This window comes from Bacteroides propionicigenes (genome assembly GCF_018390535.1).
GTDB lineage: Bacteria > Bacteroidota > Bacteroidia > Bacteroidales > Bacteroidaceae > Bacteroides > Bacteroides propionicigenes.
In genome coordinates this window covers 115344-173014 of record NZ_JAHBBW010000003.1, presented here as the reverse complement: position 1 = coordinate 173014, position 57671 = coordinate 115344, and the positions used below count along the sequence as shown (strand labels likewise).

Genomic DNA, 57671 nt, shown 5'->3' with positions numbered 1-57671 from the left:
TCAGCACATATTATTTTTTTCAGCTGATATTCAAAAAATCCATTTCCACTGCAAAAATAGCTAAAACGTTTTAATAAACAAGCTTTTTCTATTTTTTTTTTATAAGTACACAATATTATACCATAAAACAGAACAAATTTAGATGTATCAAACATGATAAAGTTGACGTTCCAGTCCATAAAAAAACAGAATGATATTAATTTTCTCTCTTTTTCCTATCTTTGCCGCATGAAAGCAGAATTAAAAGAAAACGGTGGATTACCGACTCATATACTTTGGACACTTGCTATCGTAGCCGGTATTTCTGTAGCAAATTTGTACTACAACCAGCCACTGCTAAACGTGATACGTCACGAGCTGGGCGTCTCCGAGTTCCAAACAAATCTTATTGCAATGATTACGCAAATAGGGTATGCTTTGGGACTACTGTTCATAGTGCCGTTAGGCGACCTTTACCAACGGAAAAAGATTATTCTGACAAACTTCATCTTACTGATATTCTCACTCATAGCCATAGCTGTAGCACCCAATATTTATATTATATGGGGAGCTTCGTTCATAACAGGAGTATGCTCTATGATACCGCAAATCTTTGTGCCGATAGCTTCACAATTCTCCCAACCGGAAAATAAAGGACGCAACGTAGGCATTGTCATATCCGGTCTGCTGACCGGTATACTCTCCTCACGCGTCATCAGTGGTTTTGTTGGCGAAGTATTAGGGTGGCGTGAAATGTATTTCATCGCGGCAGGTATGATGCTGTTATGCTCCATTGTTGTCCTGAAAGCCCTGCCGGACATACGTCCCACTTTCCGAGGAAAATACAGCAGCCTGATGAAATCCCTCTTTTCCCTTATCAAAGATTATCCCACCCTACGCATCTACTCCATGCGGGCGGGTATCGCATTCGGTTCTTTCTTAGCCATGTGGTCATGCCTTGCTTTCAAAATGGGTGAAGCCCCCTTCTACGCCAATAGCGACGTTATCGGAATCCTGGGAGTATGCGGAATAGCGGGTGCATTAACTGCATCTTTCGTTGGGAAATATGTAAAGACAGTAGGAATACGCAACTTTAATTTCATAGGCTGCGGACTAATCCTCTTGGCATGGGCCTCACTCTATTTCTGTGGAAACACATATGCCGGTATCATTGCTGGAGTCATATTAATTGACATTGGCATGCAGTGTATTCAGCTTAGTAATCAAGCCAGCATTTTCGATATTTGTCCTCCGGCATCCAACCGGGTAAACACCATTTTCATGACAACCTATTTCATAGGCGGCTCATTAGGCACTTTCCTTGCAGGCAGTTGTTGGCACGTATGGAGATGGGCCGGTGTGTCCGGCATAGGTACGGTGCTCACCATACTCTCTCTCCTGATTACCATTTACTACAAAGAGAAATAAAGGAATAACATCCTTTTTAGAAACGATACATTCTTGTTTTTTACATAAAAGAAATTTCAATATGTTTTGATTTTCCCCATAAAAGTTATATTTTTGTCAAAACAGGTATAATTTAATAAATATTCATCAAAATTCATCTAACCATGGACACACAAAAGAAAATCACAGTGACAGGAGTTATCTCCGAAGGTATCAGTTTAGGTATTAAGAATGCAGCATCTATGCTGGGGGCCACAATTCTTTGGCTGCTTACAATCTGGATTCCTTATTTAAATGTCGGGACTACTATCGCCATGACAACCATTCCCATTGAGTTGAGTAAAGGAAAAGTAATTTCTCCCCTTTTCATTTTTGACGGAAAATACCGCAAATTCATGGGTGAATATTTCACATTAATAGGATTGATGTATCTTGCCATCATCCCCGCTCTCTTTTTCATGATTGTACCGGGAATCATCATATCCATAGGATGGTCACTTGCAATCTATATCTTGCTTGATAAAGGTGTAGCTCCGGGCGAAGCTATGATTCAGAGCAACAAAGCTACTTATGGCTATAAATGGACTATATTCGGTATATCATTCCTGTTAGGCTTGGCTTTCTATATCCTCTTATCTATTATATTTGCCATTGCAGACGGTGGTTTCGCAATGTTCCTTCTGTTCCTTATCAGCATTGTCTACACCGTGGCGTCACTCGGATGTAGCGCTGTTATCTATCGTAATTTGACGGCAGAAGTCCAACCGGAAACAATGGAAACCGTAGTAGAGATATAAACTACTATTGAAAAACACCAACAACCTCCTTCACCGCTCTGCAACTCCTTAAGACAAGAGAGTTAAAGGTGAAGGGGGCTGTTGTTTATTGATGTCTCCCCTATTTATCTTGACACCCGTCCTGATGTATTTCCATTCATCAGGCTTTCCACTTCATCCACCGTTATAAGATTGAAGTCTCCATAAACAGTGTTCTTCAATGCAGAAGCGGCAAGGGCATATTCCAATGCTTTTTGATCATCGTGCGGATAAGTGATTAAACCATATATCATACCACCGACAAAAGCATCACCCGCCCCCACGCGGTCTATTTCATGCTCAATGTCATAAATACCGGCGTGCCTCAGAGCACCGTCGGAATAAAGCACGGCAGCAAGCAAATTATGATTGGACGTGACAGAATTACGCAATTCCAAGAATACTTTCCGGCAACGGGGAACAAGCCCGGCTACTTCTTGTCCAAAAGCCTCGAAAGAAGGTAAATCCGACTCAAAAGAAGTATCGGCAGCATCTACAGCCTTGAAACCTACAGGATTTATGCCAAGAATCTCCCGATACTCCGGTTCCGCACCAAAAATCACATCGCTGTATTGCACCAGCGGTCGCATCACTTCGGCAGCCGTACGTCCATAGTTCCAAAGTTTCTTGCGGAAATTCAGGTCGCAGGAAATGGTAAGTCCCATACGGTCGGCTATTTCAAGCGCTTCGCGGCAGGCGTCAGCACCCTCTTGCGAAAGGGCGGCGGCAATGCCCGACCAGTGAAACCAGCCTGCATCGGCAAATATGGCTTCCCAATCAATCATACCCGGACGGAGTGTGGCAAAAGATGAGCCCTCACGATCGTACACCACATTGGAGTTGCGGAACGCAGCACCACATTCCAAATAGTACAATCCCAAACGTTTGCCACCGAATACGATACCGTCCGTTCTCAGTCCGCAGGAACGGAGTGAAGCAATACATGCACGGGCCACTGCATTATCGGGCAAACGGGTGACAAACTCCGTAGGAATACCGAAGTGTGCCAAAGATACTGCCACATTGGCCTCGCTGCCACCATACGTAGCAATAAATTCATTGGTCTGCGAAAAGCGGCGGAATCCGGGAGTAGTAAGTCGCAGCATAACTTCACCGAAAGTAACGACTTTCTTATCGGTGGAAAGGGATTTCTTTTTCATAAGTCTTATATTATTCAAAAGCATCAATAGAAATTCAAATATACTATCAAAAATCCAAGTAAACGCAAAGAATTAATAATATTTATTTGCAGAACAGGAAAAAGAAAAGAAATTCGGCAGCTTTGTTATACTTTTGTCGCATTATATTTATAGTAACGTTTCGCATGAGTCCAATAAAGAAAATACCCTCCCCTATCGTATCCCTTCTCCCTATCGTAATTTTAGTAGGAATGCTGTTTGCCACTATCCGCACCTTTGGAAGTGATGCGCTAAGTGGTGGCAGCCAAGTATCTTTGCTTACTACTACTGCGGTTTGCATATTTATAGGAATAACGTTCTACCGGATTCCTTGGAAAGATTATGAAATTGCCATCACCAATAATATAGCAGGCGTATCTTCCGCCATTATCATATTACTGATTATCGGTGCACTGAGTGGTGCATGGATGATTAGCGGTGTAGTTCCTACCCTCATTTACTACGGAATGCAAATTATACACCCTGATTTTTTCCTCGCTTCCACCTGTATCATCTGTGCATTGGTATCAATTATGACAGGAAGTTCGTGGACTACTATTGCAACCATAGGAATCGCCCTTTTGGGCATAGGCAAGGCGCAAGGTTTTGAAGAAGGCTGGATTGCAGGCGCCATTATTTCAGGGGCTTATTTCGGTGATAAAGTTTCACCGCTGTCAGACACTACGGTTCTTGCCGCATCGGTCACCGACACTCCGCTGTTCCGGCATATCCGCTATATGATGATTACCACCATTCCGTCACTCATCATCACCCTTATTATATTTACAGTTATGGGATTCACCTACGAAACCGGCGATACAGAACAAATAGCCGAGTTTGCAGCATCACTGGATGCCAAATTTCACATCACACCTTGGTTGCTGGCTGTGCCGGTAGTTACGGGCATACTGATTGCACGCAAGATACCCTCTATCATTACCCTGTTTTTATCCACCTTATTGGCTGCCGCCTTTGCCATCATATTCCAGCCCGAACTACTACATGAGATCTCCGGTAATAATGGCCTATTTAAGGGAATAATGATGAGCTTATATGGCAGTACCGAACTGCAAAGTGACAATGATATGCTCACAGAACTGATTGCCACAAGAGGTATGTCGGGAATGATGAACACGATATGGCTAATCCTTTGCGCCATGTGCTTTGGTGGTGCAATGACAGCAAGCGGTATGCTGGGAAGCATTACTTCCGTCTTTGTTCGGTTCATGAAAAACACTGTCAGCGTAGTGGCATCCACCGTCGGTTCGGGTATATTCCTCAACTTTGCCACAGCAGACCAGTATATCAGCATTATTCTTACCGGCAATATGTTCAGCAATATCTATGAGAAGAAAGGATACGAAAACCGGCTACTGAGCCGTACCACAGAAGATGCCGTCACCGTAACCTCTGTTCTCATCCCATGGAACACATGCGGAATGACACAAGCTACCATCCTGAGCGTATCTACGTTGACCTACCTTCCTTACTGCTTTTTCAACCTCATCAGTCCTCTGATGAGCATACTCGTTGCAGCTCTCGGATATAAAATAATTAAAAAAACGGTGAACAATCCCGATTAGGCATTGTTCTTGCAATAAACTTATAACGAACAATATAATTTAAACCTAAACAAAAATTAAGTATGAAAAAGTTTATTGCATTAGCAGCATTAGTTTTGGTAAGCATGGTAACCACTACCGTGTATGCACAAGAGAGTAACGCACAACGCCGTGCGGATCGTAAAGCCCAAAGAGACGCAGAACGCGCCCGCCTGAAAGCGGAACAGCAGGCAGCCGATGCCGTCTCTTATGATGAAGCCGTAGCAGCACTGAAAGCACAGAAGTTTGTATTGGAAGCCAATCAGGTGATGTTCCGCAACGGACAAACCGCCTTTGTTACATCCAATACCAACTTTGTATTGGTGAATCAGGGACGCGGTACTGTACAAGTAGCTTTCAACACTGTTTATCCCGGTCCCAACGGTATTGGCGGAGTAACCGTAGACGGAACTGTATCGGATATACAAACAACCACCGACAAGCGCGGTAACATAAATTGCAATTTCAGCATTCAAGGTATTGGCATCTCCGCCCAGATATTCCTTACGCTGACTAACGGCGGTAACAATGCAACCGTTACCATCAGCCCGAACTTCAACTCCAACACCATGACTTTAAGCGGCAGCTTGCTGCCGTTAAACCAGTCGAATATCTTTAAAGGACGTTCTTGGTAAACCCATTACAATATATATATTCTCAACCCCGCTGCAAATCACTTAAAAAGTGTACATTTGCAGCGGAGTTTTTTTATATCTATTCATCATGAGAGAATTTATCATCGCAGACAATCAAGACATAACCAAAGCAGGGATGATGTTTCTGTTGAGCCAACAAAAAGACACTGCCCTGCTACTGGAAGCCGATAATAAAGCGGAACTGATACAACAGTTGCGATTGCATCCCGGAGCGGTGGTAATACTGGACTATACATTGTTTGACTTCACCGGCTCCGACGAGTTGATTGTATTGCACGAACGCTTCAAGGAAGCCGACTGGCTACTGTTCTCTGACGAATTGAGTGTCGGCTTTCTACGACAAGTACTATTCAGCAGCATGGCCTTCGGGGTAGTGTTGAAGGACAACTCCAAGGAAGAGATACTCACCGCCCTGCAATGCGCCTCGCGCAAAGAGCGTTTCATATGCAATCATGTCAGCAACCTGCTACTGGCAAGAGACAATCGGCCTCCTACTCCCCACTCCGTGCAAGATGCCTTACTGACACCTGCAGAACGGAGTATCCTGAAAGAGATTGCATTAGGAAAAACTACCAAAGAGATTGCAGCCGAAAGAAACCTCAGTTTTCATACCGTGAACAGCCATCGAAAAAACATTTTCAGGAAACTGAGTGTAAACAATGCCCACGAAGCTACCAAGTATGCTATGAAAGCGGGCATTGTAGATTTGGTGGAATACTATATCTGATTTCTCCGCTTCCGATACACAATCCGGAAGCCTCATCATATATAACGCCGAATTGCCCCGGAGCTATGCCTTGTAACTTCTCTTCGGAAACGACATGATAACCGACCTCATCCTGCGCCAGCCTACCCTTGATAAATTCGGGTGTGTGGCGTATCTTAAACGTAATCGGAATTTCCCCCTTGATGCCTTTCCATGGGTTTTCCGTAATAAAATGAAAATCCTGCATACTGAACTCATGCCCGTATTGCAGTTCCGTATCATATCCGCGCGATACATAAATCACATTCTCATCCGTATCTTTACAAACCACGAACCAAGGACCTCCACTCAATCCCAACCCCTTACGTTGACCGATAGTATGAAACCAGTAGCCGTGATGTACCCCCAGTACCTTTCCCGTTTCCAATTCAACAACCCTACCTTCTTTTTCGCCCAGAAACCGGCGGACAAAGTCGTTATAATTAATCTTTCCCAAGAAACAGATGCCTTGGCTGTCCCGTCTGCGAGCACTGGATAACTTAGCTTTCAAAGCGATGTCACGCACTTCCTGTTTCATCAGTCCACCCAATGGAAACATCAGTTTGGAAACTTGCAAATAGTCTATCTGTGCAAGAAAGTCTGTCTGGTCCTTCACCGGGTCGAGGGCAGTGCCCAGCCAAGTTTTTCCATTCAGCATAACGGTAGTGGCATAGTGCCCGGTTGCCGTAAAATCAAAATTCTTGCCGACCTGTTGCTCAAAGCAACCGAATTTTATGAGCTTGTTACACATCACATCCGGGTTCGGAGTGAACCCGCGGCGTACCTTCTCAATGGCATAAGCGGCCACATTATCCCAATATTCCCGATGTAAATCTACCACTTCCAGCGAAAGTCCGTAACGATGGGCAACAGCGGAAGCCATTTCCAAATCTTCCTCTGCCGAACAGTCCATATAGTCGGTATCATCCTTCCCTATTTTTATGTAAAACAATGAAGGACGATGGCCTTGCTCACAAAGGAGATGTACAGCAACGGAGCTGTCTACACCCCCGGATAATAGAACGGCAATATTCATATTTATAATATATCTAAATTTTCCCCAATGCCTGCGACAAATCATCCAACAAGTCGTCTATGTGCTCCGTTCCAATGGAAAGACGTATTGTTCCCGGCTTGATGCCTTGCTCAGCCAGTTCCTGTTTGTTTAATTGTGAGTGGGTGGTAGTAGCCGGATGTATGACAAGTGACTTTACATCTGCCACATTGGCCAATAATGAGAATATCTGTAAGCTGTCTATAAATGCCTGAGCCTCTTTCTCTCCACCCTTTACCTCGAAGGTAAAGATAGAACCTGCTCCTTTTGGGAAATACTTCCGGTACAACGCATGGTCTGGATGATTCGGTAAAGACGGATGATTCACGGCTGCCACTTTAGGATGCTTCTTCAGGAATTCCACAACTCTCAGCGCATTCTCCACATGGCGTTCCACACGCAAAGAGAGAGTTTCCAGGCCTTGCAAAAGAATAAACGCATTGAACGGGCTGATAGCTGCACCCGTATCACGCAACAACACCGCACGAATACGGGCAACATACGCAGCTGCCCCTGCCGCATCAACAAAACGTACGCCATGATAACTGGAATCGGGTTCTGTCAGTTGCGGAAATTTACCGGAAGCCACCCAATCGAACTTACCGCTATCTACAATGACACCACCCAAAGAAGTACCATGTCCGCCAATGAACTTCGTAGCGGAATGTACCACAATATCAGCCCCGTGTTCGATAGGGCGAACCAAATAGGGGGTACCGAAAGTGTTGTCGATAATCAAAGGTATTTTATGGCGGTGAGCGATTTCGGCAACTGCATCAATATCGATGATATTCGAGTTAGGATTGCCCAATGTCTCCAAAAATACAGCTTTTGTATTTTCCTGAATAGCTTTCTCAAAATTGGATAAATCGTTCGGATCTACGAAAGTAGTCTTAACACCGTAAGCGGGCAATGTATGTGCCAGCAAATTATACGTTCCGCCATATATTGTCTTGGCAGCTACGATGTGGTCGCCCGCACACGTAATATTTTCAAAAGCATAAGTCACAGCCGCAGCACCGGAAGCAACTGCCAGTCCCGCGACACCGCCCTCAAGGGCTGCAACACGTTGCTCAAATACTCCTTGTGTGGAGTTTGTCAATCGGCCATAGATATTGCCCGAATCTTGTAGACCAAAGCGGGCGGCAGCATGGGCCGAGTTACGGAACACGTACGAAGTAGTCTGATAGATAGGCACGGCACGTGCATCTGTCGCCGGGTCCGGCTGTTCCTGTCCTACATGGAGTTGTAGCGTCTCAAAATGTAATTTCTTTGTTTCCATTATCATTTGTATTTTAGGTGAATAGGATTTTCCTCACTTGAATGTTGCAAAGATAGAGGGATATAACCAAGCGACCTATGACACATGATAGGGAATTTTATACCATATTTGTGGTAGATAAAAGAACTATTCGCTATTTTTGTGGGCGAAAACCAAATGATATAGAGACTGATGAAGAGAAGGAAGTTGTTACTTTTCCCCCTACTGGGATTCCTTACGCTGACAAGCCTGTTCTCCTGCGGAGAGAATCGCTGGAAGGAATACTATCCGTTGACGGGACGCGATCTGTGGATGGACAGCCTGATGCGGGAAGTTTATCTGTGGTATGAAGATATTCCTCCTTCCAAGAACCTGAACTATTTTCAAGAACCGGAGGATTTCCTGAAAAGTATCTTGTCGGGAAATGATAAAGGTTTCTCTACCGTGGACTCTATCATAGATGCTCCCCTGCCAAGTTATGGTTTCGACTATACTTTATATAAGGTGGCTACCAGCGACACTACTTACAATGCACTTGTCTCTTACGTAGCCAAGAATTCTCCGGCAGAGGAAGCCGGGCTGCAACGCGGCAACTGGATTATGCTCATAGACGGCGACTCCATTACCAAGAATACGGAAGAACGGCTTACAGATGGCGGTGTACGGACGCTGCGTGTCGGAAAGTATGTGATGGTCAAGGAGGAAGGTGGCGAAGACAAGGAAACCGGAGATAAAGAAGAAACGGAAGAAGATAAAAGTGTAGGAGTGATACAGGAAATCGGGGATATCACATTGCCGGGTGTCCGTAGTGTAACAGAACCTGCCATTTATACAACAAAGTTTGTGCAGCTCGAAGGTACCGACCACAAAATAGCCTATCTGGCATACAACTCTTTCAGTGCCGGCACTGCGGAAAACAAGGAGAAATACAACAACGAATTACGTGCCTTTTCACAAAAGTGCAGGCAAGCTGATGTCAATAATTTTATACTCGACCTCCGCTACAATCCCGGTGGAGAGATGGAGTGCGTACAACTCCTTGCGGACATACTTGTACCCGCCGATAAGCTGGAAAGCCCTTTCGCTTTCTTGCAATACAATGACAAACAAAGTGCCAAGAACCGTGATTTGATACTGGATTCCCAACTTCTGCAGGGAGGAACCAATCTTAATCTATCCAAAGTTTATATCATCACCGGTAGCACTACCGCCGGCGCTGCGGAGATGCTTATCAACTGCCTGAAGCCCTATATGACGGTAGTCCTTATCGGACAAACAACCAAAGGAGAATATGTAGCTACTGAAAACTATATCAACCCCAAGTATCCTTGGGCATTACGTCCGGTAGTATGCGAGGTTTTTAACTCGAAAGGTGAAGCCGATTACAGTGCGGGGTTCAAACCCGATATCCCTATCAACGAAGCATCTTACCTACAATACTATCTTCCCTTAGGCGATTTTAATGAAATATTGCTCAATACCGCAATAGGAGTTATTGCAGGCGTTATTGAAATTCCGAAATCCCAAACAAATGCAATTGTCGTTAAGAGTTTCACCACTCAAAAGAATGTTCGCAAGGGATTGATTATTAAATAATGGAAGCAATGAAGAAACTTATCTTTACATTATTAGTTGCACTCACAGTAATAACAGCTTGTGAAGATAACGACACTCCCGCCAACAACGGGAAGCGTCTGCCCATACCTTTTTCTAAAATCCAGTTATCGGAGAACAGCCCCTATGAGGCAGGAGTACCTACGGTAACCACTACCCAAACCTACTCATATGCCCAAGGGCAACTGACCGACTTCACCACCGTACAAAGTTATACCGTTCAGGGTGAACAAATGAAAATAGAAAATACGACATCGGTAGCCTATAACGAACACGAAGCCGTAGTGACAGACGACTCCGGCAATGTATCCACCTATCTTCTTAATGATAAAGGATATGCCACCCAATGCACACGCCAAGAGGTAAGTACAATCCGCACTTATACTTTTTCTTACTTCATCAGCCCGGAAGGTAAACACTATTTAGAGAATATAACCGAAAGTGTGAATGGTAAAGTATACGCCTTTATCGACATGGATTACAGTAATTACCAAGCACTGCGTGTTACACAAAAAGTAGATACTTACGAACAGGCCTATACAGCCACCACTCCGTCAAATAATGGAATAGCCAACCAATCGGAAGTTCCTTGCGTGTTTTTTGAAGGTTTATATCCGCTTTCACTGCACTCTGCCGCTTTATATGGGAAATTGCTGGGAGAGCCTTTCGGCATCTTAATAGACCAGGTTATTCCTGACGGGAACACAGCGAGTAAAGAAGTCACAAAGTATACCTACTCTTTCGATAAACGAAACATTATAACTTCCTGCAAAGAGGTAATAAACAGTTACGGTACGAATTATATCCGTACCGTAAACTATGTTATCGAATAATTATTTAAGTAAATGTGCATAATTAGTTTATACTATCTTGATATAAATTAATTCTCAACATTTACTTATTGAAGTACTTACTGAAGAACAATATCTGGTAGTCTATGGAGTTATTCCAATAAGTCCCTGTATGCCCGCCCGGGCGAGTGATGAAATCGTGGTCTATTTTGTATGCCAATAAACGTTTGTGCAATTCCTTGTTTACTTCAAGGAAGAAATCGCTTTCGCCGCAATCAATAATCAGAGCCAAGTCACCATTCTTTAGTTTATCAACTTGATTAATAACTGTATGGCTATTCCAAATCTCCTCGTTTGCAGTAAGTTCACCCAGCTGTTTCTTCATCTCCCAATTATTGGGGAACGGGCGAATGTCCACTCCGCCGCTTGTACTTCCTGCCGCTCCGAACACGTCTTTATGACGGATAGCATTCCACAATGCTCCATGTCCGCCCATACTCAAACCGGTAATGGCACGTCCCCGTTTCTCCGGAACCGTGGCATAGTGCGTATCCGTATAGTTCACCAGTTCCGAAGAAATAAAGGTTTCATAACGATAGGAAGAGTTCTTGGGGCTATCCCAGTACCAACTGTTTTTCCCGTCAGGGCATACAAAGATAATGCCTTTCTCATCAGCTATTTGAGATAACTCCGGTCTTATCCCAATCCATGTACCTGCATTGCCTCCATAACCATGCAACAAATACACAGCCGGACAAGCCTGAGGCTTCTTTGCAACAGCCCTATCCGGAAGGATATAAACCACCTTTACGTCCTTGTCCATCGAGGGACTTTTTACGAACACTGTATCTACACGTGCGGCCTGCACACCAATAGCCACCACTTGCAGCAAGAATACGAATAGAAAATGTCTGCTTTTCATGTTAATTTGTTTAATCTTCTTAAGAGACAGCAATATTAACAATAAATATTTGAAAAACATTACCTTTGTGCACAAACAATTTGTAATCCAAACATGGAATTCATTATTATTCTATTTTTACTTATCTTGAATGGCATCTTTGCCATGTATGAAATCGCATTAGTATCTTCAAGCAAAGCACGCTTAGAAACCCTCGTAGGAAAAGGTAATAAAAGTGCGAAAGGCGTTCTGAAACAATTGGAAGAACCGGAAAAGTTTCTCTCCACCATCCAAATCGGTATTACACTGATTGGCATTATATCCGGTGCTTACGGCGGTGTAGCCATAGCCGACGACGTAGTTCCGCTGTTTGCAATGATTCCCGGTCTGGAATTATATGCCAAAGACCTTGCAATGATTACTACCGTAGCCGTTATTACCTACTTGTCACTCATTATCGGAGAACTGGTTCCCAAATCAATAGCATTAAACAACCCGGAACGTTATGCTACCCTGCTCAGTCCCTTTATGATTGTGCTCACTAAGGTATCCTATCCGTTTGTATGTCTCCTCAGCGCTTCTACCAAACTGACAAACAAGCTCATCGGCATGAAAGAAGGAGAAGAACGGCAAATGACCCAAGAAGAATTGAAAATGATTCTGCATCAAAGTTCCGAACAAGGTGTTATCGACAAGGATGAAACAGAAATGCTGCGTGATGTTTTCCGTTTCTCGGACAAAAGAGCCAATGACCTGATGACACATCGACGCGATGTAATAGTACTGCATCCCACCGACACACAAGAAGAGGTGTTACGGATTATTCATGAAGAACATTTCAGCAAATATTTGTTGGTGGAAAGCGGTAAGGATGAAATCATAGGAGTGGTTTCCGTAAAAGACATTATCTTGATGTTGGGCGGCGAACAACCGTTCAACCTGCGTAACATCGCCCGTCCACCCCTGTTTATTCCTGAAAGTTTATATGCCAAGAAAGTTTTAGAGCTCTTCAAGAAGAACAAAAACAAGTTCGGAGTTGTTGTAGACGAGTATGGAAATACAGAAGGCATTATTACCTTGCACGATTTAACGGAAAGTATCTTCGGGGACATTTTGGAAGAGAACGAAACGGAAGAAGAAGAGATAGTGACCCGAACAGACGGCTCCATGTTGGTAGAAGCTTCCATGAATATAGGCGACTTTATGGAAGCAATGGGCATACTGAGCTATGACGACTTGAAAGAAGAGGATTTCACAACATTAAGCGGACTTGCCATGTTCCTTATCGGGCGGGTTCCAAAAGCCGGTGATATTTTCAGTTACAAAAACTTGGAGTTTGAAATTGTAGATATGGATCGTGGAAGAGTAGATAAATTGCTCGTTATAAAACGAGAAGACGAAGAATAAACGCCGTTGGCGTCTCTTAATATTAATTTAAACCATTAAAGCAATGAAAAAAGTAATGATGATTGCAGCAATTGCCGCTGCATTGGTATCCTGCCAATCAAAAGGAAATCAGAACAACGACACTATGGATGAGGGTGTCATGACTGTTGTAGGCAACGATTCTTCTGCAGTAGCCGTTTATGAAGGTATACTCCCTGCAGCCGACGGTCCGGGCATTCAGTACGTATTGAGTGTAGACAGCATAGGTCCCGACGGCGAAAGCGGTTATACCTTAGTTACGACTTATCTGGATGCAGAAGGACAAGGAAAAAATAAATCCTTCACTTCCACAGGAAAACGTCAGGTTATCCAAAAGGACGTTAACAACAATAAGAAAACGGCCTATAAGCTGACTCCCAACGACGGTGACTCTCCCGTATACTTCGTTGTTATCAATGACACTACTTTAAGACTGGTAAACGATAGTCTGCAAGAGGCTGTCAGCGATTTGAATTACGACATTATTCAAGTGAAATAAACAGTCGCCACTGAACATCAAAAAGGAAGTTAACTTCATGCCTTGCATGATATTAACTTCCTTTTCTTATGATGTTAACTTAGTATGGTGTATCTTATTAACTCATTATATACAAACAAGTTAACTAAATATTCTGCAATTACTCGCCCTACTTATTTCTTTGCAGGAGAAGAGTATCTTGCATTCAAACCGTCCAAGATTTCACGTGTAATGTTATAAATGCTGTCAGCATACAACAGATTGTCAAAGCCGGTGTTGCTGATAATCATACTGTAACCTTTTGTCTTGTTGTATTCCTTCAGGAAAGCGTTAATAGAGTCACGCAACTGCAAACTGTTCTTTTCGTTCTCACTCATCAACTCAGACTGTAGCTTGTTACCCAAATTCTGCAGGTCTTGTTCCAATTTAGCAATACGGTTGTATTCCTGTTGAGCGCGCTCCTGTGTCAGATATGCATTGTTCTGAACTTTAGTTTGGAACTCTTGTTTCTGACGGTCAAGGTCTTTAGCCTTCTGGTTCAAAGTCAAACGTACATTTTCGCTTTTCTTCACCATTGCCTCGTTCAAGTCAACACAATAGTTATATTTTGCCAAAAGCGTATCTATTTCTACATAAGCAATTTTCATTCCGGATAATCCGGCTGCTTGTGTTGAAGCATTTGCTGTCTGATTATCGGCTTTACCAGCGCATTGAGAAAATAAAACGATTAGTGCAAGAGCTGCCAAACCGTTTACGAGGTAGTTTAATCTCTTCATAATTTGTAAAAATATTGTTTTTAGTTTATTTAGTTCATACTATCGTTTAAGGTTTTCTCCAAGTCATCAATAGAGAAACGGCTTTTCTTTTGTGCCTCCCTGTCTTGCGACTGTACACACCCGATTCCTCTATCCCGCATTGCTTTATTGCCGCTGACGTGTCCGTTAGGAAACCTGCCGCCTTTCACAAAAAAGACCTTTACGCCCAATAAAACAATGCAAATAGCAACTATTAACAAAGTTATCAATAATGTACCAAGCATTTCCATTAATTTTGTTGCATAAAAACAGAATACCACTCAGCAAAAAGCGTTTGAATTTTGTTTTCACTCTTAGCTTACTCTGTTTTGTGGGTGCAAATATAGGGCTTTGGTTGGACTAAGCATCCTTTTTTACTCTAAAAAAAGAGAAAGGGAAATAAAATAGCCAATCAATTTAACCATCTTTAGCAATAAGAGGTTAATTTGTATAAGAATTGAATTTCAAAAACAGAAGATTAGAATACATATCAAGTGTATCCTGTCTGTTATAAACTATAAGATATGGAAAAAAAAGACTTGAAACCGGCCGGCGTATTTCGCTATTTTGAGGAAATCTGCCAAGTACCGCGTCCTTCCAAAAAGGAAGAAAAGATTATTGCTTTCTTAAAAGCATTCGGAGAAAAACATAAGTTGGAAACGAAAGTGGATGAAGCCGGAAACGTACTGATAAAGAAGCTTGCCACTCCGGGTATGGAAAATCGAAAAACAGTTGTGCTTCAGTCGCATGTGGACATGGTATGCGAGAAGAACAACGATGTAAAACATGATTTCCTCACCGACCCTATCGAAACCGAGATAGACGGAGAATGGCTGAAAGCCAAAGGCACAACGCTGGGGGCGGATAACGGTATCGGTGTAGCAACCGAACTGGCTATCCTTGCCGATGACAGCATTGAACATGGTCCTGTAGAATGTCTGTTCACCGTAGACGAAGAAACCGGACTGACGGGTGCTTTTGCTTTGCAGGAAGGTTTTATGAGCGGTGATATTCTCCTGAACCTCGACTCCGAAGACGAGGGCGAACTTTTTATCGGCTGTGCAGGCGGCATAGACTCTGTTGCCGAGTTTACCTATAAGGAGGTGGATGTGCCTGCCGGATATTTCTTCTGCAAAGTACAGGTGAAAGGTCTGAAGGGCGGGCACTCCGGCGGCGATATTCATTTGGGACGAGGCAATGCCAACAAGTTGCTGAACCGCTTTCTAAGCCAGACTTTCAAGAAGTACGATATGTATCTCTGCGAAATAGACGGCGGCAACCTGCGTAATGCTATTGCACGCGAAGCACACGCCGTTATAGCCATCCCCGAAGCCGACAAGCACGCCCTGCGCACCGATTTAAATGTATTTGCAGCCCAAGCCGAGGCAGAGTATGCCGTAGCGGACCCTGATTTGCAGTTTGTTCTCGAATCGGAGAATCCCCGCACTAAGGCCATTGATAAAGATACGACCGAACATTTGCTGCAGGCCCTTTATGCTGCTCCACATGGAGTATACGCCATGAGTCAGGATATTCCGGGCTTGGTAGAAACTTCCACCAATCTTGCATCCGTAAAGATGAAACCGGGTAATATAATCCGCATAGAAACAAGCCAACGCAGTTCTACCGAGTCCTCCAAACAGGACATCGCCACTATGGTACGTACCGTATTCGAAATGGCAGGGGCAAGCGTTTCTTTCGGCGACGGTTATCCGGGTTGGAAACCCAATCCGCACTCTGAGATACTGGAAGTTGCAGCGGAATCATACAAACGCCTGTTCGGTGTAGATGCCCAAATAAAGGCTATCCATGCCGGACTGGAATGCGGGTTATTTCTCGATAAATACCCCTCATTGGATATGATTTCTTTCGGGCCTACCCTGCAAGGAGTACACTCTCCCGATGAACGGATGCTCATTCCCACCGTACAGAAATTCTGGGACCATCTGCTGGATATATTGAAACATATCCCTGCCAAGAATTAATGGACATACAAATACGGAAACATAAAGAAGAGATGCGGAGCAAAAGAAGAAATGCTCCGCTTCTTTTTGTTTCCATACCAGTCTTTATACTTCTTGCTTTCCTACCATTCTCTTTGTTGTACGGGCAGGTCAAAAAAGATACCCTCACCTTCCGTATCATGAGCTACAACGTAGAGAACCTGTTCGACTGCCGCCATGACACACTGAAAAACGATTATGAATTTCTGGCTGGCGCCGTCCGGCACTGGAACTATACCAAATACAAAAAGAAATTAGATGCCATTGCACGCGTCATTATTGCCGTAGGCAGATGGACACCACCTGCATTGGTAGCCCTCTGCGAAGTAGAAAATGACAGCGTATTGCGCGACCTTACCCGCTATTCCGCTCTGCGGGAAGCCGATTACCGCTATGTCATTACGCATTCTCCCGACGAACGGGGAATTGATGTGGCACTGCTGTATCAAAGAGGTCTTTTCAAATTGTTGTCCGCTCAAAGTTATCCGGTAACAAAACCTCATGAAAGAAGCCGTCCCACACGCGACATTCTCCATGTCAGCGGCTTGCTTTTGAGCCACGACACTTTAGATGTACTTATAACTCACTTCCCGTCCCGTTCCGGAGGGGCAAAGGCATCCGAGCCTTACCGCCTTTCGGCAGCACAAAGATTAAAGAATGTGGCAGATAGCTTGTGCAGAGCCCGTACCCGTCCGCAAATTATCATTATGGGAGACTTTAATGACTACCCCGTCAACAAGTCCGTACAAAAGATATTAAAAGCCGGAGTTCCGCCTACGGAAACAGATGCATTAGATTCCCAAACCCTTTATCATCTTTTAGCGAGGAAAAGTACCGCCGACAAGTGCTTCGGAAGTTACAAATACCAAGGGGAATGGGGGCTACTCGACCATATTATCCTTTCGGGAAACTTGCTGAAACCGGATTCCCCGCTATACACAGCAGAAGATAAAGCCGATGTGTTCCTCGCACCCTTTCTGTTGTCCGAAGACAAGAAATATGGAGGCAGTCAGCCTTTCCGCACCTATTACGGTATGAAATATCAGGCGGGATACAGCGACCACCTTCCCGTATGGGCAGAGTTCAAGCTACTATATTAATCGGAATATTGGTAAAGCTTTAAGTCAAACTTACCGACCATTACCAACAAGTGATCGAATATATCGGACTGAATACGTTCGTACTCCTTCCATACCTTATTGCGCGAAAAGAAATAAACCTGAATGGGAACCCCGTAGGTCGTGGGCTCCTTTTGACTGATAATTAAATCTAAATCCTGATTTACAACCGGAAGGCTGCACAGATAACGCTCAATATAAATACGATAAAGCTGGGCATTAGTGGGCACTTCTCCCTCTGCCGGCTGATAGTCCGCCATCAAAGGAATGTCCTTACGAATGGCATCCAACATATCGGGAGTGCAAAACTTCAAAGTAGTCATGTCCAAATAAATATTCTTATTCACACGCCGGCCTCCACTCTCTTGCATTCCGCGCCAGTTCTGGAAAGAATTATTCACCAATGTATAAGGCGGTACAGTAGAGATTGTATTGTCCCAATTGCGTATTTTCACCGTATTCAGAGTGATTTCCTCCACGGTTCCATTGGCGGTGTTATTGGGCAAAGCTATCCAGTCTCCAATACGCAACATATCATTGGCAGAAAGCTGTACCCCCGCCACAAATCCAAGAATACTGTCTTTAAATACCAACATCAACACGGCTGCCGATGCACCCAAACCCGCAAACAAGGTCATTGGAGATTTATTTATCAGCACAGCAATAATAACAATTCCCCCGATAAAGAACAACAATACCTGAAGAACCTGTACAAAGCCTTTCATCGGACGGTTCTTTTGCTTGTCCCTTGCATTGTACACATCCAGCATCACCAGTAGCAAGCCGTTGATAGTAAGCAGTATTGCGGTGATGATATACACCGCACATATCTTCTGCGAAAATTCCAGGATTTCTTTTCCCCGCACAAAAGCCAGAGGCAACAAGAAGTAAATCAATATACCGGGCAGGATATGGATAAGATGATGGACCACCTTACGCTTCATCAACAATGTATTCCACTGGTGAGGAGCGCGCTTTGTATAGTGCCTCATCCCTCCCACGAATATAGCCTGACACAGATAATCCAACCCTACTGACACACCTATCATCAATACGGCAATAATTGTCTCGTCAAACATATTTGCAAATTTCGGTTCTACGCCCCATTCTATCAGGATGTTGTTCATCCAGCTTCCTAAACTCATCATAAATATCTGTTTTATAGATCTGTTAAGAAGATAACAAACTATAAAGGAAGATGTTTATCGTAGTAATGCCTCCCACCCAAATCGGGAGATAAATATGCGTATAATTTTCTCTCCGCCGATACTTGCACACCCCGCAGAAAAGCCGGTAACAAAGAGACGCACCGACAAAACCGATAAAAGCGCCCGCCAATAAGTCTCCGGGATAATGCACTCCCAAATAAGAACGGGAATAACACGTCAGCAGCGCCCATACCATAATAAACCAGTTCAAAGCACGATTGCGGAACAGATAGAACAAAAAGAAAGCAAGTCCGAATGTATTGGCGGCATGACAGGAAGGAAAGCCGTATCGTCCGCCCCGATACCCATTTACTATATGTACGAACTCAGAAATGGGGTTCTCCGGATTGGCAGGACGCAGACGGCACACCCACGGACGGATGAGGGTCGCTCCTATCTGGTCGGCAAAAATGATTGTCAGCGCAATGGCTACGGCGCAACCTATGGCTACTTTCCAATGCAAATTACGGGCTATCACATAGAGAATAGACGCATATAAAGGTATCCAAATCCATTTTCCACTAAAGGCATACATAAACAGATCCGCCCATTCGGCACGCCATCCGTTGATGGCAAGCAACAGGTCGGTATCCATTTCCACCAACCCTGATAAAACATCAGCTAATATCATTCTATCTTTTGGCTATATCGTCATACAATTTCTGCAAATAAGCCTGTCCCAAAGAGAGGTTCTGCCCTTTCTTCGAGCCTTCATCCACAGCTATTGCATTTGATTCATTATTAAATATCAGCTGATTGTCCGGCGTCACAAGACCGAAAGCGTCGTGTGCGGTAAAGAAAGCAAAATGCGGAGAATCAGGATTCAGCATATCTTTGCTGAACGTAAATTTACCATGAGGCAAGGACAGTTGCGCCAACAAGGTAGCGGCAATATCCTGTTGCGAACCGTAAACATCAACACGTCTCGGCTCACGCACTGCTCCTCCCACTATCAGCAACGGAACCCGGTATCTGTCTATTTCAAGATTACTGATATGCTCGGGATAGGCCCCCAGATGGTCGGGCACAAACACAACAGCCGTATTTTTCCATTGCGGCAACTCACGGAATTGTCTTACAAAGTCACCGATGCAACTATCCGTATACGCGAAAGCATTCAGGCGTTCGTTCTCCAAGCGGCTGTAAGGAACCTCAAAAGGCTCGTGGCTGCTGGAAGTTTGCAGCACGCGAAAGTGCGGTGCATCTTTCCCCGCCAAACTGCTGTCTGCCGCTTCCGCTCTCAAGTCATCCAATAAACGACGGAACACAAGATGATCGTGCACTCCCCACTTACTTAAACGCTCCGATACCGGAAAATCCTGATCGGCTACAATATCTTCAAATCCGGATGACATCAGGTAAGAACGCATATTGGTAAAGTCCGCATCGCCGCCATAGTAGTATTTGGTTCTATAACCTGCATTCCTCAAGCTGCCCGCAATGGCAGGGATGGACTGCGTCTTACGAGGATATTTCATTATACTGGTGGTGGGTTGTGCCGGATAACCGCTCAAAATGGCTACCAATCCCCGGTCTGTGCGGAAACTGTTGGCATAAAAATTGGTAAAGAGCACCCCTTCTTGCGCCAGACTGTCCAAGTTCACAGCCACATCCGGCTCTCCTCCCAACGTAGCCATCAGGTGCGAAGAGAAACTCTCCATAATAACAAAGAGCACATCGGGACGCTGTGTCGTAAACAATGAATGCAGAGAATCCGGAACTTGCCGTAAGGAATCGGTCAGAAGAGTGTCGTTCTTCAAAACAGCGGGATCCACCAAACCGGAAAAAATGCGGTCTGCCGCATCCGCTTCCATAAAACGATACTGTTTTCCAAAATCCTTCTGCTTGGAGAGAGATTCCATAAGGCTGAAAGCCGGGTTAATGGCGGCATGATTCAAACGCTGGTTCGTACTGAAATACACTTTCCCCGTATTCATGGTGGATACCGTAAATCCTCCGCGAATCGGGATGAACAACAACCCGGTCATCAGCAACAAAACACCTGAAACCTTCAAACGCTGATAAGGTATCTTCATACGTCTGAACGCACCTTTCTGCAACAAGACAAAATAGAATACTCCATACAACACCGACGCATAGGCAACCATGGCAACAATACCACCGATTACCATCCAAAAGCTGACACTTGCCACCGCATCTTTCGGTGAAGAAAAGAAATAGAACAAAGGAGTAGCGTCCAAACGGAATCCCCAATATTCATACAATCCGATATCGACGGTAAATATGATGGAAAGCAAAACGGAAACAAAGATAAAGTAGCCGCACCATATACGGCGGAGAAGATTGGGAACCGCCCATGCGGAACAGATAAAAAGCAACCCCGGAATGGCAGTCAGATAGCCTGCAAGCGATAAGTCCAACGGCAATCCATGCCACATCACACTAAACCACTCCGTCCACGAAACGCCTTCGTACAACGGGCGGTAAAAGAGCATAAAAAACGGTTTCTGCAATGCAAAGATGCAAACAAACAAGAGATATGTCTTGAGGAATCCTATAAGCCTTTCTTTCATCGGTGCTTTCTCTTAAACTGAATATATTCGGCAAAAATAAAGTTTTTATTCTATTTATCGCCAATATTAGTCAAGAAATACGTGAAAGATAGGCTTATAGGCTTTTCCGGATTATCCGTTCACACGTTTATAGTCTTCGAGGAACTTCTTTAACCCGGCATCTGTCAGCGGATGGTTCAACAGGCCTTTTATGGCGGAAAGCGGGCACGTGGCTACATCGGCTCCTGCTTCTATACATTGGACAATATGTGCGGTATGGCGGATGGATGCAGCAAGCACCTGAGTTTCATAACCATAATAGCGGTACATTTCTACAATACTGCCCACCAAGGCCACGCCGTCCTCACAGATATCGTCAAGGCGCCCCACAAACGGCGAAACGTAAGTTGCCCCGGCTTTTGCCGCCAGTAAAGCCTGCCCCACGGAGAACACCAGTGTGCAGTTGGTACGGATACCTTTTCCCGAAAAATATTTGATGGCTTTTATTCCGTCTGCAATGCAAGGCACTTTCACCACAATGTGCGGGTTGAGTGCGGCGAGTTCTTCACCTTCCTTAATCATACCCTCATAGTCGGTGGCAATCACCTCCGCGCTTACATCTCCCCGCACTATATTGCAGATGTCCACGTAATGCTTGCGCTGGTTTTCCACTCCCTTGATACCCTCTTTTGCCATGAGTGAGGGGTTGGTAGTCACTCCGTCGAGTACGCCCATATCGTAGGCTTCCCGAATCTGGTCTAAATTTGCAGTGTCGATAAAGAACTTCATAATGTAAATAGTTTAAGGATTAATTCCACAAATATAACGATTTACATTGTTGTTTGTTCTTTATCAGCCGGATATTTTAGCGGTTGCGCTTCAAGTACAGGCGGTCGCTAATCGTGGCAGGAAGTTCGTTCTCGTAATGAGTCACCATTATCATTGTTTTATCCCTACGACGGCAAAAAGCCTCTATGATTTTCTTTACGCGACGACGGTTATACGTATCCAGTCCATGCAAGGGTTCGTCAAGAATCAGCAGTTCGGGGTCTTTCACAAAAGCACGCGCCAACAGGGCAAGACGTTGCTCGCCGCTGGAGAGTTGCAGGAAAGGCTTGTCTTTCAAACCCGCCACGCCGAAAACATCCATCCACCACTCGCACACAGCCATTTGGCCGGTGTGCGTACGCTTGTACAGACCGATACTGTCATGCAGTCCGGAAGCTACGATTTCGATAGCCGGCAGATTCTTCAGATAAGCGCGATGCATCTCCGGGCTGACATAACCTATGTGTTTCTTGATTTCCCAAATACTCTCACCCGTCCCCCGCTTACGTCCGAACAGGCTGATGTCGCAGGCATAAGACTGCGGATTGTCCGCACACACCAAGCTAAGCAAGGTGGATTTGCCTGCGCCGTTCTCGCCGCTCAAAGCCCACTTCTGTCCGCGCATCACCGTCCAGTCCAGTTCTTTCAAGATTGTGCGGTCGTCATAGCGGATACTGACTTTATTCAAACGGACAACTTCGTCCGAAGTGAAGTTAGTGTTTTCATAAGGAAGGTCGATAATGCGTTGCTGCAATTCACTGAAAAAGGCGGCATCTGCCTCAGCACGCATAGCGTCTTGCTCATGGAAAGCCTGCATATAGACAGCACGTTCCATTTTCTCTCCCGCCACTTTATTGTCAACGGGGACTACGTGAGTGATGAAAGACGGTATATCATCCAGCATGGAGAGAACCAACACGATTTGCAGGGAAGCGAGTTGCGCCAGTTTCTCCAGCACATTGAACAACAGTTCGCGTGTGGCGGCATCCAGTCCGATGAAAGGATTGTCCATGATGAGGATGCGCGGAGCTGTAAGCAATGTCTTGGTCATCTGAAACTTGCGGAGTTCGCCACTGGAAAGAAGAATGATTTTCTTATCAAGCATCGGCTCGATACGGAAAAGGTCGAACAGTTGTTGTTTGAGAGCTTCGTCCTTCACCTCACCCAACAGCTCACGCACCAGCGGGGCGTCCTCTTGGTCGTGGGCATTCCAACGTTGCTGATAGTAGTAATTGGCGTCGGCAGAACCGTAGGTATCACGGAAAGCAATGTACTTGATGTTGTCGTAGGCAGTTTGCGTGGCGGAGGGGCGGAAATCGTACGCCAGTGTGCCGTCACGCAAGGGATATCTACCCGTAAGCAAATCTACCAACAGGCTTTTCCCGGCTCCGTTAGGGCCAACAATAGCTATATGCTCTCCATCGAGAAAGTCAAGAGTGACAGGGTGTGACAGACGAATAAGCGGATTGCGCGCTACTCCTTCCGTTATCTGCAAGGTATGTTGTTGTATCATTTTTAATGGTTTGTCTTGTTAGGAGTCACAAACTCTTCTGAGTGACAGAACAGATAATGCGTTTTAATGAAACAGATTATGCGTTTTAGTAAAACAGACCATGTATTCTGACGAAACAGATAATCTGTTTTCTTACGATGATAATTCCGTTTGATACACTTGATAAATTCATTTGATATGCTTGAAAATTCCGTTTGACATACTCGAAAAGCCTGCTTTCCCTATTTATAGAAAATAAGTGCCGACTGCGCCGGAACGGAGATTTCCGGCCCGTACATCGTACCCAAACCTTGTTCACTGATGAAGCCGTCCTTGCAGACCACCGTATATTTGCCTTCGGGCACTGAAACCTTAGCCGCTTCCTTGCGTGAATTCAGCACTACATATATATCGCCCCACGCATCGCCCCCGGCATTCTCTTTCAACCGATAGGCCACCACGTTACTGCCCTCAACCGGCAGGAATTCCAGATGCTTACGAACCAGTTCGGCATCTCCTAAGCGGAAAGCCGGATGATGCTTGCGTAGCTGAATCAACCCTTTATAATAGGCAAACACATCGGCGTGCTCCGTCTTGCGTTTCCAGTCGATGGCATTGATGGAGTCCGGGCTCTGGTAACTGTTATGTACACCTTTCTTGTCGCGCATCACCTCCTCGCCCGCATAAATAAAGGGTACGCCCTGCGAAGTAAATACCGCTGTCTGCGCCAGTTTGTCCAACCGGGCAAGTTCTTCGGGAGTGATGCCCGGAATACTCGCTTTCAATCTGTCCACCAAGCACATATCATCATGGCAAGACACGTAGCTAATCATCTGCGTGGGTTGTTCCGCCCACGGGGCTTTGCTATAATTCACCTGTTCATTATTGACTTGCGGATGCTTCACTGCACCCACAATACCGAACTTGATGCTCTCCTCTCCTCCGGGCAGCCCGGCAAGGAAAGCTCCCTGATGGTTATCATTGAAAGGACCGCGCAGTGCATCACGCATCTCATCGGAGAAAGCGGCGATACCCGGCATCTTATAGGTATTAGCCTTCATTGCCAACGAATCCTGTGACATTTGGGGAGCCGATGCAGCCCAACCTTCACCATATATAAAGATTGTGGAATCTACCGCTGTTGCCGCCTTGCGTATCTCGTTCATGGTTTCGATGTCATGGATTCCCATCAGGTCGAAGCGGAAGCCGTCAATATGATACTCGTTTATCCAATGCAAAACGGACTCTACTATATATTTGCGCATCATGGAACGGTTGCTCGCCGTTTCATTGCCGCAGGCAGAAGCGTCCGCAAAACTTCCGTCAGGTTTCTGACGATAGAAGTATCCGGGAACAGTACGCTCGAAATTGCTCTCAACCGTATTGAAAGTATGATTGTACACTACGTCCAGCACCACACGAATGCCCGCCTTATGCAAAGCCTGTACCATTTGTTTGAACTCGCGGATACGTACATCCGGCTTGTAAGGATTGGTAGAGTAAGAACCGTCGGGCACATTATAGTTCTGAGGGTCATATCCCCAGTTGTATTGATTCTCGTTCAGCTTGGTTTCGTCCACAGAGGCATAGTCATAGGAAGGCAGGATGTGCACGTGTGTCACTCCCAGCTCTTTCAAGTGGTCGATACCGGTTGACAATTTATCGGGATTGACTGTTCCCGTCTCCGTCATGGCAAGGAACTTACCCTTATTCCGGATGCCCGATGAAGGGTCTACGGAGAAGTCCCGGTGATGCATCTCATAGATAATCACATCGGCAGGCGATGCCAGCGGCGGACGTTTATCTTCCGCCCAGCCTTCCGGATCGGTTTCACGCATATCGATAACCGCCGCACGCTTGCCGTTCACACCTACTGCCTGTGCATTGATGCCCGGCGTATCACCCAACCACTTACCGTTGATTCTTACATTGAACGTATAGAACTTGCCTTTCAAATCCCGCTCTACCTTAGCCGTCCACGTACCGTTTTCGGCAGGTGACATAGCTACCGTTTCATAAGCGTGCCCGCCGTCTCCCGCATCATACAGCATCAGGCGTACTTCATCTGCCGTAGGCGACCAAAGCGTAAACTGCGTAGCGCCCGGAGTATACTCCATTTCAGCCAGACTGCCCGTACGGACAGGATAAAGTTCGTATGAGGTATATTCTTTCTTCGAGGGGGCACAACTGACTACCGTTGTCGCCGCTACTCCGATAATGACAAGATCATTTAATTTCATGGCTAGTATTTTAAGTGTAAAGTATTAAATTCGAAATATAAGGTACGGGACTACCGTTTTATTTTGTCGGGATTCTTGGCTATAAAATCCTTCCAACTGTGATAGCCCTTCTCCATAGCGGGCCGCCCCATTTGCAGAAAGTGGCAATAAGCGGCGGCAAGCCCATCGGTAGCGTCCATAAATACGGGCATCTCCTCTTTGGGAAAGTGGAGCATACGCTGCAGCATATCAGCCACTTGTTCCTTAGACGCCTGTCCGTTTCCGGTTATTGCCATTTTTATCTTCAAAGGGGCATATTCCGTAATAGGAATATCACGGCTCAAAGCGGCAGCCATAGCCACACCTTGCGCACGTCCCAGCTTCAGCATAGACTGCACGTTTTTTCCAAAGAAAGGCGCTTCAATGGCAAGTTCATCCGGCAGATAACTCTCAATAATGCCCAACACCCGTTCGTGGATATGGCGAAGCTTCAGGTAGTGATCGCCAAACTTGCGAAGGTCTATGATACCCATAGCAATCATTTCGGGCTTCACTCCCGCCACGCGCAACACTCCATACCCCATAATGGTAGTACCGGGGTCGATGCCCAGAATGATTTTTTCTTTTACCGGTTGTATCACACAATTACCTCCATCAATGTCGGAAAACCGATTACTTTGTCTTTAAAGATTTTCAGCAATTCTTCATTCAGCTTCACGCCTTGCTCCTGATGCCAACGATGCAGCTTAGCCGAGTTTTCCACCTCAAACTGTACTGAGTAACATATGCTTCCCTCTTCAATATGACTCAGTATGCGTGCTATGCGCGGAGCATACAGCGTACCGTGCTTTTCCACTTCAGGAAGATAGAATTCCTGCATCCAGGTAAGGAAGTATTTTTCCTGTCCTTCCTCTACGTGATAGGTCGTATTATATATCAACATAACTTCTTTTTTCATTTTATTTCGCAAACATAGCAATTATTTCAGAATAATGCATTATATTTGCGCCATCAAAAATGCAGGTAGCTCTGCAAACGTTAGCAACGGGGCGTTAGCTCATCTGGCTAGAGCGCGACACTGGCAGTGTCGAGGTGATCGGTTCGAGTCCGATACGCTCCACCCGCTTCTCATGAATGAAGTTTTCCTCATGAAAAAAGTTCAAACTACATCAAAAGCAAAAGTCATACTTCTGATATTTACTCTACTTTTCATAAGTTTGAATTCTTTCCCAGCCAATACCAAATTCTACAACATCAGTGATATTTATGGCATAACATCGGGAGAAGCATTTTCTATCTGCAAAGATAAGCATGGCTTTATCTGGGCTTCCACTAAAACCGGGATTTTGAGAGTAACTGAGGGAGACTGCCGCAATTATGAGCTACCTTGTAAAACCACCGATTTTGTATTTGTAAAACTGACTTACGGCAATTCACAACTATTCTCTTACACTAATAACAGTCAGATATTCCATTACGACGAAGTTACAGACCGTTTTCTCTTTTTGGCAGACTTACGAGAAGAAACCGGCAACAACCATATCACCATAGGAACTATTACGGCCGATAAAACCGGAACCCTTTGGATTGCCTCCTCAACCGGGCTATTTAAATATGAAAACAATACACTTACAAGAATCACACAATCGGAAAAGGAAATAAAGCAACTCACCTTTTATAAAAATAATCAACTGTTTTATATTACATCAGCCGGTATCTCATTGCTGGAGATGCCAACATTAAAAAGCCGTCTCATTTACCCATACAATGCAAAAGATTTTTTTCAGATACCCAGTTTGTACTATGACGAGCAGCTCGACCGCCTATGGATTGGTACCGGAGCGGCCGGCCTTTTTTATTATGATATCACTCAAAAAACATTATCAGCCATACCAATCAAGGGCTTTCCGAAACAACCGATTCTTACAATAAAGAAAGACGCCAATAATACTCTTTTAATCGGTATTGACGGTCAAGGCATATGGCATATCAGCGAAAAAGGAGATAAACTTCTCAACATTTACAAAGAAGACCTAAATAACCCCTTTTCACTTCGAGGTGACGGGGTATATGATATTCTCTGCGATGAATCCAGAAATTGGGTAGCCACATACACCGGAAAACTGTCTTTTTTTGAAAACGGCAATTCCCTGATTATCCCCATAACCTATCAAATAAACAATCCGAATTCTTTAGGTAACAATTATGTAAACAAGATTATAGAAGATCATAAAGGGTATATATGGTTTGCAACAAACAATGGCTTAAGCCGCTGGAATCCTATATCCAATAAATGGAACCATTATTATCGGGACAAATCAGAGCAAGCAAAGGTGTTTTTATCTTTATGCGAAGATAGTCAAGGACGTATCTGGGCAGGTAGCTATTCTTCCGGCGTTTATTTACTGGACGGAAAAACCGGACAAACACTTCAACATTATTCCTCAAAGACTCATACTCCCGGTTTCTCAGGAGACTTTATCTTTGATTGCTTTGTGGATGCAGAAGGAGATGTATGGATTGGCGGCAACCAGAATCTATCCTGTTATCGAAATAAAGAAAATAGTTTTCGAGAATATCCAATCCAACCTGTCAGTGCATTTGCCGAACTCGCTCTGGGGAAGCTATTACTCACAACTTCACACGGCTTGTTCTTACTGGATAAAAATCACGGAACAATAGAAGCTTTAGTTGAAGGTAGTTTGGCACAAGATGTAGTAGTAACCGATAACACTGTATGGATTGCAACTTGCCGAGACGGGCTGATAAAATATGATTATGACAAACGGCAAACAGAGCGATTTACCACAGAATCCGGTCTGACATCCAACTATGTAAACAGTATCTTATTGGATAACGGCTTTTTATGGATTGGTACTGAAAGCGGTTTGTGCAGGCTCAATATCTTAAACAATACTATCCGGTCGTATACTTCCGTCTACTCCCTTTCAAACACAACTTTTTGTGTCAACTCCTGCACGAGACTAAAGAATGGCAAACTGGTTTGGGGAACGAATAACGGTGCAATAATGTTTACTCCCAAGCTGCTTCAGGAGACTCGTCCCAAAGGAAAGATTTTCTTCCAAAACATCACCGTAGCCGGTCGTTCCATCCGTACAATCCCCCATTTATTAAATAATACCCCGGTCAATCAACAAAAGAGACTATCCCTGAATTATACTCAAAACAATTTCATGTTAGAGCTCCTGCCAACAGGAGGTTCTGCAAGAAACATGAAATTCTCATGGCTATTGGAAGGACTGGATACGAACTGGAGTCGTCCCTCTGAACTTCATTTTATTAATTACACCAATCTTCCCGGCGGAGACTTCAAATTGCATATCAGAATGTACGATGGCTCTCTATCACAAATTATAGATGAACGTAGCTTGAACATACATATCACACCTCCCTTTTGGAAGACTTGGTGGTTTGCAATTCTTATAAGCCTATGCATCGGCGGTTACATCATTTACGCTTTCAAAAGCTATTCGAACCGTTTAAAAAGAAAGAGTACCAATGACAGGCTCATCGCCGATGCCGCCCAAGTGCTCATGCAAGAAAAAATGGCGCAAAGCCAACCAACTACTCGCGAAGAAAAGTCCGTACTCCAAAGTAAACCTAACGATCCGTTTGTTAACAAAGCGATAGCTGTTATCAATGAAAACATCGCCAACAGTGAATTTGGAAAAGAAGAGTTTGCCGCAGCTATGAATGTTAGCCCTTCACTCTTATACAAGAAAATCAAAACATTGACAGACCAATCCCCTTCCGACTTTATCAAAGCCGTACGCATGAACCATGCGCTCAAACTTTTGCAATCCGGTCAATATACTGTAACCGAAGTCAGCGAGCTCTCCGGTTTCTCCAGCCTCAGCATTTTCAGCCGCGCTTTTAAAAAGCACTTCGGGAAAACACCCACCGAAATATAAATAAAGTACAGAAACCCACTTGCGCACCCTTTCAGAAGCTTTTTTTACCTAAATTGCAAAATAAAATATCTGAAAAGGGGAGTCTTTTTTCTGTCTCTACCCTACATTTGCAGACAGAATTCTTAACTTATTAGTATTATGAAACACGTCTCACTTTATCTACAACTGACATTGATAATCCTGTTAAGTTTCGGAGTAACCGCCAACGGATATACCCGAAATAAAACAACAGAGATTGCATCCGACTTTGATAAAATAGGTTGGAAAGTCGGTATTCAGTCTTATACCTTTACTCGCTATTCTCTTTTTGATGCTATTGATGCCGCCGCAGATTTAGGTCTGAAATATGTAGAAGCCACAATCTGGCAAACCATAGAAAGAGGAAAAGAAGAAAGATTCAACCCATGGCAAATATCAGAAGAAACCAAACAAAAAATTAAAAATAAATGCAAGGAAAAAGGTGTGACTCTCACTTCATTCTATTGCCGTCCAAGTAAGGAAGATGCAGAAAACGGACAAACAGAAAAGCTCTTCCAATTCTGCAAAGAGTGGAAAATGGCCCTTACAACTGACCCTGTCCGTATCGCATCAGGTCCCGGAAGTATGGATTTTTATGATAAACTATGTCAGAAATATGGCGTTTATATGTTTCTCACCAATCATCCCAAAGCTCACGGTTCACCGTATTGGAATCCGGAAGACGTATTAGCTGATTGTAAAGATAGAAGTAAATACATTGGCGCTTCTGTGGATGTAGGACATTTCATGCGTGACGGTACCAACGTATATGAAGTCGTAAAAAGATATACCGACGCCGGACGTATGTACCATTTCCACTTCCGCGATGTAGACCGTTGCGACAAAAACGGGAAAGATGTTACATTAGGAGAAGGAGCTGCACAAATAAAAGAGTTATTAACTTATCTGAATAGAAAAGGAGCTACTCCCATTATCGTATTTGAATATGAAAGAGATCAAGATGAACCCTTGAAGTATATAACTCCCGGTGTAGTCTATCTTCGTCAACTCAGTAAAGAATTGCTTAAGAACAAGCAAGCCGACAATAATAATAAACCTATAAAACTATGGGCAAGAAATGCATCTACAAAAGGCGGACTAAACATCTGTGATAAAGATAAAGACACATTGGCAACAATACACGGCTGGAACAATACGGAACAACAGATTTCATGGAAAACGTTTTTAAAAAAAGGAAACTATACCGTATGCTTGAAATATTCCGAACCTTATCAAGGAAGTGCAATAACTGTTACAGCAGGACAACAACAATTTGCTACACTAATACAACCGACAGCTGGCTGGAATGAATACCACGAAAAGAACTTAGGTGTTATAAGAGTCCCTACAACTGGAGAAACGAACATAAGCCTTCAAGGTATTCAACTTTCTTTAGTAAAAGATGAAAAAGGTAAGTTGGTACACAAAGAGGCACTACCGGATATACAATATCTATCACTTATACCTACAAAAGAAAAGTCTGTTTCTTCACCCATAAATATATTACAAGAGTTTAAAGGAAAACCCATATTCAACGGAAAGACCTTCAAAGGGTGGACTGGTAACAACGGCAAGGAAAGTATGAAATGGTTTCGTATAGAAGAAGATGCCATAATAGGTGGAAATACCGAAATGGAAATACCTCAAAATGAATTCTTACGTTCAGACCGTGAATACGGTAACTTCGAGCTACGCCTGAAATTCAAAATTAACTGCGCAGACGACTCCTATAATGCCGGTATTCAATTCCGTAGCCAGCCCCAAACCGAAAAAGGCAAAGAGCATGAAATGATAGGCTACCAAGCAGATATTATCTCCTGGAAAAAGGGAGCACTCTACGATGAACAACGTCGCTGGGACTTTTTAGGGAATCCCCTTGCTAAAAATCCTACTTACAATGCTAGAGAGTGGAACTCTTATATCATTCGCTGCGAAGGCCCGCGTGTTCGTATTTGGCTGAATGGAATACAAACATTAGATTATTTCGAACCTTTTGTTGACACCCCTCACCCCGATGTACAGATAGGCAGAATTCCACAAATAGGATATATTGCTTTACAGATTCATGAAGGCAAAGCTTGCGAAGCTCTATATAAAGACATCACAATAGAAGAACTATAATAAAAAAATGAAAAACATAAATAAATATTGCCTGTTACTACTTTTGTTTTCCGCACTTCTGGCAGCGTGTGAAGGAAAAAAGAACAGCTTTAAGACAATCTGTAATCCTGTCAATTTAAGTTATCGCTTTTCGTTGAATTCACCATCCTGGCGTGAAGCGGCAGATCCCAGCATGATTAAATTTCAAAATGAATATTACCTATTTTTATCTAAATCGGGTGGCTATTTTCATTCATCGGATCTTATCCACTGGAATTTAATAACTACTGACGATCTCCCCATTGAAAAATATGCCCCTACCGTTATGGAAATGAATGGAGAGATTTATTTCACTGCATCCATAGCAACTAATAAGATATATAAAAGCCATGACCCTAAATCCGGAAAATGGGAATTGGTAACCGATCAATTCCCTTATATCCTGGCAGACCCAATGTTATTCTACGATTCGGATAACGATAAAATTTATCTATATTACGGTTCCGGTGCAGCCACCCCAATGATGGGAGTAGAACTGAATAAAAACACCTTTATGCCCAAAGGAGAAGCTACTCCCCTATTCTACAGTAATGCCGAAAAGTACGGCTGGGAAGTGGCTGGAGACTACAACACTAATTATAAGCACACAGGCTGGCTCGAAGGAGCATGGATGAACCAATACAAAGGAAAATATTACCTGCAATATGCAGTACCCGGTACAGAGTTTAAAAGCTACAACAACGGAGTTTATGTATCAGAGAATCCATTAGGTCCATTTACATTACTCAAACACAACCCTTTCTCCTATAAGCCCGAAGGTTTTGTCAATGGCATCGGACATGGAAGTACATTCCAAGACTTATATGGAAACTACTGGAATATCGGCACCTCTACCATCTCCCAAAGGCATATGTTTGAAAGAAGAATTTCATTATACCCTACTTTTTTTGACGAAGACGGTGATGCTTATGCATACACTGCATGGGGAGACTATCCAATGATTGTTCCCGACAAGAAAATAACCTCTCCACAAGATTTATTCCCAGGATGGATGCTCCTGTCTTATAAAAAGGAAGTTGAAGCTTCATCTACATTGGAAGGCTACCCTACAAAGAATGCCGTGAATGAAGATATAAGAACATGGTGGAGTGCTGAAACAGCTAACAAAGGAGAATTCTTAACGGTTGATTTAGGGCAAAATTCCAAAGTATACGCCATTCAAATTAATTTTGCCGACCAAGATGCCAATATATCGGGAAAAACAGATTCTACCTATTACCAATACCGAATAGAAGATTCCCAAGATGGTATTATATGGAATATGACAGTCGACAAATCAAAGAACAAGGTAGAAGCCCCTAACGACTACATCCAATTGGACAAACCGGTAAACACCAGATATATTCGTGTAACCAATATATATTTCCCTTCCGGAAAATTTTCCATTTCCGGCCTAAGAGTATTTGGAAAAGCAGATAAACCGGTTCCAGCAACTGCACAGTTCACGAAATTAACCAGAAATAGTAATAATCGCAGAACTGTAAATCTGAACTGGAATAAAGTAGAGGATGCCATCGGATACAATATCCGGTTCGGTACACAGAAAGACAAATTATACCATAATTATCTAGTATATGAAGATAACAAGGTATCCATTAACATATTGAACGCAGACCAGACTTATTATTTCGCAATAGACAGTTTCAATGAAGCGGGAATCACTGTCGGAAAAGAAGTCAAAATCATTCAATAAATATGCAATGTCATGAAAACCACTTATTTTCTTAAAAAATCACTTTTCTGCTTATTACTGTTTGCATCATTTACATCAATCAGCAAGGCGGATTATCCATTGTTTTGGCAACGATATACAGCTGACCCATGGGGAATAGAATACAATGGACGACTGTATCTGTTTTGTTCACATGATACCTATAACCCTCAAAGAGGATACGGATATTTTATGAATGATATCACTTGTATCTCAACTGACGATTTAAAGAATTGGACAGACCACGGTGAAGTATTCCATGCTAAAGACTCAAGATGGGGAGCCCAATTGACCTGGGCACCATGCGTTGTTTATCACAACAACCAATTCTATCTCTATTACGGTGACGGCAATTGCGGAGGTATTGGCGTAGCAACCAGTAACAGTCCAATTGGTCCTTATATAGACAATCGGGACACCCCCATGGTTGATATGAATACTCCAGGAGTGCAACCCGGTAGCGGACAATGGGGTATGTGGTGTTTCGATCCAAGCGTTTGGATAGAAGATGACGGACAAGCCTTTCTTTATTTCGGAGGGGGTGATCCCGGCAATTCACGAATCATTAAATTGAAAGATAACCTGACAGAAGTTGAAGGTAAAGCCATACACCCCAATACTCCCGGCTTCTTCGAAGCTTCATTTGTACATAAATATAAAAACAAGTATTATTATTCGTATGCCGGGCATCATTTCAGCTTTCCCGCCAACATTGAGTATGTAATGAGTGAGCATCCAATGGGACCTTTCTCCCAGCCGGGATTAATATTACCTAACCCACCCATCAACGACGGCTTCAACAATCATCATTCCATCTTTCCATTCAAAGGCGAATATTATATTGCATACCATAATCGGGAAGTGGCCTATGTGAAAGGGGAAGCAGACAAACGTTCACGCGAATATATGCGTAGTGTCTGTCTGGATCATTTAATACACAATGAAGATGGTACTATCCGGACGGTATCAGCCACACGTGACGGTTTACCCCAATTAAAATACATCAATCCGTACAAACGGAATGAAGCGGAAACCATGGCAAAAGGTTGGGGCATCAACACCGAAGCCCGAAAAAGTGCTCCGGATAACCGGATTGTAAGTTCTGCCAACGACGGGGATTATATAAAAGTACAGGGAGTGAATTTCACCAAAGAAGGTCTTTCCAAATTTAAAGCTTTTATCTCATGTGGAGCTCCAAAAGGTGGAAATATTGAAATCCGTCTGGAAAGTGAAAACGGATTGCTGATAGGTACTCTGAACATTGTTCCCACAGGAGACTGGGAGTCCTGGAAAACAATTACAACGGACGTATCTATTCCCAACACTGGTATATTTGATCTGTACTTTGTATTCAAAGGCAATAAAGAAGACTTTGCCCACATAGATTATTGGGAATTCACACATTAATATCCACAATAAATATTTGTATTAAAAACAACTATCAACAATAACGATTATGATGAAAAACAACATTTTAGCCCTATGTCTGGGATTCCTTCCTCTTTTGGCAACGGCACAAAATCCGATTATTCAAACCAAATATACAGCCGATCCTGCCCCAATGGTGCATAACGATACATTATTCCTTTATGTGGGATGCGATGAAAAGGATGCTCCCTCCAACGCATACCTGATGAGGGAATACCGCCTGTATATCACTACCGACATGGTGAATTGGACAGACTGTGGAACACCGCTGAAAACAAGTGATTTCAAATGGTCAGCCGGAGATGCCAGCGCTGCACAATGCATAGAGCGGGATGGTAAGTTTTATTGGTATATATCCTCACAAAACAAATTCAGCCCAGGTTCGTCCATCGGTGTAGCCGTTGCAGATTCACCTTATGGCCCCTTCAAAGATGCATTAGGCCGGGCATTGGTAACCAACAACATGACTACAACTGCCAAACACTCCTGGGATGACCTTGATCCTACGGTATTTATCGATAACGATGAACAGGCATACCTATATTGGGGTAACGGTGTATGCTATCAAGCCAAACTGAATAAAGATATGATATCATTGAATGACTCTATAACAGCGCTCGATGCCAAAGATAATACGGCCTTTTTCGGAAGATTCACAGAAGCACCTTGGGTATATAAGCGGAATAACCTATACTATATGATCTATGCCGCCGAGTTTCCGGAGTCTATACATTATTCTACAAGCCAAACAGCAAAAGGGCCATGGAAGGCCGGAGGAATAGTAATGCCATTGGAAAAAGGAAGTAATACCAATCACCCCGGCATAATAGATTATAAAGGCAATTCTTACTTCTTTTACCATAACGACGCACTACCCGGAGGACATAGCTATTGCAGATCGGTATGCGTAGAGCAATTTACATACAACCCTGACGGCACCATACCGCAAATGCACATGACTGATGAAGGCATCAAGAAAGGGGTAAGTACACTCAATCCATACAAACGGACAGAAGCCGAAACCATAGCATGGTCACAAGGCGTTATTTCCGCTACCGATGCAGAAAGAGGTGTTTATATTACCTCTATCCACAATACCGACTATATAAAAGTTCGTGATGTAAACTTCGGACAAAAAGGTGCTTCTCAATTTATTGCTTCTGCATCTAGCAGATATCATGGTGGGAAAATAGAACTTAGAATCGACTCACTTGAAGGAGAAATAATAGGAACCTTAAATATCCCCTACACTGGAGAATGGGAAAATTGGGAGGAACATTCCACCAACATAAAAACAACCAAAGGAATTCATGACCTATATCTTGTCTTTAGAGGCAGAACTCCACACGAACTTTTCAACCTTGATTATTGGATGTTTAAATAAATCACAAAAAAATAATATCTTATGAACAAGAACCTTTTTTTAAGTATTTGCCTGGGAATATGCTCTCTTCCGGTAATCGCACAGAATCCTATTGTACAAACCATGTACACAGCCGATCCGGCACCGATGGTACACAATGACGTACTTTATCTCTACACCAGTCACGACGAGGATGCATCCACATGGTTTGTTATGAATGACTGGAAACTATACACCACTACCGATATGGTGAACTGGACCGATCATGGCGCTGTGCTTTCCTACAAGACATTCAGCTGGGCAAAAGGAGATGCATGGGCTATGCAATGTATAGAAAGAGATGGTAAATTCTATGCATATGTGCCGGTAACATCACGCACAACCAATAGCCCCGCAATTGGCGTAGCAGTATCCGACAGCCCCTACGGCCCTTTTATAGATCCACTGGGAAAACCGTTGGTGCAAAGTAAAAAAGGAGATATTGACCCTACCGTATTCATTGATGATGACGGGCAGGCATACCTCTATTGGGGAAATCCTTTCTGTTATTATGTAAAATTGAATGAAGATATGATTTCTTATGAGGGGGACATCGTACGCGTTCCAATGACAGAAGAAGCTTTTGGCAAACGGGAAGGTAACGTGAAGGAACGGCCGACATTATACGAAGAGGGTCCATGGCTGTATAAACGCAATGACCTTTATTATTTATTGTGGGCAGGCGGTCCTATTTCAGAACACCTCGGCTACTCAACCAGCAAAAGTCCCCTCGGTCCTTGGAAATATGGCGGGGTACTTATGCCTACGGAAGGAAGAAGCTTCACCAACCATCCCGGAATTGTAGACTATAAAGGAAATACATACTTGTTTTATCACAGCGGAGCGCTTCCCGGAGGCTCAGGCTTCACCCGTTCAGTATGCGTAGAACAAGTAGAATTCAACAAAAACGGTTCCATCAAACCTCTGAAAATGACGAACGGAATCCAACAAGGACTCACAACCCTAAATCCATATCGAAAGACAGAGGCAGAAACTATAGCATTCTCCGAAGGAGCCAAAGCCGCACAGAATGCAGAAGTAGGAGTTTTTATCAACGCCATGCAAAACAACGCATATACCAAAGTCAGAAACGTTAATTTTCGCGATCACGGTCCCAGCAAATTTACAGCAAGAGTAGGAACTACACACAATGGCGGCGTGACCATGGAAATTCGGCTCGATAGTCCTCAGGGACAGCTATTGGGAACTACTAAAGTACCACTGACCGGAGGTGATGACAGATGGGCATTGGTGAGCACTGAGACATCTAAAGTAACAGGAATACATGACTTGTATTTCATCTTCAAAGGAGATAAGCCCGGCCGCATCATGTATTTCGACTATTGGATGTTTTCCAAATAACTCTTAAATTGATATATTCACCCTATTCAATAGAACAATCATGAAACATCTATTTTCTATTATTTTCGGACTGATAACATTCTGTCAGTTGCAAGCCCAGTCGTGGACAGCTGACAATGGTAACGGAACCTTTACCAATCCACTATTCTACGACGAATTCACAGACCCGGACCTGATACGTGTGGGAACGGACTTTTACATGGTAGCCAGTTCCATGCATGCCATGCCAGGGCTGCCGCTACTACGTTCCAAAGATTTAGTCAATTGGGAATTTGTAACCTACATATTTGACAGACTTGATTTAGGGCCCGACTTCCACTTGGAAGGTAATAAAGGTATCTACGGAAACGGAATATGGGCTCCTGCCATCCGTTATCATAAAGGTACCTTCTATGTATTCGTCAACGTAAATGACCATGGTTTACAAGTGTTTTCCGCCAAAGACCCCACCGGCCCTTGGGTACACAAAAATATGGGTGGCAGAATTTATGATTTGGGAATACTGTTTGATGATGACGACAAAATATATGCCGTACATGGTTATGATGAAGTACGCCTGATTCAACTCAAGCCCGATTTCAGTGGCTATGTAGAAGGGAGTGAAAAAGTAATTATTCCTAAAGGCAGCGCTATGGGGGAAGGACACCATTTCTATAAAATAGATGGAAAATATTATATTATCAGTGCAGACTATGCACCCGTAGGCCGCATGCAATGCGCTCGTGCCGACAAGCCGGAAGGTCCTTACGAAACCGCCGTTATCAGCAACCGCGAAACAATGGGTACGCAACGCGGATGGTGGTCGAATGAATTTGGATTCTGGTCCGATATCCCTAAAGAAGGAGACAAGATAACATTCACAGCCCCAAACCCGGACGCTTACTATGCTGTACCACTACATCAAGGCGGAATTGTAGATTTGCCGAATGGCGAATGGTGGGGTGTTTCAATGATGGATGTAAAATCTGTCGGACGTTTGACTTTCCTTTCTCCGGTGACATGGAAAAACGGCTGGCCTTTTTTCGGAATAGAGAATAATTTAGGACGTTCACCTCGCACATGGTTCAAGCCGAATGTAGGAATTGAAACAACTCCTCATACTACTTACGAACGCAATGATGACTTCTCGGGAAAAGATTTGAAACCAATCTGGCAATGGAATCACTATCCCGTAGAAAAGAAATGGGCGTTAAAAAACGGAACGTTACGTTTGCACACTATGCCGGCCAAGAGTTTTATGCACGCCAAGAATTCACTAACGCAGCGAACAGTCGGACCTGAATCAAATGCCATTGTAGAGCTGAATACCAAATCACTGAAAAAAGGTGATATAGCCGGATTGGCTTTACTGAATGTTCCCTATTATTGGATTGGAGTACTGCGTACCGGAAAGGGAGATGTAATACGCTTTTACGACTTGGTCAAGAACATAAAAGTAGATGAACCAATTTCGACGGGAAAAATCTATTTACGCGCCGAAGGAGATTTTGACAATGATTTGGCTAGGCTGAGTTATAGCACTGATGGTACAAACTTTAAAGAAATGGGGAGCAATTTACGTTTAGGCTATCAAATGAAAACTTTCCAAGGAGTGAGATTTGCCTTGTTTGCTTACAACACAGAAGGGAAAGAAGGAGGATATGCCGAATTCGACAACTTCAAAATCGAGGAGCCACTTGCCGACCGTTCCGCAAATCTTCCTATCGGAAAAGTAATTACTCTCAAAAATTTAGCAAATAATTCTTTTGTATGGACGAATTCACGCCGCATATTGCGCAATGCAAATATCAACAGCAACGAATACAATCCGAAAGACAGCCAATTCAGAATTCATGACCGCGGAAAAGGGCGTGTAGCCTTGGAAGCGATGAATGGAAGCGGCTTCTTGACCGTTGCAGGTGAAGGTCTTTCGGGAGACGTGCGCCTAATGGACAAGGAAAGTGATGCCAGTCTATTTATGTGGCAAGATATGCTTCGCAATCAATGTATGTTACTGTCACTCAAAACAAATCGCTATATAGGTATAGATGTGCTCACCGGTGAACCTTATTCTGCAGATTGGCCTGGCTCAAATACTACACGAACTAACGGAGTCGTTTTTGAATGGAGTGTTATACAATGACTGAGATACATAAATCCGTCTCATGATACAAAGTAGTCTACAAATGACCATAAAAAATAATATGCGGCGATTGAAGGCAAAACAATGATAAAATTGTATCTTTGCACCGTTTTATGCATTTAAAGAATAAATAATAACAACGATATGATAGCTAAAATCAACGAGCTTCTGCAAGAAGTAGAAGCACTGAAAGCCGCTAACGCCGAGGAATTGGAAGCACTTCGCATCAAGTACCTTAGCAAAAAGGGAGCCATTAATGAACTGATGGCGGACTTCCGCAACGTACCTGCCGAACTCAAAAAAGAAGTAGGTATGCGCCTGAATGAACTTAAAAACAAAGCGCAGGAAAAGATCAGTACTCTGAAAGAGCAATTCGAAAACCAAGACAACGGTTGCGATGACCTTGATCTTACCCGTTCGGCTTATCCCGTAAAATTAGGGACACGTCACCCACTCAGCATCGTAAAAAACGAGATCATTGATATATTCGCCCGTATGGGATTCAACATTGCCGACGGTCCGGAGGTGGAAGACGACTGGCACGTTTTCTCAGCTATGAACTTTGCCGAAGATCATCCGGCACGTGATATGCAGGATACTTTCTTCATCGAAAATAATGCTGAGAATGTATCACATAATATCATCCTTCGCACACATACATCCAGTGTACAAAGTCGTGTGATGGAAACGACTCAACCGCCTATTCGGGTGCTTTGTCCGGGACGTGTATATCGTAACGAAGCTATCAGTTATCGTGCACACGCATTCTTCCATCAGGTAGAGGCCTTGTTTATAGACCGTAACGTATCGTTCACCGACTTGAAGCAAGCCCTATTACTCTTCGCTCAGGAAATGTTCGGCAAGGACACTAAGATTCGTCTCCGTCCTTCGTACTTCCCGTTTACGGAGCCAAGTGCCGAAATGGACATTAGCTGTAACATCTGCGGCGGCAAGGGATGTCCCTTCTGTAAAGGAACAGGCTGGGTTGAAATCTTAGGTTGCGGTATGGTTGACCCCAATGTATTGGAGTTAAACGGCATTGACAGCAAGGTGTACAGCGGTTACGCTTTAGGTATGGGTATAGAACGCATCGCCAACCTGAAATACCGTGTAAACGACTTGCGCCTGTTCTCTGAAAATGATACACGCTTCCTGAAAGAATTCGAAGCGGCTTATTAATATAGAACGCTCTTATATATTTCTATATTAAGCATTAGGTTGGGATATGTCCAAACTGAAACTCGCTTACTATTTATTTCTTTAATTAGGCACGGATTACACGGAAAACACGGATTAGATTAAAAGGAACCGTGAAATCCGTGTAATCCGTGCCTAAAAGTATATTTATTATCAATCTTATTAAATTTCCACCCAATGAAAGATAGGCTTGTAACTTCCAGCTATTGCTTTATTCTTGCAGCCAACTTTCTGCTATACTTCGGGTTTTGGCTATTAATCCCCGTATTACCGTTCTATCTATCCGAGGTATTCAGTGCAGGAAACTCTACCATTGGTATCATCCTCTCCTGCTATACGGTAGCCGCTTTGTGCATCCGTCCGTTCTCCGGCTATTTTTTGGACAGCTTTGCCCGTAAGCCTTTGTATCTGCTGGCCTACTTCATCTTTATGACGATGTTTGCCGGATATATCATAGCCGGCTCACTGACACTGTTCATCCTATTCCGTATCATACACGGCGTATCATTCGGTATGGTGACTGTAGGCGGAAACACAGTAGTTATCGACATTATGCCCTCATCAAGGCGCGGAGAAGGACTCGGATATTACGGGCTCTCCAACAACATAGCCATGGCAGTGGGACCGATGTCCGGTTTGTTCCTGCACGATGCAGGTATGAGTTATACTACCATTTTCTGTTGCTCGTTGGGTTCCTGCATTGCCGGATTTATCTGTGCCGCATTGGTGAAGACCCCATACAAGCCACCTGTCAGACGCGAACCAATTTCACTCGACCGTTTCATTCTGCTGAAAGGTATTCCTGCGGGCATCAGCCTGCTTTTATTATCCATTCCTTACGGAATGACTACCAATTACGTCGCCATGTATGCCAAAGAAATCGGCATCAATGCGACTACCGGTTTTTTCTTTACTTTTATGGCGGTGGGCATGGCTATCTCCCGTATCTTTTCCGGCAAGATTGTAGACAAGGGAAAAATAACGCAAGTAATTTCGGCAGGGCTATACATTGTTGTATTCAGCTTCTTCCTGCTCTCGGCTTGCGTCTACATTATCAATTGGAACAGCATGGCATGCAGCATCATCTTCTTTGCCGTAGCATTGTTGCTCGGGATTGGTTTCGGCATCATGTTTCCGGCTTACAATACCCTGTTTGTAAATCTGGCTCCCAACAATCAGCGAGGTACGGCAACTTCTACCTACCTGACCTCATGGGATGTAGGGATAGGTATCGGTATGCTGACAGGCGGATATATAGCCGAAATCAGCACCTTCGACAAGGCGTATCTTTTCGGAGCCTGCCTGACGATAATTTCCATGCTTTATTTCAATGGCAAGGTTACCCCTCATTATCATAAAAACAAATTACGATGAGAAAAAAGGAACGTTACGAAAAAATACTCGCCTGGTTCAGGGAAAACCGTCCCGTAGCGGAAACCGAGTTGCATTACAACAATCCGTATGAGCTATTGATTGCAGTAATTCTTTCCGCCCAATGCACGGATAAACGGGTAAACATGATAACTCCCCCTCTGTACCGGGACTTTCCTACTCCCGAAGCGCTTGCCGCTACCACACCGGAAGTAGTATTTGAATACATACGCAGTGTGTCTTATCCCAACAATAAGGCCAAGCACCTTGTAGGCATGGCAAAAATGCTGGTGAAAGACTTTAACAGCCAAGTACCCGACACATTGGAAGAACTCGTAAAACTGCCCGGCGTGGGACGTAAAACAGCTAATGTAATTCAGTCGGTAGTTTTCAACAAAGCCGCTATGGCGGTAGATACCCATGTATTCCGTGTCAGCCACCGTTTAGGGTTAGTGTCCGACAAATGCACCACCCCGTTCAGTGTGGAGAAGGAGTTGGTCAAACATATTCCTGAAGCGGATATTCCCATCGCCCACCATTGGCTCATCCTGCATGGACGGTATGTATGTCAGGCACGTACCCCCCAATGTGACAACTGCGGTTTGCAATTGATGTGCAAATATTACTGCCGGAAGTATAAAGTTAACAAAGAGAGTAATGAAGGGGAAGAATAAATAATGATTTCATAGCGAAAAAAAGAAATAAATACTAACTTTGCCGTCACAAAAAGAAAATAGTAACACTTTTAAATAAAAATAGAGTATTATGACAATTGATCAATTTAACTTTGCCGGAAAAAAGGCATTCGTTCGCGTGGACTTCAATGTGCCCTTGGACGAAAACTTCAACATTACAGACGATACCCGTATGCGTGCCGCTCTTCCTACATTGAAGAAGATTTTGGCTGACGGTGGCAGTATTATCATCGGTTCTCACCTCGGCCGTCCGAAAGGCGCGACAGACAAATTCTCTTTGAAGCACATTCTGAAACATTTGTCAGACCTGCTGGGTGTTGAAGTACAGTTTGCTAACGACTGTATGGGCGAAGAAGCTGCCGTTAAGGCTGCCGCTCTGCAACCGGGTGAGGTGCTGTTGCTCGAAAACCTCCGTTTCTACGCTGAGGAAGAAGGTAAACCACGCGGTTTGGCTGAAGACGCAACAGACGAAGAAAAGAAAGCCGCCAAAGCTGCAGTTAAAGAAAGTCAGAAAGAATTTACCAAGAAATTGGCTTCTTATGCAGACTGCTATGTAAACGACGCATTCGGTACAGCTCACCGTGCACACGCTTCTACAGCATTGATCGCTAAATACTTCGACAAAGACAATAAGATGTTCGGCTACCTGATGGAAAAAGAAGTGAAAGCTGTGGACAAAGTGCTGAATGACATCAAACGTCCGTTCACTGCTATCATGGGTGGTTCTAAAGTATCTTCCAAGATTGAAATCATCGAAAACCTGCTAAACAAGGTAGACAACCTTATTATCACCGGTGGTATGACTTATACTTTCACCAAAGCTCAAGGAGGTAAAATCGGTCTTTCTATCTGTGAAGACGACAAGTTGGATTTGGCTCTCGAGTTGTTGAAGAAAGCAAAAGAAAAAGGTGTAAACCTCGTATTGGCTGTAGATGCCAAAATTGCTGACTCATTCTCTAACGACGCCAACACTCAGTTCTGCAAAGTAAATGAAATACCTGACGGCTGGGAAGGTCTGGATATAGGTCCTGAGACTGAAAAAATCTTCGCTGAAGTTATTAAGAATTCCAAGACTATCCTTTGGAACGGTCCTACAGGCGTATTTGAATTCGAAAACTTCACTCACGGTTCACGTTCAGTAGGTGAAGCTATCGTAGAAGCAACCAAAAACGGTGCATTCTCACTCGTAGGTGGTGGTGACTCTGTAGCTTGCGTAAACAAGTTCGGTTTGGCAAACGGTGTTTCTTACGTTTCTACCGGTGGCGGTGCATTGCTTGAAGCAATCGAAGGAAAAGTTCTTCCGGGTATCGCTGCTATCAACGAATAAAAAGAATCTAATCAATACAAAAGGCAGCTCTTTGAAAAAAGGGTTGCTTTTTTTTTAATTATATATCCAACACATGAAACGAATTCTACTATCCTGCTTTCTTCTTCTCTCTGCATATACGTTAAAAGCCCAAGATGCGTGCCTGAATGATGTAGTGAATACACTGAAAGAACGTATCACTCTGGCAGGTTATGCCCAAGTGGGATACACCTATGACGATGCCGGCGAAAAAGCCAGCAATACTTTCGACCTCAAACGAGTTATATTTATGGCACGCGGTAAAATTACCGATAAATGGTCGTGTTACTTCATGTATAGCTTCGCCAATACCGGAAAAATACTGGAAGCCTATACAGAATATCAGTTCCTGCCTCAACTCACTGCCCGTATCGGACAGTTCAAAACGATGTACACTATCGAGAATCCTATGTCACCCTGTTTTGTAGAGCTGATAAGCTGTTATTCACAGGCAGTCAACTATCTGGCAGGTATCAATGGAAGCGATCCTTTGTACGGTTCAAGTAGCGGCCGTGATATGGGAATCCTCATCTACGGTGACCTTTTCAAGAAGAAACTGAGTTATAACTTTGCCGTTATGAATGGACAAGGCATCAATCTTAAAGACAAGAATAATCAAAAAGATATAGTAGGCGGCTTAATGGTTCATCCGCTCGATTGGTTGTCGGTAGGTGGTTCGTTCATCAAAGGCAAAGGATGTGCAGTAGTCGCATCTGCCATCAATCCGGACATAGCCGTAGGTGACAACTACACACGAAACCGCTGGTCGGCAGGAGCTACCATTCAGACAAAGCCTGTCAGTTTGCGCACCGAATATCTTGCCGGTAAAGACGGACATATAAAAAGTGACGGATATTATGCAACAGCGTCCGTACATGTACTTCCCAAGTTCGATATAGTAGCATCTTACGATTACTTCAATAAAGATAAAGCGCAGGATTATAAACAGAGCAACTATGTAGCCGGTGTACAATGGTGGTTCTACCCCAAATGCCGCTTGCAAGCACAATATACTTATTGTAATCCTCATAAGGGAGAATCTTCCAACCTGTTGCAAGCGCAATTACAGGTTAGATTCTAACTTCTTTAACTCCTACCGAACATTTTGGCATTCTTTTTGTACATTTGTAGAGTATAATCACTTAACGAATACAATCTTATGAACGAGCAAGCCATACAAGAGCAATATCAACATATAGTCAGTCTATTGGAACAGAAACGTCTGAAAGAGGCTCAGGTACAACTGGAAGCCTTTTTATGGAACTGCAACGATTGGACTCTTCGCAGCCGCTTGGAACAGGCTAAGATGTCCTACCAATATATGTTGCAATATATGCGTCAAGGCGTAAACGATCCGGAACGGCAGAAACTATACCGGCAACTTTTGGCAGAAACATGGGAAATTGCCGAACAGACGCGTGTCAGCTTGCTCGATGAAGTTTCCACTCACTATTACCATGCCCTGCACAAGAATAAAAGGAATATGGTAGCCGGCTATGGCATGTCCTCATGGCTGAAAGTTTTGGAATCGTTTCAGGATGACATGGCGGTTTGCCAACTCATGCCGGACAATAAAAAGAGTTTGGACAGTGCTTTGAAACGTCACGAAGAAACTGCCCAATATCTGTTTCTTACAACATGGGGAAACAGCGGCTGGACAACGGAAGAAGAACAGGAAGCCAAAACATATTTAGATTCCGAGTTGCTGCCGGTAAATGATTTATGCTTATTTACAGGAGCTATTCTACTTAGCTTAATGGAATGTTTTGATCCGCGCAAGTTCTCTTGGTTACTGGATGCCACAATGCACGCTGATACACAAGTCAGCCAACGTGCTTTGGTAGTTCTTGCCATTGTGCTACACATACACTCCAACCGTCTGTGGCTATATCCTGAGTTGGAAGCAAGATTGTTGCTTCTTAATGAAGACGGCAGTTTCGGCAAACAACTGAACCGGATTTACATCCAGCTGCTCCGCAGTCAGGAGACAGAGAAGATAGACAAGAAGATGCGCGAAGAAATCATTCCGGAAATGATGAAGAACGTAAGTATCATGCGCAACATGAAGTACGGCTTCGAGGAAAACATAGATGAAAACGACCGTAACCCGGATTGGGAGAAAGCGTTTGAACAATCCGGATTGGGTGATAAGATACGTGAAATGAATGAACTGCAACTGGAAGGCGCCGATGTATATATGAGTACATTTGCCCAACTCAAGAGCTATCCGTTTTTCCAAGACCCACACAACTGGTTCTATCCGTTCGATATGCAACATTCCAGTATTATACGGGAGTTTGGACTGAAACCGACAGGAGACAATGCCATTCTATCATTAATACTACAATCAGGCTTTTTCTGCAACAGTGATAAGTATTCATTATGCTTTACTATGGCACATATTCCGCAAGCACAACGCAATATGATGCTAAGCCAAATGACATCACAGGACCTGAATGAATTAATGGACGAAAGCAAGTCGTCCGGATTAAGACAGTACGCACAGCGTCCGGATGTTATCAGCAACCAGTACATCCACGATCTATACCGCTTCTTCAAGTTAAGCCAACGCCGTCATGAATTCCGTGATATTTTCAAAGAGGAAATAACTCTGCACCGTATCCCGGCACTGAAAGATATTTTGTGCAAACCGGAATTATTGGTTACTATAGCTGATTTTCATTTCCGCAAAGAGCGCCCGACTGAAGCTTTAAGTATCTACCAAGAAATAATAGATATGAATTATGCCGATGCAGACATCTTTCAAAAAACCGGATATTGCCTGCAAAAGGAGAAACGCTACAAAGAGGCCATCAGCGCTTACCGGAAAGCGGATGTACTGAAGCCCGATCATGTATGGACCATCCGCCACCTTGCCACTTGCTATCGCCAATTACGCGACTTTGCATCGGCGCTGGAGCATTACAAAAAGGTAGAAGCCATACAGCCGGAAAACAGAAGCGTCATATTCTTCATCGGCAGTTGCCTGGCAGAATTGGAACGCTATGAAGAAGCCTTGCAGTGCTTCTTTAAACTGGATCTCATGGAGAATGATTGCATCAAGGCATGGCGTGCCATAGGCTGGTGCTCATTTGTCAGTGGAAAATTTGAACAGGCCATGCGATATTATAATAAGGTGCTTGCCCTCAAACCTATTGCCACAGATTATCTCAATGCAGGGCACGTAGCGTTGCGACTGGGAAATATGGAAAAGGTAGCGGAATTATACGGGAAAGCCACCTCGGAAAGCGGAAATCGGGAGACTTTCCTTGATATGTTCGACAAAGATAAAGAAACCCTTATCAAACTGGGTATAAACGAAAAAGACATACCATTAATAAGAGATTTGGTTTAGTTGAGAGTTGAGAGTTCCTTATAAAGCCGTTGCACCGGTAAACCCATAATATTATAATAACTACCTGAAATATTTTCCACTCCGATAAAGCCAATCCATTCTTGTACTCCATAAGCGCCGGCTTTATCCATCGGCTGGAACTTATCTACGTAATAAATAATTTCCTCTTCACTAAGTTTGGAGAAACGAACTTCTGTCTGGGCGGCAAAACTTCGCTGCCACTCTGTTGTGGTTATGCAGACACCGGTAAATACTTCATGAGTACGATCGGACATATCCCGCAACATACATAAGGCATCTTCCCTGTCCTTAGGTTTTCCAAGCACTCTCCCGTCCAGCCACACAATGGTATCGGCAGTTATCATCAGTTCACCCGGCTGCAACATATTCCGATAGGCATCCGCTTTTTCTTTCGCTATATAAAGAGGTATATCTGCCCCTTGCAAAGTATCGGGATACGACTCGTCTACATCCGGCAAAGTACGTACTTCGTAACTCACGCCCAACCCAGACAACAACTCCTTACGGCGAGGAGAATTAGAAGCAAGGATTACTTTATATTTCTTTAGATTGTCTAACATGACTTCCTGTGAATTATGAATTTAAACTATAAATTATCAGCTAATAGAAATTACCAACCAAACGCCCTCTCGTCCGCCATCCAAAGGCCCTTTACTTTGAGGAACTGCTCCACGATGTCACGTCCGCATCCATATCCTCCGTCTTTATGGGATATATAACGGGCAATAGATTTTACTTCAGGAGTAGCATCCCTCGGACAACAGGGCAGACCGCAAGTACTCATCACTTCCATATCCGGAATATCATCACCTACATACAGTATCTCTTCATCCCGTAAGCCATAGCGGTCACGGAAATCACGGTAGTCATGTATTTTAATGGAAGACCCCATATATATGTTCTCAGCTAATATTCCTAAAGCAAGAAAGCGTTTACGCACCGCTTCCGTACGCCCACCGGTAATAATAGCCAATGGAATCTCGTGTTTGGCAGCCAAGTGTAGTGCATATCCGTCTTTTATGTTTACCGTCCGCAGTGGTTCACCCTCCGTACTCATGGGGATAACATTAGCGCTCAATACCCCGTCTACATCAAAAGCAAGGGCTTTTATTCTGTTCAAATCGTAGTTGATTGTACTCATCCCGTTATTTTCTAAAAGGTTAGCTATTTTGTTGATGTATGCTTTCGCTAATCAGTCTGTACAGTTCCTGCATCCCCGGTTCATCAGAAAGCATTTGCAAATGGTTGTTGATGACATTCTCATCATATCTTATGGCCGGTCCTGTCTGTGCAAGGCGCGGCTCAAGTTCATGCACTTTACGGGCAGTCTCATCTATCAGAGGTAGCATTACATCAAAAGGAAGTTGATATTTCTTCAACAATTCGGCGGCAAGGGCATACATATGATTCGTAAAATTACAAGTGAATACCGCTGCCAAATGTAAACTCTTACGTTGTTCCGAGGTAGCTTCATAGACCTTCTCGGAAAGCACGGAAGCAATCTCTTTCAGCATCCGGGTGTCTTCCGCAGAATTACTTTCAATAAAAACCGGTATCTGTCGGAAATCAACAGTACGCTGCTTACTGAATGTTTGCATGGGATAAAACACACCATATCGTTTTACCCGGCCTGCCCAAACATCCATTGGAATACTACCGGCAGTATGTACCCATAAAGCCTCCTCCTTTCCTGCCACTATTTCCGGTAGCAATTGCACAAAAGCCGCATCTTTCAAGGAAACAATATAAAGCTGCGCACCAGCCACCACAGATGACAAGTCAGTAATATAGTCAGCTTCCACCGCATATGCCAATGCGCGTGCCGATTCTTCCGTACGACTATAAATCTGCACAATACGGAATCCCTTATAATAAAGTGTTTTTGCCAAATTCGTCGCCAGATTACCGGCTCCTATAAATACAATAGATGTATCCTCTATACTTCTCTTCATCCTATCTTGTAGATACCAAATATAAAATACCGCCTACAACCAACAACGCTACCGGTAACAAGTAAGCGGACATTGTACCAAGCAGGGCTGTTATCAACCCGAAGTTCAATATCAGCCACAAACCTATCAGCACCAATCCTACCGATTTATCGTGTTTGAATAACAAGAAGATGATTGCCGTATACAACAAAAAATTATCCCTATTCATCACCCACGACAAGCCCAATGTAGAAAAGTGCAGCAGCTTATCTACCAAATAAAGCACACCGAACACAATCAGCGTGATAGCTGTAGCCTTGTATGTATCTTTATTATTATTTGCTTTTGCCGCACTCACTGTTACTTTCCTCCATATTTATTAAGGTGAATCTTCTCCCATTGCAGGTTGTCCTCATTGAAAGGCTTGCGTTCCATTCCTTTATGACCTATGGCTATGATACTGAGAGCTTGCAACTGCAAGGGAATATCAAGAACATCATGCACATATTCGTTAGAAGACATTCCGGACGCTGTAAAACGTTCCCGAAGTTGCACCCAGCAACTTCCCAACCCCATATCTTCCGCCTGAAGTTGCAAGTAAATGGAAGCGATAGAAGCATCTTCTATCCAAACATCGCTTGCCAACGGATCGGCAGTGACAACCACGGCCAATGCCGCATCTGCAATGAATTGTGAAGCCTGTTCTTTACAGAAAGATAGTTTTTTCAGTGTTTCCCTATCGTCTACCACGATAAACTGCCATGCATTGCTACGTTTGGAAGTAGGTGCCATCAGTGCAGCTTTCATCAATGTAACCACCTGTTCCTGCGTCAATTCTTCTGCTGTAAACTTCCGCATACTGCGGCGGGACTTTATCAATTCACTAAAACTTTCCATATATGTATATCGTTTAGAAATGAATACTTTGTTGTTAAGCAATGCAAAGATACAAGATTATTTTTTTAAATTTGCAGCAATGCCTTTGAAACTGACTACATATTACCGAGGGAGTCAAGTTCCCAAACTGCCGGGAACCAACACATTCCATTCCACAGAATTGTTTCACATCTATGAAGCAACTCCGGGATACACCCCTTTGCTTATTGTAGCGTCAGAAGGAGGAGTGCCCGTAGCCAAACTACTTGCCGCCATACGAAAAAGCGTACGTCTGTTTCCACCCGCCATCATCAAGCGATGTGAAGTATACGGTACAGGAGAATATTTTGATGAAACGATTGACAAAGAAACTATTTTCAGCGATATGTTGCAACGACTTACGGACGAGGCCCTGCGTGAAGCATTCCTCATAGAGTTCCGTAATCTGGACAATTCACTATCCGGCTATAAAGTATTCCGCAAGAACCGCTATTTTGCTGTTAATTGGCTACGTGTCCGCAACTCTCTGCACAACGTGGAACGGGCAGAGGTGCGTTTCAGTCCTTCACGTATCCGCCAAATAAAGAAAGGAGTAAAGAACGGAGCAAAAGTCAAAGAAGCACACACCACAGAGGAAATCCATGCTTTTGCCAAGATGCTACACCACAATTACTCCGCCAAAATACGACGACATTTTCCCAGTATGGACTTTTTCCAACAGTTGGAGAAACAAATGACACATAGCCAACAGAGCCGTATTTTCATTGTCACCTATAAAGACAAGATTATCGGTGGAAGCGCCTGCATCTATTCTGATGACAGTGCATACCTTTGGTTCTCCGGTGGTATGCGTAAAACCTATGCCCTGCAATATCCCGGAATTCTTGCCGTCTGGCAAGCATTACGAGATGCAAAAGAACGCGGTTACCGCCATTTGGAATTTATGGACGTAGGGTTGCCATTCCGCCGGCATGGCTATCGTGAGTTTGTACTCCGTTTCGGTGGAAAACAAATCAGCACCCGTCGCTGGTTTCGATTCCGATGGGAATGGCTGAACAGGGTGCTGATAAAGATATACGAATAAATAGCTACTGAGCTATTTTAAATATGACAGACGAATATTCACCTAATTTGATGGTCACTTTATCCCCCTCTTTCACCCATGCTTTGCCAGAGACACCGACGGCTTTTTCAATATTATCCGCTAAGGATAACTCAGTTGGAGTACTACCAAAATTATGTAAAACCAGCATTTTCTCATCCCCTTTTGTTCTATACCAAGCTGCAATATTATTATACTTCGCATTACTCTCGTTATATATGGCATGGCTACTCATTATTCCTTCTGCCATTGCAGAATAAGTATTACGAAGTTTCGTAAAAACAAGATACGTGTTCAACAGAGAATTTTTATCCTCCTGTTGTTCCACAACCGACTTCACACTCGACTTACTGATACCATTCATATACTCTGTAGTAGTATTATCCCCCCATTGCATCGGTTCACGCACATGCTGGTCACCATTACCTTCCTTCGTAATACCATAGAAACCCAATTCTTCACCATAATAGATATAAGGTGCTCCCGCAGCAGTCAGCAACACAGCGGCAGCCAGTTTCTCTTTAGCTTCCGATCTATCAAACTTTAAACCAGCACGATCTTCATCATGATTGGAAAGTTTGGTAGCCTCTATATAGTTTTCACGATTGGCTTGATACAGTTGCTGATAATTCAATATATCTTTAGCAAAATAACGTCCTGTACTATTATTAATCGCCCACTCCAACCGATACCAAAAACTAAATTCAAACAAAGCAGGAAGCCCTTTGTAATACGGAGCAACTACTTCAGCATCGGAAAGTACCTCACCTACCATATAAAGTTCATCCGTCTTGCCTTCTCCTTTATAATAAGTATTCAATTCATCATAAAACTTCTTTAGAAAAACAGGATTCTCATCGGACTTATCATTATGATAGATATGCTTTACCGCATCCAAACGAAAGCCATCAACTCCACGGTCTATCCAACCTTTAGCAGCATCTGTCACTTTTCGGAATACGGGAGATGTTTCCAAAGTCTCTGCTTTACCATAATTAAGATCGGCAAATGAAGCTGTATAAAAATGTGAATGATATTTCCACATATCCATATCCGAAAACATAATATTGGCAGCGATACTACTATTCAGTATAAAAGTCTTTCCTAAGGTCAGCCTGACATCCTCAGAAACCGCACCGTATTTAGTGCCTGCAGGCCAGTTCGGATTATTTGACGTACGGATCAAAAAGCCCCAGTTAGATGTAAAATCCACTGTAAGCTCATAGATACCATTTCCCTTATCAAAGAATTTCTTACATATATCTTTACCAAACCAAATGAATTTGTCATTTTCCGTATCTGCAGCTGTATTTTCACTTATATCTGCTGTGTTTCCCTGAATCACAGTGACGGTCGGTTTAGACGGGTTACTCCAATCCAATAGGAATTTATAGCAGGCTTTTACTTCATCTCCGGAGACTGAAAACCATTCGGCGGCATTATATCCTCCCGCATTTTCACTGGAAATCATATCAATCTTGCCCTCCTTAATATCAACAGCCGGGGCTTGCGAAAATATATAATAGTTCCGATATTCATTATCTACCGAAGTCTTAGCTTGCTGAAACCACGGATGTTCTATACTCGTATGATTCAATACATAGTCCAAATAAACTTTGATATTGCGTTTGTGAGCTTCAGCAATCAGGCGGTCAAAATCATCATCCGTACCGAATTTAGGGTTTATTTTGGTATAATCCGTCACATCATAGCCATGATAAGAAGGAGACGGATGAATTGGTGACAGCCAAACAGCCTTCACACCCAAAGAGTCTATATAGTCTAATTTAGAAATCACCCCATTAATATCACCATATTTATCACCATCACTGTCAGCAAAGGAATACACCAATATTTGATAAGATATATCTGCACGTTTTGTTCCATCCCAATTGTCTGGTGCAACCTCAACTGAAGTATAGCCCTCCGGAATCCCATCCGGTATCGGGTCAGGTTCAGGTGCCACTCCGTTGTCATCGCTACAAGCAATCAGACAACTCATCAATGTACAAAGCAATAAATAAGAAATAGACTTCATAATTTTCATATTATCAGATTTTTATCTGATAACAAATGTATGAAAAGCATAGACTTATCTTTCACAAATAAGACAAGATAACATAAAATGAGTACGGAAACGTTTGCATAACCAAACAACTACATACCAAAAACTGCCCGACACATATTAATGTGCCGGGCAGTACTAGTTCAGATTTTAATTACTCTCAAAAGAGATTTACATACATTATTCCACCGTTTGGAATACCACCTCACCGGTAATATCATTAAAAAATACATTGTATTTTCCATTCGGTACTGTAAAGTTCTTACCGTCTGCAGTACGCAAAGTCAGATAGTTTTTATCGGCAATTGTCACATTTTCTACCGGAGCTCCCCAAGCAATACTCCAGTCGTGATTAGCACGTAACTTCAATTCACCGTCCTTACCCGGTTCAAAATTCGCAATATACCAGTTGTGCGGTGTTACCATTTCCAAGTCTTTCTCCGTACCATTCTCAGCATCCCAACCATTAAACTCACCAATCAAACTTATATTATTGTAAGTGACCGGAGTCTGATTGCTCTGTTTTGTCCAAACATAAGTATTCGTAGAAAAGTCAACTTCCAGTTTATAAAGTACATCCGCTTCCGGGCAGGCTATTGCTCCGGCACTGACTGATACTAAATTGCCCGAAACCGCCTTATCACCATTTGTAGTCGTACCATAACAATTATCCCAGTTCCCAAAATCAGCACCCAACCATATTTTCACATTCGTTGATCCGCTGGCATTAGCAAAATTCGTAATATATGCATACTTCTTATCACCTTGTGGATAAAACATATATTTTGCATTCTCAGCATCCCATGACGTAACGTCGCCTACCAAAAAGTATTCAGGCATAATTTTCTTGATTTCATACGTATATTCCATCATATCCAACGTAATACGATACATACCGGGGTCGGCAATCTTACCAGCCTTGCAATCCTTATTAATCAGGTTACCGCTCATTGCATCATCACCGTCAATAACAACTCCTACATCTCCCGGCATATTACCCAAATTACCACTATTAATATTATCTATCGGTATTATCTTCCAATATTGATTGGCCTCGGTTGTAGTGAAAATCAAAGTAAACTTGGAATCAACATATACATCTTGGTCACTGTGAGTAAACTTACCTTTCTCTGTTACTTCTTTCCAACCGTCATTGTTCTCATCCACCTTAAACATATTACCAATCATGTAATATGCTTCCGCAATTACCGGAGCCTCAGGAATCAGTTTGATAACAAACTTTTCCGACTTCCCCATAACAGTCTGTTTATTTACTTCTTGATACTCAAAAACATAAGCATCAAATGAGCGTTCCACCGGCCGCTTGTTAAAAGCTGTTTCCACTAAACTTTGAAGTTCATCTACCTTTACCTCCCCTGCCTCATTTAGCTTGAATTTCTGATTGGCAAGAGTTCCGTCAGTAGCGGTATACTTCATATCCAGCACATAGCTAAGTTTTACACCCTCTCCCACTTTCGTCGGAGTGAAAGAACAAACTTTTACCATAGTAGTACCTTCCGCTAAATTACCCAAATCTATCGCCGTCTCCGAAGCAGGCGTTGCACTAAAAGAAACTGTTGCGGCAGCATCTTCAGGGTCATTGGTCTGATAACCTGCAATTCCTTCATTGAAGTCTTCGTTGCAGGCTACCAGTGCGGTAGCCAGCAAGAAGGAATATAATGATTTTAGTTTCATAAATTTCATTTTTTCAATTTAACAACATTAATCTTCTTTTATCTCAAAGAAATAATAGCATCGGTCAACATCATTGAGTACCACGCGATACTTACCGGCTTGTACCGGAATTTTATTGTCCGTCTTCAATCCGTAGGGGAAAGTATCTCCACCACAATTATCCGTACCAGCAGCATCTGTACGGAACAAGGCTTCACCGTCCGACGTAAATTCGACATCCCCATACCAGATGTGTTTTACAGAAGTATTTTGAGTTAATGTAAGTACTCCGTCGCTACCCCAATTGTTGAAGTCGCCCACAAGTTCCCAGTTTGTAAATTCAGCGGGAGCATCACCTTCGTAAGGTTTCACTTCAATCTTAGCATTTGCAGATCCCGTAGTACTATTAAAAGATACCGTATAGTAGCCATTTGTAGAAATGGATATGGCAGCCGGGTCAGGAGTCCCATCGTCCGGACGGTAACTTACTCCCCATTGTGGAGTCCATTGTCCCGGTGTCTTGACAAACTTCAACTGGTCACCACAGAAATAACCAGTATAAGTAAATTCACCTTCACCTGTAGTAGCGTCATATTTGGCATCTTTCTTCAATGCCATAGGAATAATTTTTTCACCTTCCGCACCAGCATTATTATCCCAAGAACCAACAGCCGTACCTACCATATACCATATCTGCGGAAGCGTCTCGGACACATAGCAAGGATAAACTTTCACTTTAATGGAATTGGAATAGCAAGGTTGGTCCGCCATCGAAGAAAGATAAGCCTTGATTCGTATATATATATCCATTACCTCTTCAGGAACATCCGTTGCTTTCTTCCAGCCTTTCAGCAATCCGATAGCCTTGGCAACTCCTTTGGCACTGGCTTCAATATCTACCGTAGTAGAAATATCCTCCACAGAACCGTATGTAGCCTTTGCATCCGTCGTAGCATCATTCCATTTGTCATCCAAAGACACTTGCACCTGATAATTTACCGTAGCGGTATATCCGTAATCCGGTTGTTCTTTCACACTGAAATACATTTTATCAGACTGTTCCAATGCAATCGGATTATTAGCATTGACAGATTCGTAAAGTGTAAATCCTTCCGGCATCTTTACGGTAGGATTGGAGTCACGGTCGCTTTCGCAAGCCGCGAGCAACAGCAATCCTGTACACAACGAAGCCAATATATTTATTTTTTTCATATTCTTTCTTATTAAGACATTAAACTTTTAGATTAATAACCCGGATTCTGTTTCAAATTCGGATTAGCATTCAAGTCATTGACAGGTATCGGATAGAGATTACGATATTCGGGGAAAGAAGTACCACTCATGGAGCCGCCTTTCCAATCCCAATTATACTCGCTCTGACCTGCAAACTTTCCGAAACGAATCAAATCCATACGGCGACGGCCTTCGAAGTAGAACTCACGTGCCCACTCGTCACAAATTTGCTCAAGCGTATATGCATCCTTTTCTTCCGCATTTGCTCTTTTCCGCAATTCATTGATTGCATCCGCTGCTTTTTCCGGAGTAACCGTACCTCCCGCACCTCTGGTCACAGCTTCCGCATAAGTCAGATAAGCTTCTGCTGCACGCATGAACGGAACATCCATATCCGGGAAAGCACTGTCTGATGTTTGGCCACCATCGGCACGAACATTTGTGAACTTAGCGCAAGAGAAACCTTCTGCAAAGTCTTTATTCTTACCGGTAGACACCGTACGGCCTTTACCGAAAAGCAAAGCACGATCATCTTTAGCTGCAACCGTCATTGCCACCTCATCCACTAAAGGAGCAGATGCAGTGTTCGGG

48 protein-coding genes and 1 tRNA gene (1 of these 49 only partly in view) are annotated in these 57671 nt (G+C 43.5%); 26 read left to right on the top strand and 23 right to left on the bottom strand.

What is annotated here, in order from left to right:
- Nucleotides 1-228: 228 nt before the first annotated feature.
- Both KG118_RS06025 and KG118_RS06020 read left to right on the top strand, forming a co-directional pair.
- Nucleotides 229-1407, top strand: a complete 1179-nt coding sequence (locus KG118_RS06025; protein ID WP_117711358.1) for an MFS transporter — start codon at nt 229-231, stop codon at nt 1405-1407.
- Between the two features lie 143 nt (nt 1408-1550).
- On the top strand, nt 1551-2183 hold the full coding sequence (locus KG118_RS06020) for a hypothetical protein (RefSeq protein ID WP_117711357.1): 633 nt from the start codon (nt 1551-1553) through the stop codon (nt 2181-2183).
- A 104-nt stretch (nt 2184-2287) separates the two neighbouring features.
- Here KG118_RS06020 and KG118_RS06015 read toward each other — a convergent pair whose 3' ends face one another.
- The gene (locus KG118_RS06015) at nt 2288-3361 is read right to left on the bottom strand and encodes a sugar kinase (RefSeq protein WP_117711470.1); all 1074 of its coding nucleotides are present in this window, start codon (nt 3359-3361) and stop codon (nt 2288-2290) included.
- Nucleotides 3362-3534: 173 nt separating this feature from the next.
- Here KG118_RS06015 and nhaC point away from each other — a divergent pair, with 173 nt between their 5' ends.
- The 3 genes from nhaC (at nt 3535) to KG118_RS06000 (ending at nt 6363) form a co-directional block, all read left to right on the top strand.
- The gene (nhaC, locus tag KG118_RS06010; RefSeq protein ID WP_117711469.1) at nt 3535-4962 is read left to right on the top strand and encodes a Na+/H+ antiporter NhaC; all 1428 of its coding nucleotides are present in this window, start codon (nt 3535-3537) and stop codon (nt 4960-4962) included.
- Nucleotides 4963-5024: 62 nt separating this feature from the next.
- Nucleotides 5025-5615 (top strand): DUF4251 domain-containing protein, encoded by a 591-nt coding sequence (locus tag KG118_RS06005; protein WP_117711356.1) that lies wholly within the window; start codon nt 5025-5027, stop codon nt 5613-5615.
- An 88-nt stretch (nt 5616-5703) separates the two neighbouring features.
- Nucleotides 5704-6363 carry a LuxR C-terminal-related transcriptional regulator gene (locus KG118_RS06000; protein WP_117711355.1) on the top strand — a complete coding sequence of 220 codons (660 nt, stop codon included), beginning with the start codon at nt 5704-5706 and terminating at the stop codon, nt 6361-6363.
- Here KG118_RS06000 and mnmA read toward each other — a convergent pair.
- Both mnmA and KG118_RS05990 read right to left on the bottom strand, forming a co-directional pair.
- Nucleotides 6320-7417, bottom strand: a complete 1098-nt coding sequence (gene mnmA / locus KG118_RS05995; protein WP_117711354.1) for a tRNA 2-thiouridine(34) synthase MnmA — start codon at nt 7415-7417, stop codon at nt 6320-6322. The two genes, KG118_RS06000 and mnmA, sit on opposite strands and share 44 nt — an antisense overlap.
- Before the next feature lie 13 nt (nt 7418-7430).
- The gene (locus KG118_RS05990; RefSeq protein WP_117711353.1) at nt 7431-8717 is read right to left on the bottom strand and encodes an O-acetylhomoserine aminocarboxypropyltransferase/cysteine synthase family protein; all 1287 of its coding nucleotides are present in this window, start codon (nt 8715-8717) and stop codon (nt 7431-7433) included.
- 171 nt (nt 8718-8888) lie between these two features.
- Between KG118_RS05990 and KG118_RS05985 the strand changes: the two genes are divergently transcribed.
- Both KG118_RS05985 and KG118_RS05980 read left to right on the top strand, forming a co-directional pair.
- Nucleotides 8889-10292, top strand: a complete 1404-nt coding sequence (locus tag KG118_RS05985; protein WP_117711352.1) for a S41 family peptidase — start codon at nt 8889-8891, stop codon at nt 10290-10292.
- 8 nt (nt 10293-10300) lie between these two features.
- Nucleotides 10301-11143 carry a DUF4595 domain-containing protein gene (locus KG118_RS05980; RefSeq protein ID WP_117711468.1) on the top strand — a complete coding sequence of 281 codons (843 nt, stop codon included), beginning with the start codon at nt 10301-10303 and terminating at the stop codon, nt 11141-11143.
- 61 nt (nt 11144-11204) lie between these two features.
- Here the strand turns inward: KG118_RS05980 and KG118_RS05975 are convergent, their stop codons facing one another.
- The gene (locus tag KG118_RS05975) at nt 11205-12023 is read right to left on the bottom strand and encodes an alpha/beta hydrolase (RefSeq protein WP_117711467.1); all 819 of its coding nucleotides are present in this window, start codon (nt 12021-12023) and stop codon (nt 11205-11207) included.
- A gap of 93 nt (nt 12024-12116) precedes the next feature.
- Between KG118_RS05975 and KG118_RS05970 the strand changes: the two genes are divergently transcribed.
- Together KG118_RS05970 and KG118_RS05965 are read left to right on the top strand one after the other, a co-directional pair.
- Complete coding sequence (locus KG118_RS05970; RefSeq protein ID WP_117711351.1) at nt 12117-13409, top strand: hemolysin family protein; 1293 nt, start codon at nt 12117-12119, stop codon at nt 13407-13409.
- 43 nt (nt 13410-13452) lie between these two features.
- Nucleotides 13453-13926, top strand: coding sequence for a copper resistance protein NlpE N-terminal domain-containing protein (locus tag KG118_RS05965; RefSeq protein WP_117711350.1), 474 nt, complete (start codon nt 13453-13455; stop codon nt 13924-13926).
- Between the two features lie 152 nt (nt 13927-14078).
- Here KG118_RS05965 and KG118_RS05960 read toward each other — a convergent pair whose 3' ends face one another.
- Together KG118_RS05960 and KG118_RS05955 are read right to left on the bottom strand one after the other, a co-directional pair.
- Nucleotides 14079-14681, bottom strand: coding sequence for an OmpH family outer membrane protein (locus KG118_RS05960; RefSeq protein WP_117711349.1), 603 nt, complete (start codon nt 14679-14681; stop codon nt 14079-14081).
- Between the two features lie 29 nt (nt 14682-14710).
- A complete protein-coding gene (locus KG118_RS05955) occupies nt 14711-14944 on the bottom strand; it encodes a hypothetical protein (protein WP_117711466.1) in 234 nt (77 codons plus the stop codon).
- A gap of 279 nt (nt 14945-15223) precedes the next feature.
- Here KG118_RS05955 and KG118_RS05950 point away from each other — a divergent pair, with 279 nt between their 5' ends.
- Nucleotides 15224-16684 carry an aminoacyl-histidine dipeptidase gene (locus KG118_RS05950; protein WP_117711348.1) on the top strand — a complete coding sequence of 487 codons (1461 nt, stop codon included), beginning with the start codon at nt 15224-15226 and terminating at the stop codon, nt 16682-16684.
- Nucleotides 16685-16716: 32 nt separating this feature from the next.
- The gene (locus KG118_RS05945; RefSeq protein WP_369834617.1) at nt 16717-17802 is read left to right on the top strand and encodes an endonuclease/exonuclease/phosphatase family protein; all 1086 of its coding nucleotides are present in this window, start codon (nt 16717-16719) and stop codon (nt 17800-17802) included.
- On the opposite strand, the gene KG118_RS05940 is transcribed toward KG118_RS05945, so the two are convergent.
- From KG118_RS05940 to KG118_RS05905, 8 genes are all read right to left on the bottom strand, one after another.
- Entirely contained in the window at nt 17799-18968 is a 1170-nt protein-coding gene (locus KG118_RS05940) for a mechanosensitive ion channel family protein (RefSeq protein ID WP_117711346.1), read from the bottom strand. The two genes, KG118_RS05945 and KG118_RS05940, sit on opposite strands and share 4 nt — an antisense overlap.
- Before the next feature lie 22 nt (nt 18969-18990).
- Entirely contained in the window at nt 18991-19659 is a 669-nt protein-coding gene (locus KG118_RS05935) for a phosphatase PAP2 family protein (protein WP_117711345.1), read from the bottom strand.
- A 1-nt stretch (nt 19660) separates the two neighbouring features.
- Complete coding sequence (locus KG118_RS05930) at nt 19661-21562, bottom strand: LTA synthase family protein (RefSeq protein WP_117711344.1); 1902 nt, start codon at nt 21560-21562, stop codon at nt 19661-19663.
- 111 nt (nt 21563-21673) lie between these two features.
- Nucleotides 21674-22330 carry a fructose-6-phosphate aldolase gene (gene fsa, locus KG118_RS05925; RefSeq protein ID WP_117711343.1) on the bottom strand — a complete coding sequence of 219 codons (657 nt, stop codon included), beginning with the start codon at nt 22328-22330 and terminating at the stop codon, nt 21674-21676.
- Between the two features lie 76 nt (nt 22331-22406).
- Nucleotides 22407-23882: an ATP-binding cassette domain-containing protein gene (locus KG118_RS05920; protein WP_249671461.1), complete on the bottom strand. Its 1476-nt coding sequence runs from the start codon at nt 23880-23882 to the stop codon at nt 22407-22409.
- A 221-nt stretch (nt 23883-24103) separates the two neighbouring features.
- Entirely contained in the window at nt 24104-26101 is a 1998-nt protein-coding gene (gene pulA, locus KG118_RS05915) for a type I pullulanase (protein ID WP_117711342.1), read from the bottom strand.
- Nucleotides 26102-26151: 50 nt separating this feature from the next.
- Nucleotides 26152-26721: a crossover junction endodeoxyribonuclease RuvC gene (ruvC, locus tag KG118_RS05910; protein WP_117711341.1), complete on the bottom strand. Its 570-nt coding sequence runs from the start codon at nt 26719-26721 to the stop codon at nt 26152-26154.
- Nucleotides 26718-27023, bottom strand: a complete 306-nt coding sequence (locus tag KG118_RS05905) for a DUF4286 family protein (protein ID WP_117711464.1) — start codon at nt 27021-27023, stop codon at nt 26718-26720. Before KG118_RS05905 ends, ruvC begins: the two co-directional genes overlap by 4 nt.
- Before the next feature lie 103 nt (nt 27024-27126).
- Between KG118_RS05905 and KG118_RS05900 the strand changes: the two genes are divergently transcribed.
- From KG118_RS05900 to KG118_RS05835, 14 genes are all read left to right on the top strand, one after another.
- Nucleotides 27127-27200, top strand: a tRNA-Ala gene (locus KG118_RS05900).
- A 28-nt stretch (nt 27201-27228) separates the two neighbouring features.
- The gene (locus tag KG118_RS05895; protein ID WP_117711463.1) at nt 27229-30012 is read left to right on the top strand and encodes a two-component regulator propeller domain-containing protein; all 2784 of its coding nucleotides are present in this window, start codon (nt 27229-27231) and stop codon (nt 30010-30012) included.
- A 138-nt stretch (nt 30013-30150) separates the two neighbouring features.
- Complete coding sequence (locus KG118_RS05890) at nt 30151-32151, top strand: family 16 glycoside hydrolase (protein ID WP_117711340.1); 2001 nt, start codon at nt 30151-30153, stop codon at nt 32149-32151.
- 7 nt (nt 32152-32158) lie between these two features.
- Nucleotides 32159-33883 (top strand): family 43 glycosylhydrolase, encoded by a 1725-nt coding sequence (locus KG118_RS05885; RefSeq protein ID WP_117711339.1) that lies wholly within the window; start codon nt 32159-32161, stop codon nt 33881-33883.
- A 12-nt stretch (nt 33884-33895) separates the two neighbouring features.
- Nucleotides 33896-35308, top strand: a complete 1413-nt coding sequence (locus tag KG118_RS05880; RefSeq protein ID WP_117711338.1) for a glycoside hydrolase family 43 protein — start codon at nt 33896-33898, stop codon at nt 35306-35308.
- A 49-nt stretch (nt 35309-35357) separates the two neighbouring features.
- Nucleotides 35358-36713: a glycoside hydrolase family 43 protein gene (locus KG118_RS05875; protein WP_117711337.1), complete on the top strand. Its 1356-nt coding sequence runs from the start codon at nt 35358-35360 to the stop codon at nt 36711-36713.
- A gap of 21 nt (nt 36714-36734) precedes the next feature.
- Entirely contained in the window at nt 36735-38093 is a 1359-nt protein-coding gene (locus KG118_RS05870; RefSeq protein WP_117711336.1) for a glycoside hydrolase family 43 protein, read from the top strand.
- Nucleotides 38094-38133: 40 nt separating this feature from the next.
- Nucleotides 38134-40215, top strand: coding sequence for a glycoside hydrolase family 43 protein (locus tag KG118_RS05865; RefSeq protein ID WP_117711335.1), 2082 nt, complete (start codon nt 38134-38136; stop codon nt 40213-40215).
- 144 nt (nt 40216-40359) lie between these two features.
- Nucleotides 40360-41394: a phenylalanine--tRNA ligase subunit alpha gene (gene pheS / locus KG118_RS05860; protein ID WP_117711334.1), complete on the top strand. Its 1035-nt coding sequence runs from the start codon at nt 40360-40362 to the stop codon at nt 41392-41394.
- A 195-nt stretch (nt 41395-41589) separates the two neighbouring features.
- On the top strand, nt 41590-42786 hold the full coding sequence (locus KG118_RS05855) for an MFS transporter (protein ID WP_117711333.1): 1197 nt from the start codon (nt 41590-41592) through the stop codon (nt 42784-42786).
- Nucleotides 42783-43457, top strand: a complete 675-nt coding sequence (gene nth, locus KG118_RS05850; protein WP_117711332.1) for an endonuclease III — start codon at nt 42783-42785, stop codon at nt 43455-43457. Before KG118_RS05855 ends, nth begins: the two co-directional genes overlap by 4 nt.
- Before the next feature lie 88 nt (nt 43458-43545).
- Nucleotides 43546-44805, top strand: coding sequence for a phosphoglycerate kinase (locus KG118_RS05845; protein WP_087412755.1), 1260 nt, complete (start codon nt 43546-43548; stop codon nt 44803-44805).
- Nucleotides 44806-44878: 73 nt separating this feature from the next.
- Nucleotides 44879-45904: a porin gene (locus tag KG118_RS05840; RefSeq protein ID WP_117711331.1), complete on the top strand. Its 1026-nt coding sequence runs from the start codon at nt 44879-44881 to the stop codon at nt 45902-45904.
- Nucleotides 45905-45982: 78 nt separating this feature from the next.
- Entirely contained in the window at nt 45983-48178 is a 2196-nt protein-coding gene (locus KG118_RS05835; protein ID WP_117711330.1) for a tetratricopeptide repeat protein, read from the top strand.
- Here the strand turns inward: KG118_RS05835 and KG118_RS05830 are convergent.
- Genes KG118_RS05830 through KG118_RS05810 form a run of 5 tightly spaced genes read right to left on the bottom strand, consistent with a single transcriptional unit; the run spans nt 48175 to nt 51027 of the window.
- Complete coding sequence (locus KG118_RS05830; RefSeq protein WP_117711329.1) at nt 48175-48759, bottom strand: Maf-like protein; 585 nt, start codon at nt 48757-48759, stop codon at nt 48175-48177. The two genes, KG118_RS05835 and KG118_RS05830, sit on opposite strands and share 4 nt — an antisense overlap.
- A gap of 50 nt (nt 48760-48809) precedes the next feature.
- On the bottom strand, nt 48810-49340 hold the full coding sequence (locus tag KG118_RS05825) for a KdsC family phosphatase (RefSeq protein ID WP_117711328.1): 531 nt from the start codon (nt 49338-49340) through the stop codon (nt 48810-48812).
- 19 nt (nt 49341-49359) lie between these two features.
- Nucleotides 49360-50151, bottom strand: a complete 792-nt coding sequence (locus KG118_RS05820) for a Rossmann-like and DUF2520 domain-containing protein (RefSeq protein ID WP_117711327.1) — start codon at nt 50149-50151, stop codon at nt 49360-49362.
- Between the two features lies 1 nt (nt 50152).
- Nucleotides 50153-50488 (bottom strand): hypothetical protein, encoded by a 336-nt coding sequence (locus tag KG118_RS05815; RefSeq protein WP_009122412.1) that lies wholly within the window; start codon nt 50486-50488, stop codon nt 50153-50155.
- A gap of 2 nt (nt 50489-50490) precedes the next feature.
- On the bottom strand, nt 50491-51027 hold the full coding sequence (locus tag KG118_RS05810) for a nitroreductase family protein (RefSeq protein WP_117711462.1): 537 nt from the start codon (nt 51025-51027) through the stop codon (nt 50491-50493).
- A 79-nt stretch (nt 51028-51106) separates the two neighbouring features.
- Here KG118_RS05810 and KG118_RS05805 point away from each other — a divergent pair, with 79 nt between their 5' ends.
- Nucleotides 51107-52090: a GNAT family N-acetyltransferase gene (locus tag KG118_RS05805; protein WP_117711326.1), complete on the top strand. Its 984-nt coding sequence runs from the start codon at nt 51107-51109 to the stop codon at nt 52088-52090.
- A gap of 4 nt (nt 52091-52094) precedes the next feature.
- Here the strand turns inward: KG118_RS05805 and KG118_RS05800 are convergent, their stop codons facing one another.
- The 4 genes from KG118_RS05800 to KG118_RS05785 all read right to left on the bottom strand — a co-directional run.
- Nucleotides 52095-54155, bottom strand: coding sequence for an alpha-amylase family glycosyl hydrolase (locus KG118_RS05800; RefSeq protein ID WP_117711325.1), 2061 nt, complete (start codon nt 54153-54155; stop codon nt 52095-52097).
- A 198-nt stretch (nt 54156-54353) separates the two neighbouring features.
- Complete coding sequence (locus tag KG118_RS05795) at nt 54354-55868, bottom strand: Outer membrane protein SusF domain-containing protein (protein ID WP_117711461.1); 1515 nt, start codon at nt 55866-55868, stop codon at nt 54354-54356.
- A gap of 27 nt (nt 55869-55895) precedes the next feature.
- A complete protein-coding gene (locus tag KG118_RS05790) occupies nt 55896-57059 on the bottom strand; it encodes a SusF/SusE family outer membrane protein (protein ID WP_117711324.1) in 1164 nt (387 codons plus the stop codon).
- 32 nt (nt 57060-57091) lie between these two features.
- Nucleotides 57092-57671, bottom strand: the final stretch of a protein-coding gene (locus tag KG118_RS05785) for a RagB/SusD family nutrient uptake outer membrane protein (protein WP_117711323.1). Its footprint extends 1022 nt past the window's final position; only the last 580 of its 1602 coding nucleotides appear in the window; its start codon lies beyond the right edge, outside the window; its stop codon occupies nt 57092-57094.

Bases quoted from the DNA above. Each gene is read 5' to 3' on its own strand.
- KG118_RS05825 (WP_117711328.1), bottom strand. From the start codon at position 49,340: ATGAGTACAATCAACTACGATTTGAACAGAATAAAAGCCCTTGCTTTT.
- KG118_RS05960 (WP_117711349.1), bottom strand. From the start codon at position 14,681: ATGAAGAGATTAAACTACCTCGTAAACGGTTTGGCAGCTCTTGCACTA.
- KG118_RS05935 (WP_117711345.1), bottom strand. From the start codon at position 19,659: ATGATATTAGCTGATGTTTTATCAGGGTTGGTGGAAATGGATACCGAC.
- KG118_RS05930 (WP_117711344.1), bottom strand. From the start codon at position 21,562: ATGAAAGAAAGGCTTATAGGATTCCTCAAGACATATCTCTTGTTTGTT.
- pulA (WP_117711342.1), bottom strand. From the start codon at position 26,101: ATGAAATTAAATGATCTTGTCATTATCGGAGTAGCGGCGACAACGGTA.
- KG118_RS06005 (WP_117711356.1), top strand. From the start codon at position 5,025: ATGAAAAAGTTTATTGCATTAGCAGCATTAGTTTTGGTAAGCATGGTA.
- KG118_RS05950 (WP_117711348.1), top strand. From the start codon at position 15,224: ATGGAAAAAAAAGACTTGAAACCGGCCGGCGTATTTCGCTATTTTGAG.
- KG118_RS05800 (WP_117711325.1), bottom strand. From the start codon at position 54,155: ATGAAAATTATGAAGTCTATTTCTTATTTATTGCTTTGTACATTGATG.
- fsa (WP_117711343.1), bottom strand. From the start codon at position 22,330: ATGAAGTTCTTTATCGACACTGCAAATTTAGACCAGATTCGGGAAGCC.
- KG118_RS05835 (WP_117711330.1), top strand. From the start codon at position 45,983: ATGAACGAGCAAGCCATACAAGAGCAATATCAACATATAGTCAGTCTA.
- KG118_RS05840 (WP_117711331.1), top strand. From the start codon at position 44,879: ATGAAACGAATTCTACTATCCTGCTTTCTTCTTCTCTCTGCATATACG.
- KG118_RS06020 (WP_117711357.1), top strand. From the start codon at position 1,551: ATGGACACACAAAAGAAAATCACAGTGACAGGAGTTATCTCCGAAGGT.
- KG118_RS05830 (WP_117711329.1), bottom strand. From the start codon at position 48,759: ATGTTAGACAATCTAAAGAAATATAAAGTAATCCTTGCTTCTAATTCT.
- KG118_RS06000 (WP_117711355.1), top strand. From the start codon at position 5,704: ATGAGAGAATTTATCATCGCAGACAATCAAGACATAACCAAAGCAGGG.
- KG118_RS05875 (WP_117711337.1), top strand. From the start codon at position 35,358: ATGATGAAAAACAACATTTTAGCCCTATGTCTGGGATTCCTTCCTCTT.
- KG118_RS05965 (WP_117711350.1), top strand. From the start codon at position 13,453: ATGAAAAAAGTAATGATGATTGCAGCAATTGCCGCTGCATTGGTATCC.
- nth (WP_117711332.1), top strand. From the start codon at position 42,783: ATGAGAAAAAAGGAACGTTACGAAAAAATACTCGCCTGGTTCAGGGAA.
- KG118_RS05905 (WP_117711464.1), bottom strand. From the start codon at position 27,023: ATGTTGATATATAATACGACCTATCACGTAGAGGAAGGACAGGAAAAA.
- KG118_RS05820 (WP_117711327.1), bottom strand. From the start codon at position 50,151: ATGAAGAGAAGTATAGAGGATACATCTATTGTATTTATAGGAGCCGGT.
- KG118_RS05920 (WP_249671461.1), bottom strand. From the start codon at position 23,882: ATGATACAACAACATACCTTGCAGATAACGGAAGGAGTAGCGCGCAAT.
- KG118_RS06015 (WP_117711470.1), bottom strand. From the start codon at position 3,361: ATGAAAAAGAAATCCCTTTCCACCGATAAGAAAGTCGTTACTTTCGGT.
- KG118_RS05955 (WP_117711466.1), bottom strand. From the start codon at position 14,944: ATGCTTGGTACATTATTGATAACTTTGTTAATAGTTGCTATTTGCATT.
- KG118_RS05870 (WP_117711336.1), top strand. From the start codon at position 36,735: ATGAACAAGAACCTTTTTTTAAGTATTTGCCTGGGAATATGCTCTCTT.
- KG118_RS05810 (WP_117711462.1), bottom strand. From the start codon at position 51,027: ATGGAAAGTTTTAGTGAATTGATAAAGTCCCGCCGCAGTATGCGGAAG.
- KG118_RS06025 (WP_117711358.1), top strand. From the start codon at position 229: ATGAAAGCAGAATTAAAAGAAAACGGTGGATTACCGACTCATATACTT.
- KG118_RS05945 (WP_369834617.1), top strand. From the start codon at position 16,717: ATGCGGAGCAAAAGAAGAAATGCTCCGCTTCTTTTTGTTTCCATACCA.
- KG118_RS05975 (WP_117711467.1), bottom strand. From the start codon at position 12,023: ATGAAAAGCAGACATTTTCTATTCGTATTCTTGCTGCAAGTGGTGGCT.
- KG118_RS05890 (WP_117711340.1), top strand. From the start codon at position 30,151: ATGAAACACGTCTCACTTTATCTACAACTGACATTGATAATCCTGTTA.
- KG118_RS05805 (WP_117711326.1), top strand. From the start codon at position 51,107: ATGCCTTTGAAACTGACTACATATTACCGAGGGAGTCAAGTTCCCAAA.
- KG118_RS05970 (WP_117711351.1), top strand. From the start codon at position 12,117: ATGGAATTCATTATTATTCTATTTTTACTTATCTTGAATGGCATCTTT.
- KG118_RS05855 (WP_117711333.1), top strand. From the start codon at position 41,590: ATGAAAGATAGGCTTGTAACTTCCAGCTATTGCTTTATTCTTGCAGCC.
- KG118_RS05790 (WP_117711324.1), bottom strand. From the start codon at position 57,059: ATGAAAAAAATAAATATATTGGCTTCGTTGTGTACAGGATTGCTGTTG.
- pheS (WP_117711334.1), top strand. From the start codon at position 40,360: ATGATAGCTAAAATCAACGAGCTTCTGCAAGAAGTAGAAGCACTGAAA.
- KG118_RS05990 (WP_117711353.1), bottom strand. From the start codon at position 8,717: ATGGAAACAAAGAAATTACATTTTGAGACGCTACAACTCCATGTAGGA.
- KG118_RS05880 (WP_117711338.1), top strand. From the start codon at position 33,896: ATGAAAACCACTTATTTTCTTAAAAAATCACTTTTCTGCTTATTACTG.
- KG118_RS05940 (WP_117711346.1), bottom strand. From the start codon at position 18,968: ATGATGAGTTTAGGAAGCTGGATGAACAACATCCTGATAGAATGGGGC.
- KG118_RS05985 (WP_117711352.1), top strand. From the start codon at position 8,889: ATGAAGAGAAGGAAGTTGTTACTTTTCCCCCTACTGGGATTCCTTACG.
- KG118_RS05980 (WP_117711468.1), top strand. From the start codon at position 10,301: ATGAAGAAACTTATCTTTACATTATTAGTTGCACTCACAGTAATAACA.
- KG118_RS05895 (WP_117711463.1), top strand. From the start codon at position 27,229: ATGAAAAAAGTTCAAACTACATCAAAAGCAAAAGTCATACTTCTGATA.
- KG118_RS05795 (WP_117711461.1), bottom strand. From the start codon at position 55,868: ATGAAACTAAAATCATTATATTCCTTCTTGCTGGCTACCGCACTGGTA.
- KG118_RS05865 (WP_117711335.1), top strand. From the start codon at position 38,134: ATGAAACATCTATTTTCTATTATTTTCGGACTGATAACATTCTGTCAG.
- KG118_RS05885 (WP_117711339.1), top strand. From the start codon at position 32,159: ATGAAAAACATAAATAAATATTGCCTGTTACTACTTTTGTTTTCCGCA.
- mnmA (WP_117711354.1), bottom strand. From the start codon at position 7,417: ATGAATATTGCCGTTCTATTATCCGGGGGTGTAGACAGCTCCGTTGCT.